The organism is Natronorubrum tibetense GA33 (genome assembly GCF_000383975.1).
Classification (GTDB): domain Archaea; phylum Halobacteriota; class Halobacteria; order Halobacteriales; family Natrialbaceae; genus Natronorubrum; species Natronorubrum tibetense.
On the sequence record NZ_KB913017.1, the window covers coordinates 2035527 to 2090747 of the forward strand.

61 protein-coding genes and 2 tRNA genes (1 of these 63 cut by a window edge) are annotated in these 55221 nt (G+C 64.7%); 35 read left to right on the top strand and 28 right to left on the bottom strand.

The window, feature by feature from the left end; genetic code table 11:
- Positions 1-182: 182 nt before the first annotated feature.
- Positions 183-258, top strand: a tRNA-Cys gene (locus NATTI_RS0110650).
- A 412-nt stretch (positions 259-670) separates the two neighbouring features.
- Here NATTI_RS0110650 and NATTI_RS0110655 read toward each other — a convergent pair.
- The 3 genes from NATTI_RS0110655 to NATTI_RS26525 form a co-directional block, all read right to left on the bottom strand.
- Positions 671-744: transfer RNA gene (locus NATTI_RS0110655), tRNA-Lys, on the bottom strand.
- A 106-nt stretch (positions 745-850) separates the two neighbouring features.
- The gene (locus NATTI_RS0110660) at positions 851-1546 is read right to left on the bottom strand and encodes a DUF7119 family protein (RefSeq protein WP_006088614.1); all 696 of its coding nucleotides are present in this window, start codon (positions 1544-1546) and stop codon (positions 851-853) included.
- Between the two features lie 51 nt (positions 1547-1597).
- Positions 1598-1744: a hypothetical protein gene (locus tag NATTI_RS26525; RefSeq protein ID WP_006088615.1), complete on the bottom strand. Its 147-nt coding sequence runs from the start codon at positions 1742-1744 to the stop codon at positions 1598-1600.
- A gap of 705 nt (positions 1745-2449) precedes the next feature.
- Here NATTI_RS26525 and NATTI_RS0110680 point away from each other — a divergent pair.
- The 9 genes from NATTI_RS0110680 to NATTI_RS0110720 all read left to right on the top strand — a co-directional run bounded on the left by NATTI_RS0110680 (position 2450) and on the right by NATTI_RS0110720 (position 8844).
- Positions 2450-2758, top strand: coding sequence for a DUF6360 family protein (locus tag NATTI_RS0110680; RefSeq protein ID WP_027119120.1), 309 nt, complete (start codon positions 2450-2452; stop codon positions 2756-2758).
- Between the two features lie 147 nt (positions 2759-2905).
- Complete coding sequence (locus tag NATTI_RS0110685) at positions 2906-3400, top strand: YciE/YciF ferroxidase family protein (protein WP_027119121.1); 495 nt, start codon at positions 2906-2908, stop codon at positions 3398-3400.
- A gap of 309 nt (positions 3401-3709) precedes the next feature.
- Positions 3710-5170: a sodium-dependent transporter gene (locus NATTI_RS0110690; protein WP_081603642.1), complete on the top strand. Its 1461-nt coding sequence runs from the start codon at positions 3710-3712 to the stop codon at positions 5168-5170.
- A complete protein-coding gene (locus tag NATTI_RS0110695; RefSeq protein ID WP_006088619.1) occupies positions 5170-5487 on the top strand; it encodes a hypothetical protein in 318 nt (105 codons plus the stop codon). The genes NATTI_RS0110690 and NATTI_RS0110695 overlap by 1 nt, the downstream gene beginning before the upstream one ends.
- Before the next feature lie 80 nt (positions 5488-5567).
- On the top strand, positions 5568-6050 hold the full coding sequence (rimI, locus tag NATTI_RS0110700; protein WP_006088620.1) for a ribosomal protein S18-alanine N-acetyltransferase: 483 nt from the start codon (positions 5568-5570) through the stop codon (positions 6048-6050).
- A 189-nt stretch (positions 6051-6239) separates the two neighbouring features.
- Positions 6240-6716 carry a DUF5810 domain-containing protein gene (locus tag NATTI_RS0110705; RefSeq protein ID WP_006088621.1) on the top strand — a complete coding sequence of 159 codons (477 nt, stop codon included), beginning with the start codon at positions 6240-6242 and terminating at the stop codon, positions 6714-6716.
- A gap of 25 nt (positions 6717-6741) precedes the next feature.
- On the top strand, positions 6742-7152 hold the full coding sequence (locus NATTI_RS0110710) for a DUF5809 family protein (protein WP_006088622.1): 411 nt from the start codon (positions 6742-6744) through the stop codon (positions 7150-7152).
- 119 nt (positions 7153-7271) lie between these two features.
- Positions 7272-8162, top strand: coding sequence for a hypothetical protein (locus NATTI_RS0110715; protein WP_006088623.1), 891 nt, complete (start codon positions 7272-7274; stop codon positions 8160-8162).
- Between the two features lie 67 nt (positions 8163-8229).
- Complete coding sequence (locus tag NATTI_RS0110720; protein ID WP_006088624.1) at positions 8230-8844, top strand: NUDIX hydrolase; 615 nt, start codon at positions 8230-8232, stop codon at positions 8842-8844.
- Positions 8845-8970: 126 nt separating this feature from the next.
- Here the strand turns inward: NATTI_RS0110720 and NATTI_RS0110725 are convergent, their stop codons facing one another.
- Positions 8971-9213 carry a hypothetical protein gene (locus NATTI_RS0110725; protein WP_006088625.1) on the bottom strand — a complete coding sequence of 81 codons (243 nt, stop codon included), beginning with the start codon at positions 9211-9213 and terminating at the stop codon, positions 8971-8973.
- A gap of 169 nt (positions 9214-9382) precedes the next feature.
- Here NATTI_RS0110725 and NATTI_RS0110730 point away from each other — a divergent pair, with 169 nt between their 5' ends.
- A complete protein-coding gene (locus NATTI_RS0110730) occupies positions 9383-9751 on the top strand; it encodes a rhodanese-like domain-containing protein (protein ID WP_006088626.1) in 369 nt (122 codons plus the stop codon).
- Between the two features lie 213 nt (positions 9752-9964).
- Here NATTI_RS0110730 and yciH read toward each other — a convergent pair whose 3' ends face one another.
- The 6 genes from yciH to NATTI_RS0110765 all read right to left on the bottom strand — a co-directional run bounded on the left by yciH (position 9965) and on the right by NATTI_RS0110765 (position 15714).
- Positions 9965-10258, bottom strand: a complete 294-nt coding sequence (gene yciH, locus NATTI_RS0110740) for a stress response translation initiation inhibitor YciH (protein WP_006088627.1) — start codon at positions 10256-10258, stop codon at positions 9965-9967.
- Positions 10259-10429: 171 nt separating this feature from the next.
- Positions 10430-12751: a transglutaminase TgpA family protein gene (locus NATTI_RS0110745; protein ID WP_006088628.1), complete on the bottom strand. Its 2322-nt coding sequence runs from the start codon at positions 12749-12751 to the stop codon at positions 10430-10432.
- A complete protein-coding gene (locus tag NATTI_RS0110750; RefSeq protein ID WP_006088629.1) occupies positions 12748-13860 on the bottom strand; it encodes a DUF58 domain-containing protein in 1113 nt (370 codons plus the stop codon). The genes NATTI_RS0110745 and NATTI_RS0110750 overlap by 4 nt, the downstream gene beginning before the upstream one ends.
- A 3-nt stretch (positions 13861-13863) precedes the next feature.
- Positions 13864-14835, bottom strand: a complete 972-nt coding sequence (locus tag NATTI_RS0110755) for an AAA family ATPase (RefSeq protein ID WP_006088630.1) — start codon at positions 14833-14835, stop codon at positions 13864-13866.
- Between the two features lie 255 nt (positions 14836-15090).
- Positions 15091-15285 (bottom strand): cold-shock protein, encoded by a 195-nt coding sequence (locus NATTI_RS0110760; protein WP_006088631.1) that lies wholly within the window; start codon positions 15283-15285, stop codon positions 15091-15093.
- A gap of 96 nt (positions 15286-15381) precedes the next feature.
- Entirely contained in the window at positions 15382-15714 is a 333-nt protein-coding gene (locus tag NATTI_RS0110765) for a DUF7573 domain-containing protein (protein ID WP_006088632.1), read from the bottom strand.
- A gap of 202 nt (positions 15715-15916) precedes the next feature.
- Between NATTI_RS0110765 and NATTI_RS0110770 the strand changes: the two genes are divergently transcribed.
- Positions 15917-16117: a hypothetical protein gene (locus NATTI_RS0110770; protein WP_006088633.1), complete on the top strand. Its 201-nt coding sequence runs from the start codon at positions 15917-15919 to the stop codon at positions 16115-16117.
- A gap of 21 nt (positions 16118-16138) precedes the next feature.
- Here NATTI_RS0110770 and NATTI_RS0110775 read toward each other — a convergent pair whose 3' ends face one another.
- From NATTI_RS0110775 to NATTI_RS0110810, 8 genes are all read right to left on the bottom strand, one after another.
- On the bottom strand, positions 16139-17209 hold the full coding sequence (locus NATTI_RS0110775; RefSeq protein ID WP_006088634.1) for a 5,10-methylenetetrahydromethanopterin reductase: 1071 nt from the start codon (positions 17207-17209) through the stop codon (positions 16139-16141).
- Positions 17209-17979: a coenzyme F420-0:L-glutamate ligase gene (locus tag NATTI_RS0110780; RefSeq protein WP_006088635.1), complete on the bottom strand. Its 771-nt coding sequence runs from the start codon at positions 17977-17979 to the stop codon at positions 17209-17211. Before NATTI_RS0110780 ends, NATTI_RS0110775 begins: the two co-directional genes overlap by 1 nt.
- Before the next feature lie 80 nt (positions 17980-18059).
- Complete coding sequence (locus NATTI_RS0110785; protein WP_006088636.1) at positions 18060-18800, bottom strand: maleate cis-trans isomerase family protein; 741 nt, start codon at positions 18798-18800, stop codon at positions 18060-18062.
- Entirely contained in the window at positions 18797-20503 is a 1707-nt protein-coding gene (locus tag NATTI_RS0110790) for a hydantoinase B/oxoprolinase family protein (RefSeq protein WP_006088637.1), read from the bottom strand. The genes NATTI_RS0110785 and NATTI_RS0110790 overlap by 4 nt, the downstream gene beginning before the upstream one ends.
- Positions 20503-22638, bottom strand: a complete 2136-nt coding sequence (locus tag NATTI_RS0110795; protein WP_019991811.1) for a hydantoinase/oxoprolinase family protein — start codon at positions 22636-22638, stop codon at positions 20503-20505. Before NATTI_RS0110795 ends, NATTI_RS0110790 begins: the two co-directional genes overlap by 1 nt.
- Before the next feature lie 28 nt (positions 22639-22666).
- Positions 22667-23911 (bottom strand): Nramp family divalent metal transporter, encoded by a 1245-nt coding sequence (locus NATTI_RS0110800; RefSeq protein WP_006089453.1) that lies wholly within the window; start codon positions 23909-23911, stop codon positions 22667-22669.
- 155 nt (positions 23912-24066) lie between these two features.
- The gene (locus NATTI_RS0110805; protein WP_019991812.1) at positions 24067-24612 is read right to left on the bottom strand and encodes a ribbon-helix-helix protein, CopG family; all 546 of its coding nucleotides are present in this window, start codon (positions 24610-24612) and stop codon (positions 24067-24069) included.
- A 191-nt stretch (positions 24613-24803) separates the two neighbouring features.
- Positions 24804-25358 (bottom strand): metallophosphoesterase family protein, encoded by a 555-nt coding sequence (locus NATTI_RS0110810; RefSeq protein WP_006089455.1) that lies wholly within the window; start codon positions 25356-25358, stop codon positions 24804-24806.
- A gap of 231 nt (positions 25359-25589) precedes the next feature.
- On the opposite strand from NATTI_RS0110810, the gene NATTI_RS0110815 reads away from it, so the two are divergent.
- The 9 genes from NATTI_RS0110815 (at position 25590) to NATTI_RS0110855 (ending at position 33088) form a co-directional block, all read left to right on the top strand.
- Complete coding sequence (locus NATTI_RS0110815; protein ID WP_006089456.1) at positions 25590-26927, top strand: NUDIX domain-containing protein; 1338 nt, start codon at positions 25590-25592, stop codon at positions 26925-26927.
- 525 nt (positions 26928-27452) lie between these two features.
- A complete protein-coding gene (gene ddh, locus NATTI_RS0110820) occupies positions 27453-28385 on the top strand; it encodes a D-2-hydroxyacid dehydrogenase (RefSeq protein WP_006089457.1) in 933 nt (310 codons plus the stop codon).
- Between the two features lie 2 nt (positions 28386-28387).
- Positions 28388-28909 (top strand): GNAT family N-acetyltransferase, encoded by a 522-nt coding sequence (locus NATTI_RS0110825; protein WP_006089458.1) that lies wholly within the window; start codon positions 28388-28390, stop codon positions 28907-28909.
- A gap of 61 nt (positions 28910-28970) precedes the next feature.
- On the top strand, positions 28971-29441 hold the full coding sequence (locus NATTI_RS0110830; RefSeq protein WP_006089459.1) for an NUDIX hydrolase: 471 nt from the start codon (positions 28971-28973) through the stop codon (positions 29439-29441).
- Positions 29442-30328: 887 nt separating this feature from the next.
- The gene (locus NATTI_RS0110835; protein ID WP_006089460.1) at positions 30329-30733 is read left to right on the top strand and encodes a 30S ribosomal protein S6e; all 405 of its coding nucleotides are present in this window, start codon (positions 30329-30331) and stop codon (positions 30731-30733) included.
- A gap of 27 nt (positions 30734-30760) precedes the next feature.
- Entirely contained in the window at positions 30761-31198 is a 438-nt protein-coding gene (locus NATTI_RS0110840; protein ID WP_006089461.1) for a DUF7112 family protein, read from the top strand.
- Positions 31199-31321: 123 nt separating this feature from the next.
- Entirely contained in the window at positions 31322-31750 is a 429-nt protein-coding gene (locus NATTI_RS0110845; RefSeq protein WP_006089462.1) for a DUF5807 family protein, read from the top strand.
- 76 nt (positions 31751-31826) lie between these two features.
- Positions 31827-32525, top strand: a complete 699-nt coding sequence (locus tag NATTI_RS0110850) for a hypothetical protein (protein ID WP_006089463.1) — start codon at positions 31827-31829, stop codon at positions 32523-32525.
- Positions 32526-32629: 104 nt separating this feature from the next.
- Positions 32630-33088: a MaoC family dehydratase gene (locus NATTI_RS0110855; protein WP_006089464.1), complete on the top strand. Its 459-nt coding sequence runs from the start codon at positions 32630-32632 to the stop codon at positions 33086-33088.
- A gap of 78 nt (positions 33089-33166) precedes the next feature.
- Here NATTI_RS0110855 and NATTI_RS0110860 read toward each other — a convergent pair whose 3' ends face one another.
- Together NATTI_RS0110860 and NATTI_RS0110865 are read right to left on the bottom strand one after the other, a co-directional pair.
- Positions 33167-34423, bottom strand: coding sequence for a DHH family phosphoesterase (locus tag NATTI_RS0110860; RefSeq protein ID WP_006089465.1), 1257 nt, complete (start codon positions 34421-34423; stop codon positions 33167-33169).
- 127 nt (positions 34424-34550) lie between these two features.
- Entirely contained in the window at positions 34551-35027 is a 477-nt protein-coding gene (locus tag NATTI_RS0110865; RefSeq protein WP_006089466.1) for a universal stress protein, read from the bottom strand.
- A gap of 130 nt (positions 35028-35157) precedes the next feature.
- Here NATTI_RS0110865 and NATTI_RS0110870 point away from each other — a divergent pair, with 130 nt between their 5' ends.
- Complete coding sequence (locus tag NATTI_RS0110870; protein WP_006089467.1) at positions 35158-35619, top strand: universal stress protein; 462 nt, start codon at positions 35158-35160, stop codon at positions 35617-35619.
- A 98-nt stretch (positions 35620-35717) separates the two neighbouring features.
- On the opposite strand, the gene NATTI_RS0110875 is transcribed toward NATTI_RS0110870, so the two are convergent.
- Entirely contained in the window at positions 35718-36278 is a 561-nt protein-coding gene (locus NATTI_RS0110875) for a GNAT family N-acetyltransferase (RefSeq protein ID WP_006089468.1), read from the bottom strand.
- Between the two features lie 2 nt (positions 36279-36280).
- Entirely contained in the window at positions 36281-36649 is a 369-nt protein-coding gene (locus tag NATTI_RS0110880; protein WP_006089469.1) for a universal stress protein, read from the bottom strand.
- A 204-nt stretch (positions 36650-36853) separates the two neighbouring features.
- Here NATTI_RS0110880 and NATTI_RS0110885 point away from each other — a divergent pair, with 204 nt between their 5' ends.
- From NATTI_RS0110885 to NATTI_RS0110910, 6 genes are all read left to right on the top strand, one after another.
- On the top strand, positions 36854-38323 hold the full coding sequence (locus tag NATTI_RS0110885) for an ATP-binding protein (protein WP_027119122.1): 1470 nt from the start codon (positions 36854-36856) through the stop codon (positions 38321-38323).
- A gap of 264 nt (positions 38324-38587) precedes the next feature.
- A complete protein-coding gene (locus NATTI_RS0110890) occupies positions 38588-39394 on the top strand; it encodes a PHP domain-containing protein (RefSeq protein WP_027119123.1) in 807 nt (268 codons plus the stop codon).
- Positions 39395-39540: 146 nt separating this feature from the next.
- Positions 39541-39966, top strand: a complete 426-nt coding sequence (locus NATTI_RS0110895; protein WP_006089472.1) for a DUF2237 family protein — start codon at positions 39541-39543, stop codon at positions 39964-39966.
- Positions 39967-40039: 73 nt separating this feature from the next.
- Entirely contained in the window at positions 40040-40369 is a 330-nt protein-coding gene (locus tag NATTI_RS0110900) for a hypothetical protein (protein WP_006089473.1), read from the top strand.
- Between the two features lie 90 nt (positions 40370-40459).
- Positions 40460-41284, top strand: coding sequence for an MBL fold metallo-hydrolase (locus NATTI_RS0110905; protein WP_006089474.1), 825 nt, complete (start codon positions 40460-40462; stop codon positions 41282-41284).
- Positions 41285-41371: 87 nt separating this feature from the next.
- On the top strand, positions 41372-42100 hold the full coding sequence (locus NATTI_RS0110910; RefSeq protein ID WP_006089475.1) for a cupredoxin domain-containing protein: 729 nt from the start codon (positions 41372-41374) through the stop codon (positions 42098-42100).
- A gap of 349 nt (positions 42101-42449) precedes the next feature.
- On the opposite strand, the gene NATTI_RS0110915 is transcribed toward NATTI_RS0110910, so the two are convergent.
- The 3 genes from NATTI_RS0110915 to NATTI_RS0110925 all read right to left on the bottom strand — a co-directional run bounded on the left by NATTI_RS0110915 (position 42450) and on the right by NATTI_RS0110925 (position 44695).
- On the bottom strand, positions 42450-43868 hold the full coding sequence (locus tag NATTI_RS0110915; RefSeq protein WP_006089476.1) for a carotenoid oxygenase family protein: 1419 nt from the start codon (positions 43866-43868) through the stop codon (positions 42450-42452).
- A 129-nt stretch (positions 43869-43997) separates the two neighbouring features.
- Positions 43998-44339 carry a 2Fe-2S iron-sulfur cluster-binding protein gene (locus tag NATTI_RS0110920; protein WP_027119124.1) on the bottom strand — a complete coding sequence of 114 codons (342 nt, stop codon included), beginning with the start codon at positions 44337-44339 and terminating at the stop codon, positions 43998-44000.
- Positions 44340-44341: 2 nt separating this feature from the next.
- Positions 44342-44695 (bottom strand): 2Fe-2S iron-sulfur cluster-binding protein, encoded by a 354-nt coding sequence (locus NATTI_RS0110925; protein WP_027119125.1) that lies wholly within the window; start codon positions 44693-44695, stop codon positions 44342-44344.
- 134 nt (positions 44696-44829) lie between these two features.
- Here NATTI_RS0110925 and NATTI_RS0110930 point away from each other — a divergent pair, with 134 nt between their 5' ends.
- Positions 44830-46098 (top strand): saccharopine dehydrogenase family protein, encoded by a 1269-nt coding sequence (locus tag NATTI_RS0110930; RefSeq protein ID WP_006089479.1) that lies wholly within the window; start codon positions 44830-44832, stop codon positions 46096-46098.
- Between the two features lie 155 nt (positions 46099-46253).
- On the opposite strand, the gene NATTI_RS0110935 is transcribed toward NATTI_RS0110930, so the two are convergent.
- From NATTI_RS0110935 to NATTI_RS0110945, 3 genes are all read right to left on the bottom strand, one after another.
- Complete coding sequence (locus tag NATTI_RS0110935; protein WP_006089480.1) at positions 46254-47309, bottom strand: DUF5787 family protein; 1056 nt, start codon at positions 47307-47309, stop codon at positions 46254-46256.
- Between the two features lie 67 nt (positions 47310-47376).
- Complete coding sequence (locus NATTI_RS0110940; protein ID WP_006089481.1) at positions 47377-48282, bottom strand: winged helix-turn-helix domain-containing protein; 906 nt, start codon at positions 48280-48282, stop codon at positions 47377-47379.
- A gap of 83 nt (positions 48283-48365) precedes the next feature.
- A complete protein-coding gene (locus NATTI_RS0110945; protein ID WP_006089482.1) occupies positions 48366-49361 on the bottom strand; it encodes a phosphate uptake regulator PhoU in 996 nt (331 codons plus the stop codon).
- A gap of 456 nt (positions 49362-49817) precedes the next feature.
- Here NATTI_RS0110945 and NATTI_RS0110955 point away from each other — a divergent pair, with 456 nt between their 5' ends.
- The 6 genes in view from NATTI_RS0110955 to NATTI_RS0110980 are tightly spaced (at most 15 nt apart) and all read left to right on the top strand, a layout consistent with a single transcriptional unit that may run on beyond the window.
- Positions 49818-50840, top strand: a complete 1023-nt coding sequence (locus NATTI_RS0110955) for a PstS family phosphate ABC transporter substrate-binding protein (protein ID WP_006089483.1) — start codon at positions 49818-49820, stop codon at positions 50838-50840.
- Positions 50841-50855: 15 nt separating this feature from the next.
- Positions 50856-51848: a phosphate ABC transporter permease subunit PstC gene (gene pstC, locus NATTI_RS0110960; RefSeq protein ID WP_006089484.1), complete on the top strand. Its 993-nt coding sequence runs from the start codon at positions 50856-50858 to the stop codon at positions 51846-51848.
- Positions 51845-52744 (top strand): phosphate ABC transporter permease PstA, encoded by a 900-nt coding sequence (pstA, locus tag NATTI_RS0110965; protein WP_006089485.1) that lies wholly within the window; start codon positions 51845-51847, stop codon positions 52742-52744. The genes pstC and pstA overlap by 4 nt, the downstream gene beginning before the upstream one ends.
- 1 nt (position 52745) lies before the next feature.
- On the top strand, positions 52746-53600 hold the full coding sequence (gene pstB / locus NATTI_RS0110970; protein ID WP_006089486.1) for a phosphate ABC transporter ATP-binding protein PstB: 855 nt from the start codon (positions 52746-52748) through the stop codon (positions 53598-53600).
- A 2-nt stretch (positions 53601-53602) separates the two neighbouring features.
- Positions 53603-54277, top strand: coding sequence for a phosphate signaling complex protein PhoU (phoU, locus tag NATTI_RS0110975; RefSeq protein WP_006089487.1), 675 nt, complete (start codon positions 53603-53605; stop codon positions 54275-54277).
- A 4-nt stretch (positions 54278-54281) separates the two neighbouring features.
- Positions 54282-55221: the 5' portion of a phosphate signaling complex PhoU family protein gene (locus NATTI_RS0110980; protein ID WP_006089488.1), read on the top strand. The gene runs 65 nt beyond the window's last position; the window shows 940 of its 1005 coding nt (coding positions 1-940); the start codon lies at positions 54282-54284; its stop codon lies beyond the right edge, outside the window.

A 55221-nucleotide genomic window follows, 5' to 3' on the forward strand; every position in this document is an offset into this window, starting at 1 on the left:
CTGGGAAATGTGATTCGCCGCCTTCACTCATACTCGGCGATCCCTCGGGATCGCCACGCACATCACCCACAGAGCCACAGCGCTGGCTTTGTGGGTTTTTTGCGTATAGATGGTACAGTCGCTCAGCAACGATTGTGCCGTACCGCTATGCTTAAACGAACGCAGTGACAACATCAAAACGCGCCAAGGTGGCAGAGTCCGGCCGAACGCAGCGGCCTGCAGAGCCGCCCACCGCCGGTTCAAATCCGGCCCTTGGCTTCTTACTGCGAGTAATTTCACGAGCGGCAGAAACGTACTGCGGTAAACCGGGATTCTGCGCGAGACAGTTCTCTCACGTTGTTTAAATCCGACCGACAAGTTTCCAATCGCTGCCATCGACAGCTTCATCGATCGAGGAGTGGCTTCCCGATAGGAAAATGGGCCGGCCGCGATTGTGAACTACGCTGAGACGGTTCTGCTCGCTCGTTTCACTCGCTGCGCGGGCTGGGACTCGTCTAGTTCAAATCCTGGCGGTTCCGATGCTCGCCGCTCGCGGATTTGCTCGCGGCGAGAAGTGGGCCGGGCGCGATTTGAACACACGGTCGGACGTGCTCACTGCGTTGCGCGCGACCCCCCTGCATTCAAATCGCGGTAGCCGCTTTGCTCCTCGCGTAATTGCTCGGAGCAAAAGCGGGCCGGGCGCGATTTGAACACGCGACCGTCTGGTTAAAAGCCAGACGCTCTGCCAGACTGAGCTACCGGCCCCGTAGGTGCTACTTCCGGAGAGCGATGGTTAAACGTTTCTTTCTGCATCAGACAATGGTCGCCCTGGTGCTGTTTTCATGACAAATCGGAAGAGTTGGCCTAAGAACTACTCGAAGTACTGTTCGAGTGCCTCACTAACGATGATTCCGGGTTCAACGCCGTCAATCGAGGCGCGACGCCGGAGATCACGGTAAGTCTCTGGAGTGAGCGTCAGTTCGAGTTGGCCGAGCGTGACGCCCTGGTCGATCAATGCCCGTTCGATCGGGACGTCGTCGTTGACCGCGCTCGCGACGCTGCGAACCTCGCGGACGGTGAGTTCGCCGTCGAAGGCGGCCCATGCAAGCAGGAGTCTGGCCTCGCCGCCGACGCGAGCGATGTGCTTGGCTGCGGTCGGCGCAATGCGGCCGAGTGCGACCTGCTTGCGGACCGAACGCGGGAGATCGTGGACACGAGCCCACTTTCGGATGAAGGAGACAGTTGCGTCGCCGCCGGCTCGTTCTGCGGCAGCCTTGTAGGAGCCTTCACCGCGGACGAGTGCGGCACAGGCAGCGGCGCCGCGGAGCATGTAGAGGTGATCGTCGTTCGTCGAGCCGGCGGCGAACTGGCGAACGGTTTCGGCGGCGTCGGCAAGACTGCCGGGATCGTCGGGATCGAACTGTACGGCCTTGCGAGCACGCGTTCCAGTGACCGATTCGTCGCCCCGAATAACTGGTGCACCGACGGGAGACTCTCGGTCCGTCGGGATCGATCGACCGCTGTCACGACGGTTGGCGCCACGATCGCCGGGCCGATTGTCGGTCATACCTTCGATACGGGCTTCGAGGTCAAAAAAGTCGCTTCCATGGCGAATCTCTCACTCGTCACGCTGTTTGGCAAGATGCTCCCAGATTTCCGTACAGCCGGCACCCTCCTCGAGGTCGTCGAGGTGTGCGTCGTCGCGCTCCGCTTCGTCCTGCTCGTGCTTGATCGTCTCTGGTTTGCATTCGGCCGCATCAGTCATAAAGCACCTTTCGAACGCGGAGAGCATAAGTACCGCTTCGTCTGCAAGCGATACCCGTGCTCAACCTTATCGGTTAGTGCTGCCGCTATCGTTGACACGCTCGCGCGTCGTTTGTGTCGAACCGGACATCGCAGGTCGTCACTACGGATCGATGGCCCTGTACTGGTGGATCACGGATATCTTCGTCTTCTGCTCGGTGTAATCTGACGTAGAGCATCTGCGATGTTTCGATTCTCGGGACCGTCCCAGTGTGTGGGTCCTCTGGGGCCGTGGCTGCAGTTCTATCGGGTGCCTCGAGCGAACTCCTCGTAATCTCGAGTGTTTCTCGATACCGGTCGCGGTTCGTTCGAGATCGTACGTTCAGTTCTGGGGAATCGATATCGCGCGTTGAACGACGTCGGTGCGGGTAGATCGAGTGGTAGACCGAACGCTGTTGCCTGAGGGAGACGATAGAGGTAGATCACCGGGTTCGATTTTAGTGGCGAATAGTGCCGCTAAGTGGTGCGATATTTTGTGGGACTATCGCGACACTCGAGTGATACTATCACGGTTATACCACGAGCTGCACGTGGGGTCTGGTTCGAGTCGGTGGAATGGAGTCGTTGATTCGTGGTCAGCGAACGTGTACCGAACACGTCGGTGGGATCGAACTCGTCTGTGTCGCTCGTCACGGGGCCTAACTGGTCCTGCCGCGAGCGGTGCAGTCTGTCCGATCGACTGATCACGGTCAACGCCTACACGACGTTGGATTACGTCGAGGCCACAGCGAAGGGTCAAGAGTTCGAGTGGGGGTCGGTCGCCGTCGTGAACGCGACCGTCGATAGGGAAGAGCCCGATGCCGTCCACTTGCAATTCGAGCTGGATAACCTCGCCGAACAGCACCTGCCCAAACATATGGTGAACCTCGAGTTGACGCCCGAGCAGGCGCGAGCGCTGGCGGCTGACCTCGGGAAACACGCTGCTTGCGGCGAGAATGCGAGTGCCGAGAACGACAGCACCTATAGTAGCCACTGAAAGTCAATGCATACCTGATCGCACGATAGCTGTGCGATCAGTGTGTACATCGTTTCAGTTGTTACTATAGCCGCTCCGTCGACAGCGCTTGCCGTGGCAGGCTGGCGGTTTTTTCGCACTGATGGCGATCGATCCGCCGGCTCAACAATGAGTATGGACACGATTCAGGACCTGTTCGAGCACGGTCTCGAGGACATTTATCACGCCGAGCAGCAGCTGCTGGACGCACTCGACGATCTCGAAGCGAAGACCGAAGACGAGGAGATCGCACGGGCGTTCGCCGACCACCGTGAGGAGACCGAAGGCCAGATCGAACGCCTCGAGGAGGTATTCGATCTCTTCGGCGAGCCACCCGAGAAAGAGGAGTGTGAGTGTATCGAAGGCCTGCTTCAGGAGTACGAGGGGTTCACGGCGGCGGAACCGAGCCAGGAAGTGATGGATTACCACAACATGGCCGCCGCAGAGAAGATCGAGCACTACGAAATCGCTGCCTACGGGAATCTGATTCCGCTCGCGGATCAACTCGGACTGGACGAAGGTGCCGACCTCCTCGAGGAGAACCTTCGGGAGGAACAGAACGCCCTCGAGGAACTGAAGGAGTTGACCGAGCAGTTCGAGATGGACGCGATCCCGGCGGAGTAACCCTCCCATGCCGGACGAAGGGAGTGGCGACGACGAACGTGCCGAGACCGACGACAGAGCCGTCGACACGTAATCGGAGACTGTCGTCTCGGCCGTCGACAATCGTGTGTGTATTTTCGCTGATCGGTAGTCTGATCTCGCTGTTAGCACCCGAGTTCGTGTTCGTATCGCGCGGATCGCACCTGTCTCGAGTATTCGACTGTCGATTCCCTGACCGACCGGTAACCCGATAATAATTCCATGTGGGGTGGTGGCAGGCAGCAAATATATACGTAGCTGGACGTGGTGCGTTTTCCGGGTGATCCGAGGATGGCTGATGTCCCAACAAAAACGGCACGAGCGGAGTGGGGAACCCGGTTTGGGTTCCTGATGGCGATGATCGGCGCGATGGTGGGCGCCGGGAACATCTGGCGGTTCCCGTACGTGATGGGTGATAACGGGGGTGGAGCGTTCGTTCTCGCCTTTCTTGTCCTGCTGTTTCTCCTCGCGGTACCGGGATTGATGGCCGAGGTTGCACTCGGCCGGTACACGAACAAGGGAGTTATCGGTGCCTTCCGTGAGGTCGTCGGGCGGGGCGGGATGGTCGGCTTCGGCGTCGTCGTTATTCTGGTGAACATCGCGTTGATGTCGTACTACTCGCCGGTGATCGCCTGGACGCTGTACTACGCGGTTCACTCGTTGCTGTTTACGTTTACCGCGACCGGCTTCGAGGCCGAGGCGTTCATGAACGGTCTCTTCGCGAACTCGGCGCTGATGATTGGCCTCCACACGGTCGTGATGGGATCGATCGCGGCGATTCTCGTCCTCGGAATCCGGCGCGGCGTCGAGCGAATCGTCGTCTACGCGGTGCCGGCGCTGGTGGTCGCGCTCGTAGTCATGACGATTCGCGGACTGACGTTACCGGGGGCGAGCGAGGGAATCGCCTTCACGTTCGGCGTCCAGTGGGAGTATTTGACGTTCAGTGACACCTGGATCGCGGCGCTCGGCCAGGCGCTGTTCTCGACGGGTCTCGGCTGGGGAATCGCCCTGACTGTCGGGAGCTATCTGCGGGAGTACGACGACGTTCCGCTCGGCGGTGGCGTCTTCACGGCGATCGGTGAGTCCAGTATCGGTATTCTCGCCGCCCTCGCCATCTTCCCCATCGTCTTTGCGGTCGGGGTCGACCCCGACGCCGGGGCTGGCCTCGCGTTCGTCTCGCTGGTTCAGGTCTTCCCCGAGATACCGCTGGGTGGGCTCGTCGCGATCCTGTTTTTCGTCGGCTTCTTCCTCGCGACGTTCACGTCGGGATTGCTCATCACCGAAGTCAGCGTGACGACGGTGAGCGAGGAAACGCGATTCGATCGTACCCAGACGACGCTCGGGGTCTGTGGCGCGATCTGGCTGCTCGGAATCCCGAGTGCCTACTCCGTCGACGTTCTCGACTATCTCGACTTCGTCTTCGGGAACTGGGGACTGCCGCTTGCAGCACTCGCCATCATCGGCATCATCGGCTGGGTCGCGGGGCCGAAACGGATCCGCATGCTCGCGGTGAACCGCAACGCCGGTATCTACGTCGGCTCCTGGTGGGATCCCGTGATCAAGTACGTCATTCCCGCGGTCATGCTCTTCATCATGGGCTACTTCGCCTGGGAGAACTACGGCACCGCGGAGATGATCGGTGGCATGCTCGTGATCGTGCTGTTCCCGATCATCGGTTACGCGATCATGTCCGTCGTGGAGGGCCGGGGCGGCCAACCGGATCGTGCGGAAGTTCCCGGAGGTGACGACTGATGGCGCTGACTGCCGAAGTGCTGGCCATGCTCGCGTTCACCCTGCTCGCGTTCTGGGGCGTCGCCGCGTGGGCGCTCGTCCGGACGCTGCGACAGGAAGGGCGGAAAGTCGAGATCCTCGAGCACCAGGATCGGATGGACACCTACTCGCCGAAAGCCCTCGCGGAGTTGCGCGAGTGGATCGAGGCCAACCCCGACGATCCGCTGGTCGACGAGGTCCGCGAACAGCACAACGAGTGCGTCGAGGTCCTCGAGCAGACCGACAGGCGCTTCTACGACTGGTCGGACGCGGAGGTCGAGCGACTCGAGCGGGTCTGATCGACGGATCGGGCTCGTCTTGTTCGATCGGTCTCGATTCCGACGCTAGTTCTTTTACGATGCCGCCACTACCAGCAGGTGTGACACGGCCGGCTTCCGGAGCGCGTAACGGTGACAGCGGTCCTTCGATCCGCCCCGCCGAGCGTGCCGACCTGCTCGCGGTTACCCGTATCGAAAACGAGTCGTTCGCCCAGCCCTGGCCGTACGACGCGTTCGACCGATTTCTGGGCGAACCGGGCTTTCTCATCGCCCTCGAGGAGGGCGAGGTCGCCGGCTACGTCGTCGCCGACGTCACGCGAAACTTTGGCCGAAGTCTCGGCCACGTGAAAGACATCGCGGTCCACCCGGACCACCGGGGCGCGGGTGTCGGTAGCCTGTTGCTCTCCCGGGCGCTCGCGGTGCTCACGGCCCACGGGGCTGATTCGGTCAAACTCGAGGTTCGTCGCTCGAACGACCGTGCGAAGCGCCTCTACCGGCAGTTCGGCTTCGAACCGTTGCGGTTCGTCCCCGACTACTACGGGGACGACGAGGATGCAATCGTGATGATCCGCAAACTCGGTTGATCGTCGCTCGTCGGCCTCGCTGTGTCGGTTACGTGCTGGATCTCGCTCTCCCGTCGTTTCATACGATTTGTTGTACCGATGTACCGGTGGGACCGCAGGACGGTTGCGGTCCCAGCGGTAACGACGTACAGCAGACAGTATCAGCCGCGGGACGTGGACGTTTTACCGCCCGCGCTCGTACGATCGAGCATGGGATACGCTTGCCCCGTCTGCGGCGCCGAACAGGCCGACGCGGCGCATCTCGCGAATCACCTCGCGATCACCGCGTCGCTCGGTCGGGAGGACCACCGCGAGTGGCTCGAGGAGCACGCCCCCGACTGGGGCGACTGTTCGCCCGAGGAGTTAGGCGAGCGCGTCAGCCCGCACGCTCCCGAGGTCGAGACGCCCGACTTCGAGAGCGCGAGCCACGGTCACGACCACGGTCGACCGGACGGTCTCGAGGAGGGGATCGCCCAGCAGAGCCGCCAGCCCGGTCGCGGATCGCTGACGGCCGAAGCCGAGGACGTCCTGCAGGAGGCCCGGGAACTGACGAAACAGATGCAGGAAACGGGCGGCGCGGACGACGATACCGAGGGCAGCGGGGCTGAAAGCGCTCACGACGATACCGAGGACAACGGGACCGAGGATGCGGACGACACCGCCGAGCGCGGAAACGAAAACGCGTAACTGCCCGTCGGTCGTTCGTCCACGTATGCACACGGTGGGGACGTTCACCTTCGAGTCCGTAGCGGACGCGCGCGAACAGTACAACGACATCGGTCCGGCAGCCCAGACCGTCGTCCGCGAGGTCGCGAAGGCCATGGAGTTCGACCGCGAGGAGTACGCCGACCGCGTCTCGAGCGAGGTCATCGAGACTGCCCGCGACGCCCTTTTCGCCAGTTTGCTCGAGGTGTGCGTCGGCACGCGCGAGGAGTTCGACGACTGGCGGGAGTCGTACGACGGCGAGGTGTCGGTCGCCGGCCACGAGAACGTCGAGAACGTCGTCTGGCACGTCGGTCCCGAGGGCGAGGCCGTCGCCGCCACCTTCCAGAACGAGGAGGACGCGGCGGTCGCGACGCTCCGTCGGCAGGCGTTTGGGCAACTGTATCGGGACCTCTTGTAGTCGCTTGAGCGAGTTCATTCCGGTCGGGTTCTTCGATCCGTCACTCGGGGCTACCTGTGTCACTGTTCGGCGAACCGACACTATAATGTGTTCGTGAACACTATCCAACAACTACTGCGATGCCCTCCGTACAGGACTTCCGCGACGGTCTGGCCGACGAGTCGCTACGGGCGGCGATCCTCGCCGGTCTCGCGGCGGTGCCGTTTGTCGTTTTCTTCTCTTGGGGGGCGGTGATCGACGATGTCGTCGTTCTTGGCGGGTCGATCTCGTTTTGGGCACTGGCGCTGGCGGCGGTGTACGTCGGCTACCGCTACAGCGATCACGAAATCTCGAGTCGCCGTGCCGGTTTCTGGACCGGTCTTGCCGGTTCGCTCGGAACGGTGCTGGTCCACGTCGCCAACACGATCACGACGATCCAGTCGCTCTCGCCCCGTTGGGCCGTCATTACCATCGTCGCGACGCCGTTCGTCGCCGCCGTCGGTGTCGGGATCACTGCCCTGTTGACGATGCTCATCGCACAGTTTGTCGGCTGGGTGACGACGCGGCTCGATCGGGACCGACGCGTCCGGGACGGATCGACTGTCGTCGACGAACATCTCTCCGAGTCGCGGTGGTGGCTCCCCGTCGCCGCGTACGCGATTCTGGCCCCGGTCGTGTTTGGCTCTCTGTTCTGGGAGCTCTGGGCGACGTCCGGTGACGTCTGGTTGCTCGTCTCGCTGGTGGGTTTCGTCGCCTTGGTCGGCCTCTCGATCGTCGCCCTCGTCGGCCTCTTCGTCGATGCGACCGCTCCGCGGGACGAGGACGTGGCCTGGTTCCCGAACGCGCTCCTGTACGCGGGGATTCCGCTTGGGGCGTATGCGCTCGCCCATTTGGTAGCTTCCCTCTGGAGGCTGGAGAACCCGCCCGGCTACGGGATGTACGCGTTCCTCGCGGCGCTCTGGCTCACGTCGGCCGTCTACCTCACCCACCGACACCGGTACGTTGGCACGCTGTCGCACCACTCCGTGTAGCGACGGTCTCGGTCGGTCGCTCGAGCGAACGGCACCTATTACCCGCTCGAGGCCGACGTCACTCTCGATGACTGCACCCGACGAGTGGGAGCTTCGCGAGGAGGTTACCGAGTACGAAACCGGCTGGTACGACGGCGGCTACGACCTGCTCGAGCAACCCAACGGGATCGAGAAACGCTACTACTGGGCTGACCTGCCGCCGGCGGTCGTTGTAGTCGCCCGGATCGATGGTACCCTCGCCGCGTCCGTCGACAGTGACGAGACCGAAACCGACGACGAGAGGGACGCCAACAGCGGCAGCGACGGCGACCACCTCCTCTTCGTCGAGCAGTATCGGCCAGCGATCCGCGAAACGCACCTCGAACTCCCTGCTGGCATCGTCGAAGACGGCGAGTCCTACACCCGCGCCGCCGCCCGCGAACTCGAGGAGGAGACCGGATTCAAACCCTCGAGCACGGCACTCCTCCAGGAGTACGCGGTCGCGACGGGTGTCCTCCGACACGACCGCGGTATCGTCTACGCTGAGGGACTCGAGCCGGGCGAGCGCGAACTTGACAACAACGAGTTCCTCGAGGTGACGACGGTGCCGGTCGAGGCGGCCCTCGAGCGCGCCCGCGAGCAGCCGGCGAACGACTCGACGGTGTCGGCGCTGTTGCTGGCGAAGGAGGACGGCGTGCTCTGAGCGAGGGCGACTCGAGGGCCGCGTTCGGGTACGTGTCGATCGGCCGGAATGGCACCAGATCCACCGGCGTTCTCGCGTGACGTGTCAGAAAAACGCTACCGATTCGATTCACCGCAGCGAAGTGGCCTACTTCGAGCCGAGACCGAACGGGAGTCGGCTCCGTTCGCGGCCGCCGGCGTCCTCGAGCGGTTGCTCCGTCGCTTCGACGCTCGCGGCGAGCGCCAGCCCCACGATGGCGAGCATGATGAGCGCGCCGCCGACGAGCGTGACGGTCGTGAGCCCGCCCAGCGAGAGGCCGATTACGAAGACGACGGTGCCGATAAGTTGCAGGGCGAACAGCGCTTCGAAGGGGATCGATTCTCGGTTCATACGGGACTAGAGGGGCTGAGCGTAAATAACGGATTCATACGAACGGAGAGTATCTCCGCCGGACTGGCAGCTTCGCTGCAGTTCGCGTTACCGTTTTCGGCCGACGGATGGCTCCGTCTACGAGAATCGACCCGTGGTCTTATTCTGTCCGAGTTCCAACGCGGCAGTAATGGACGGCGAAATCTCCCCCGACGAGGTCAAGGACCTCCTCGAGGACGATGCCGACGTACGTATCGTGGACATTCGCGATGCACAGAGCTTCACGCACAGTCACATTCCCGACAGCGAGAACGTTCCGTTCCACGAACTGACGAGTCGCGTCGAGGAGTTCGAGGACGCAGACCACATCGTCACGGTCTGTCCCCACGGCAAGGCCAGCGTGCAGGCGGCCCAGCTTATCAGCTCCTACGAGGGCACCGCGGACGCCCGCGTCGAGAGCATGGCCGGCGGACTCGAGAAGTACGGGATGAAGTACGGTCTCGCTCGCCCGGAAGAGAAAGAGACGGACGAGTCCGCGAACGCGGAATCTCCGTTCTGAACTCTCGATCCACTCATCGGATCCCGAATCGGTTCGAACCGAGAGGGAGTACTCGAGTCGCTCGTAACTCGTTCGCCGACGGCACGATTCCCGTCCCGTCGACCGATCGCACCGCTATTCGGTCGCCGTCGGCTGAAAATGAACCACAGTCGCTGTGAGGCGATTCGCGAGTCGATCGTGACGCTCGGAAGTCGTCTCAGATCATCGCGGGCATTAGGCGACGTTGAAGCCGCGGTCCCGAAGGAACTCTTCGATGCGGCCCCTGTGATTGCCTTGCAGTTCGATCTGGCCGTCTTCGACAGTTCCCCCGCAGGCGAACTTGGACTTCAAGTCCGACGAGAGACTGTCTAAGTCGACGTCCTTCGGATCGAATCCTTCGACGATCGTTACCTCTTTACCGTATCTGCGCTCGTCAATGCGGATATTGAGTTGCTGTTGTCCCTTGGCCACGTCTTCGCAGACGCAAAGTTCCTCGGGCAGCCCGCACGTCGAGCAGACTTCCGACATTACGTTCCATGCTACGAAACGGCCATATTAAACACTATCGGGACCTACATGCCCTCGCGTGGTTCTTTTTGACTCGGACGGGGGTCGACTCGAGTCTTCATTTGCCGTCGACGGCCGAACGGACTCCGGATAGCACTCCTACAGACGTGACGAAGCGTGACGATATCGACGTTACCGGCGACCGACGATCGGGAGGTGCGCTCGAGCGAGGCCGTCGACGAGTTCGATCGTCTCGTCGGCCTCGCTTCGACTGACACCGCCGCCGTAGAGTGCCCGCTCGTAGCGATCGACGACCGTTGCGACCTGCGGATCGATCTCTCGGTCCGGATCGGACGATAGCGCCTCGAGGTAGCTGCGAGCGGATTCCGAGCGCTCGCGCGGCCGGTACTCGCGTGCGAGTACGCGCTCGAGTCGCCGATAGGCACGTTCGGTGTCGCGGTCGGGGTCGTCGGTCCGTCGTTGCCAGTAGCAGCCGACGGTTCGGCGAACGCGGTCGGTTGCGCCGGTGCGGTGGACGCCGGCGACCACCCCGACGAGCGCGATCAGGCCGATCGCGGCCGTCTCGCGCGAAATGGAAAGTGCGGAGACGAGGGTACTCAAGAACCCGTCATCTCGCTCGCTCGCGTCGGCGCTCGCGCCGGTGTCGTCCGAGCCGTCGTCCGAACCACTCTGGTCGTCGTCGGTGCCGGGATCGGTCTCGTTGCCGTCCGGATCGTCGTCGGAGCCGGGGTCGGTCTCGTTCAGGTCGGAACCGTCGTCGTCCGTCCCGTTCTGGTCGGACTCGAGATCGTCTGCGCCGTCGTCGTCCTCGTCGCTGACCGGGACGTCCTCGCTCGAGTCGGTGTCGATGTCGTCGACGCCGTCCGAGCGGGCCTGTTCGACGCTCTCGGCGTGGGCCTCGTCGCGCGGGCCCGGCGGCGTCGGCTCGAAGGCGACCCAGCCGTGGTCGGGGAAGTAGACCTCGACCCAGGCGTGGGCGTCCGTGCCGCGGACGACGTACTCGTCGTCGTCGACCTGCTGCCCGGCCGTATAGCCGGTGACGTAGCGGGCCGGGACGTCCTCCGCGCGCAGCATTTGGGTCATCGCCGTCGCGAAGTAGACGCAGTAGCCTTCGTCCATCTCAAACAGGAACTCCTCGGCGACGTTGCCGTCGGGCCGGTCCACGTCGAGCGAGTAGTCCTTCGTCGAGCGGAGGTGGCCCTCGATGGCGACCGCCTTGTCGTACGGATTATCGGCGTCGGCGGTGATCTCGGCGGTGCGCTCCTCGAACTCGTTCGAGGTGCTCTCGGGCGTCTGGAGGTAGTCGCCCTCGAGGATTGGCTGCGGGTAGTTCGTCCCCGCCGCGCGGAGTTCGGCTGCGTTCGGGTCGATGATCGCGCTCTCGACGGCGTAGCTGTCGCCCTCGATCACGGGCGTCGTCGGGTGGAACTGCCCGTGTGCGCTGACTTCCGTGTGCTGGGCGAGATCTCCTTCGATGGAGAGGGGCTGGCTCGCGGCGGGCATGACGCCGAGGTCAGTTTCGGCGGTGATGACCTGTTGGACCCGTTCGCGGTCGCCGGGCGGTGCCTCGAGAGCGCCCTCGTAGGCGCTGGCGTCGCCCGTTCGAATCCACTCGTCGCCGGCGAAGCGGTCGTAGACGCCCGTTCGCCAGTAGGCACCCCGTTCGGATTCGACGGTGAACCGCACCTCCGGCGAGAGATCGACGGAGCCGCCGATCCCCGATCGCTCGGAGGAGTAGTCGATCGCGCCCTCGAGCGTGGTGGGATCGCCGCCGGAGAGGTGGTCCGAGGAGCCAGAGCCGTCGGGGACGAACGTAACCGACAGCGAGAGGACGATGATCAGCGCAAAGGAGACGGCGAGCAGGTCGGCCTGCGCGACGGAGCCGCCGCGTCGCTCGAGTTCGCCGAAGCCGACGGCCCCGACCGCGGAAAGCGTCCCGAGCAGCGTGACCGTCGTCCCGGCGTCGCCGGTCAGGACGAGAAAGACCAGCGCGAAGCCGCCGGGGATCACGGCGAGTGCGTATCTCCCTCGCACGGCTAGATACCACGAGAGGAAGACGGGTGCGGGGACGAACGCGAGCGTCCAGACACCGGCTTCGACCATCCGAAGCAGCGGGAGCCCGGCCACGAGCGTGATCGTATCCGAGAGGATCGCGTCGCTCGCGGAGAACGCGACGTCGACACCGACGCCGGTGACCTCGAGGTAGTAACCGAAGCCGACCGCGCCAGCGGCAATCGCGGCGACGACTGCCGTTCGGGGCCGAATCGTCCACGCGAGCACCGTCGCGACGACAATCATTGCCCCGACGAGGGCGAACAGCGACTGGGTGCCGCCGACGACACGGGTCACCTCGCGCAACACGCTCACGTACGAGGCCGTCATGACCAGTACACACCCTAGCGCGAGCAGCCGGAACGTGTCGGGGCCGATCGAGCCGTCCAGGCCGATATCGGCCGTTCGGTCGCCGGCGTGGGACTCCGATTTCGTGCTCACGAGACCACCCCCGATTCGTCGCCGTCAGGCTGGTTTCGAGTCGCTCGGCTTGTCGAACCGGCTCGTCGTGATCGCCCGTTCCCGCGGCGATCACCGATCAGTCGGTCGAACGGGATCGATCGCCCGTCGACGACGACCGTGGTTCCCTCGTCGCCGGCCCGAACGACGATATCCGCCGCTCGTCGCTGCTCGTCCTCGAGGTCGCCCGCCTCGAGGACGGCGAACGCCGACAGGAGGGTGTGATGGTGGTCCGAGCCCGTACCCGGCGGATACTCGCCGTTTGGGACGGTCACGCCGACGCTGACGTCGGCTTCGAGGAGGTGGGTCACAACGCTCGCGACGGCCGTCGCCAGGTCGTCGTCCCGACCGGGGGGACACTCCGCGGAGACTGTCACGGAGCCCGCTTCCTCGTCGGCAGCGTACTCCGTGACGACCAGGTCCGCGTCGGGCCGTTTGGCGGCGGACTTCCAGTGGACGTCACGTAACGAGTCGCCGCGCTGGTACTCCCGCAGGTGGTCGAACTCCTCGCGGTCGCCGCGCTCGCGCTCGACGAACGCCCGGAGGTCGCTGCCGGGATCGCTCCGGAGGTCGTGAACGCGCGGATAGACGACCAGCGAAGTCGTCTCGTCGTAGTCGAACCGTCGGTGGAACAGGCCGAACACGTCGGTGACGATGACTGTCAACGGGCCGAGTCGATGTTCGCCTCGTCGCTCGAGTCGCACCGCGTACTCGAACCGATCGTCGGCCTCGAGGGTCGTCGTCGCGGTGGGCGCGCCGCGCCCGTCGATTTCGGTCTCGGCTCCACTAACCGACTCGATGTCGGTAACCGTGGCTCCCTCGTCGACGGCGTCGCGAACGGTCGCCGAGACGGCCGACGCGGTCTCGAGCGCGATTTCGACCGTCCGGCGGTCGTCGACGAATCCCGGCGAGACGGGGGCACGTCTCACCTCGGGCCGTGTGGCTCGGGCGGTCGTCAGCGCACCGACGACGAGCACGACTAGCAGCGGCGTCACGACGGCGTTCAGCGCACGGGGACCGAACTCCCACACCATCGCGAACGAGAGCGCGACGACGGCGATGGCAGTCCAGCCGCGAATCGTCGGTCGCATCTGTTACTCCACGGAGACGCGCTCGAGGGCGTTCGAAACGACCGTCTCGCCGTCGCGGTCGTGATCGGTCGTCTTGATCCGGTGGGGGAGGACGACGGGAGCTTCGATCTGGATGTCGTCCGGAATCACGTAGTCGCGACCGTCGGTGGCGGCTCGGGCCTGTGCGGCCCGCAGGAGCGCGATCGTTCCGCGGGGACTGACGCCAATGTGTGCGTGCTCGCGGGTGTAGCCCGCCAGTCGTGTCGCATACTCTCGAACCGGCCCTTCGACGCGCGTCCGGGCGACGGTCTCGCGGGCGGCGACGACCGTCTCGAGGTCGGTCACCGACTCGAGGTCCTCGATCGGGTGGTGGCCGACCGTGCGGCCCAGCATCTCGGCTTCCTCCTCGGGCTCGGGGTAGCCAAGCTGGAGTTTCTTCATGAACCGATCGAGTTCGGCGAAGGGCAGATCGTAGGTCCGGTTCGGTTCGATCGCGTTCTGCGTCGCGATCACGGTAAAGGGGTCGGGCAGTTCGCGGGTCGTTCCGTCGACGGTGACCTGCTCTTCCTCCATGGCCTCGAGCAGCGCGGACTGGGTCTTCGGCGGCGCGCGGTTGATTTCGTCGCCCAGCACGATGTTGCCGAAGACGGGGCCGGGCTGGAACTCGAACTCGCGGCTCTGCTGGTTGAAGACGTTCACCCCGGTGACATCGGCGGGGAGAAGATCGGGGGTGAACTGGACCCGGCGGAACGTACAGTCGACGGAGGTCGTGATCGAGCGCGCGAGCATCGTCTTGCCGACGCCGGGGACGTCGTCGAGCAGGACGTGGCCGCGGCCGAGCATGGCGGTGACGACGTGTTCGATCGCCTCGTCGTGGCCCACGATCACCTCGGCGACGTTCGCCTCGATTTCGGCACAGAGGTCGGCGACCGTCGAAACGTCGAGGGCCGCTCGATCCGGGCTAGCGGTCTGCGTCGGCGGGTTCACGTCAGTCATGGTTCGTACACGTACGGAAAGCAGGGACCGGTCGAACCTCTCATCAGTACGTCAGTAGTGGCTCCGGACCATAGGCTTTGTGTCACGTTGCCCGAATGTCAGCTGTCGCTGCTCGCTTTGCGGGGCGTCGGCGCTACCAACTCACGGCACCGTTCACGTGGAGCGGCGCGTCTCGGGCCGAAACGGCATCGGATCCGAGACAGCCGTTGCTAGCCACGTAACAATCAGAGAACGATACCACTCCGTGAATTCGCCTTACAGGCGTTCGAGGTTCGTCGCTCGTGGGCCCTTCTCGGCCTCCTCGATGTCGAACTCGACTTCCTGTCCCTCCTCGAGATCAGGACCGCCGACGTCTTCCATGTGGAAGAACACGTCGTCGTCTGCGTCGTCGGTTTCGATGAATCCATAGCCGCCAGTGTCGTTGAAGAAGTCGACCGTACCTTTCGCCATTGCAAGTGTATCAATCCGCGACAGAGATATAAAGCTTCGGGAGTACACTCGCAGGCACCTCCAAGAGGACCCGGTCACACTCGCTGAGAGTGCCGATTACCAGGGTTTGCACGCTGGGCAGACGAAATCGCCTTCATCACGCCAAACGCGCTCGGTTTCGGTATCGCATCGACTGCAGGTGTACGTTCCCCAGGCGTACGTCGAGCGTGCGGTTTCGCCGTCCACGTCTGCGTCGCGCGTTTCGCGGACGCTGTGGTCGGTCGTCTCGTCGTCGACTGGCTCTCCGTCGTTGCTACCGTTATCCGGCGCTCGTTCGCCCGTCTCGACCTCGGTAGTCGAATTCGAGTTCGAGTTCGATCGCTGCTCGTCGGGATCTTCGTCAGTCCCCTCGCCCGAATCGAAATCCGAGAGCGTCGCGTCGTCGGTCACGTTCGAGGGTACGGCCGGCGGTGGCTTATATTGTCGGCTCTCTCTCCACCGGCGGGCGTCCGGCGATTCACCGTCACTGACCGCAGCCGATTCATCGGTACCGGGACCAGTGCCAGCGACGGCGGCAGCGAACGCTCCGGCAGCGGCCGCTCCGCAACGGTGGACCGGCACGGCCAAGTAGGATCGGTGACAACCCCCGTACATGGACACCGTCACACCGATGAACGTGATCGTCGATGACATCGTCGAGATGAACGAGTACTTTACCGACGTCGCGATGGGCGACGGACTCGCCCCGTTGCTCGTCCTGATAGGAACGGTCCTGGTCGTCTTCACGCTCGGCGTTTTCGGCGTTCTTACGCTCGGCGCAATCGGTAGCCTCTTCTCCTCGAGTTCGAGCTAACGCCTTCGGCCGACCGGATTCTCACTCGGACCGTCGGTTTTCGACGCTGTCGAGCGCCTCGCTCGCTCGTCGGACGGCGTCCTCGAGATCCGGCCCGAGCGGGGAGCCGACGACGATACCGTCGACGTACTCGAGCGCGGCTTCGAACCGGTCGGCGATGGTCTCGGTCGTCCCCGCGATACAGAAGGCGTCGATCATCGCCGGTGTGACGTGACCGAACGCCTCGTGCAGATTCCCCTGCTCTAAGGCGTCGCTGACCGCACTCGCAGCCTCGCGGTCGATATCGTGGCGCTCGAGGACGGGTTCGGCCGCCCCGCCGGCGATGAACGCGACGGGCGGCCGGGCCGCCTCGCGGGCCTCGGTTTCGTCGCCGGCGACGCTCACGCTAGCGAACGCGAGCGACTCGAATTCGCCGTCTCGCGAGTCGCTGCGCTCCTCGCTCGCTCGTTCCGAGGCGCTCTGCGCCTCGCGCTCCTCCAGCCCCTGCTCGATTTCGCCCGCGGCCCACTCGAGGTCCCGGGGATGTGCGGCGTTGATCAGCACGCCCTCGGCGTGTTTCGCGCTCATCCGAAGCATGTGCGGTCCCTGTGCGCCGACGTAGGTCGGGATCTCTTCCGAGGGCGGCTCGATGTTGAGCGACGCGTCCCGCGCGGTGAACGTCCCCTCGTGGGTCACCGTCTCGCCGTCCCAGAGATCCTGCGCGAGTTTGAACGTCTCGAGGACGCGCCGGAGGGGGCTGTCGCGCTCGATTCCGAGGTTCGCGAGCGAGGAGCGGTCTCCGGCTCCGACGCCGAAGACGGCTCGTCCGTCGCTCACCTCGTCGATCGTCGCCGTCTGGGCGGCGAGTTTCACGGGGTGGCTCTCGTAGGGGTTGACGACGCCGGGTCCGAGGCGAAGTTCGTCGGTGGCGTCTGCCATCCGCGAGAGCGCGACGAACGGATCGCGGTTGAAGTAGTGACTGCTCGCGAAGGCGATATCGAACCCCTCGTCCTCCGCCAACGCCGCCAGTTCGGCGACGCGCTCCGTGGGGTGTTCGGGTGTCAGTTCGATGGCTCGAGTCGCGCCGTCGGTCGGTGTGGTATTTTTGGTCATCAGTCGTCGAACCTCCAGTTCCGCAGCGCCTGCCGCACGAGGTCGTCCTCGACCGCTCTGAACAGTTCGTCGCTGCCCTCGTGGTCGCCAAAGTCCCAGTCGCGGACGACGACCGCGGGCGTCCCGCCGGCTCCCTCGCCCGTCACGAGGTTCGCGGCCGAGGACAGTTCGTCGACCACGGACTGGACGGTGACGCCGAGTTCGTGGCCATCGCGGTCGAGTTCGCCCCGCCAGTCCCGGCTCGCAGGCATCCCCGCCCAGCCGAGGGCAACCCCGCGCTGGCCGTGGCGGAACGGCCGCCCGCAGGTGTCGGTCACGATGACAGCGACGTCCTCGATCCCGCGCTCTGTGAGCCCCGATCGAATCCGTTCGGCGCTCTCAGTTGGCTTCTTGGGCAGCAGCAGAATATCGTGATCCGGCACGTTCGAGCGATCGATCCCCGCGTTCACGCAGATGTGGCCGAACCGCGTCTCGGTCAGCAGGAACGGACAGTCGATCAGTAGCTCCGTGCTCTCCTCTAAGACGGCCTGTGCGAAGCGCGGGTCCTTCTCCTCGTCCGCCACGTCGGCGATCCGGTCGGCGATCTCTTGTGCTCGGCCGCTGACCGGGTAGTCCTCGAGATTCGCCACTCGGCCCTCCGTCTTCGAGACGATGGTGCTCGCGACGGTGAGCACGTCGCCGGGCTCGAGAGCCGCCCGATCCGCGACGAGTTCGGCGATGTCGTCGCCGGGACGGATCTCGGGCAGATCCGCCACTGGCTCCAGTTCCATACTGACAGGTGGGAAGGCGGCGTCAAAAGCGCACCGTCACCGGAGAATGGAGTCACCGTTCCGGGCCCATTCACGCGGACCTACCGCTCGAGTTCGAACAGCGCCCCCGGCCCGTCCAGATCGATCTCGAACCCGGCGACGCCACAGACGTCCCACAGCGTCGCACCGTTGCTGGTGATCACCGGCACCCCCAACTTCGCCTCGAGCGCCTCGACGGCGGCCAGCGAGCGGTAGTTCGTACAGGAGACGAAGACGGCGTCGAGGTCGTCGTCCCCATCGACGTCGTCGAGAACCTGCTGAAACGCGTCGTCGGCGTCCAGCGCACCGATCGCCGTGTTCGACTCGAGTCCCCAGCCGTCGATCGAGGCGACGTCGAAGCCCGACGCCTCGAGAAAGTCGCGCTCTTTCGCGTCGAGATCGGCGGTGTAGGGCGTGACGACTGCGATCCGTTCGGCGTCGAGCGCCTCGAGCGCGCGCACCACCGAGCGGGCCGTCGCGACGGCGGGTGCGTCGGCCGCCTTCCGAAGTCGTTCCTCGAGTTCGGCGTCGAACCCGGGTCCGTGGAGTAGGCTGCCGGTGGTGCAGGCGTAGGCGACTGCGTCGACGTCGGCGTGACCCAGCAGTTCGGCCGCCCGCGCTGCGTCGTCGCTCATCGCGTCCAGCGCATCGACGGTCACCGACTCGAGTGCCATCCGCGCGCTGTGGACGGTGATCTCGTCGGGGAGCCACCGGCGAACCTCGGGTTCGGCCGTGGTGTTCGAGGAGGGGACGATCAGCCCGAGTCGGCCGCGGACATCGCCGATGTCGATGTCGGTGCTCATCGATCGGCCACTCCTCCCTCCGTTTCCTCGCTCGAGTCGGTTCGCTTCCCGGCCGAGCGGTCGTCCTCGAGCGCGCTATCGTCCCGCTCGCTCGGCTCGCCGTGTCCGCCGCCGCCCGGCGTCCGAACGGATACTGTCGTCCCAGCTTCGACGTCGACGGTCGTCTTCGCGGGCACCGACTCGCCGTCGATCAGATTCTCCCCGGTGGCACCGTTTTGCCCGCCGGCGACCCCCTTCGGCGCGTGGCGACGCCGTTCGGTCAGCAGCGACACCGTCGCGTCCGCCTCGACGGTGACGGTTCGATCGAGTCCCAGCCCACCCCGGAACCGCCCCTCGCCGCCACTGTCCGGACGGAGCGCATAGCGCTCGACCCGCAGCGGGTACTCGGTCTCGAGGGATTCGATCGGTGTGTTCAGCGTGTTCGTCATCCCCACCTGCACACCGTCCATCCCGTCACGGCCCGCTCGAGCGCCGAAGCCGCCGCCGATGGTTTCGTAGTAGGTGAACGAGCCGTCGCGCGCGCCGATGGTCAGGTTGTTCATCGTCCCCTGGCCCTGGGCTGGCACGCGCTCGGGTGCGGCCCCCGCAAGCGCGGTGAAGACGACGTCCGTCACGCGCTGGCTGGTCTCGACGTTGCCGCCGACCACGGCGGCAGGTGGGTTCGGATTCAACAGCGATCCCTCGGGCGCGTGGACTTTCACCGGCTCGTAGCAGCCGTGGTTCGGCGGAATCTCGGGATCGGTGATACAGCGTACGACGAAGTAGACCGCGCTCTTTGCGACCGCGATGGGGGCGTTGAGGTTCCCCTCGAGCTGTCCCGCGGTTCCCGAGAAGTCGACATCGATCGCGTCGCCGTCGACCGTCACCGAGACGCGGATTTCGATGTCTCCGTCGGTGATCCCGTCGCCCTCGAGGAGGTCGGTCGCCTCGTAGGTGCCGTCGGGTAGCGCCGCGATTTCGTCCGATATTCGCTCTCGCGAGTAGTCGATGACGGCGTCGAATCCCGACACCACCGTCTCCCGTCCGTGCTCGTCGAAGAGCGCGCTCAGCCGTTCTTCGGCGCGTTCGTTCGCCGCCAGTTGTGCACGCAGATCGGCCCGTCGCTCGGTCGGATTGCGGACGTTCGCGAGGATCAGCGACTGCACGTCCTCGCGGCGCTCGCCGCCCTCGACCAGTCGAGTCGGTGGGAGCCGAAGCCCCTCTTGATAGATCTCCCGTGCCCCGGCGGGCATACTGCCGGGGGTCATACCCCCGACATCTGCGTGGTGGGCTCGTGAGACGGCGAAGCCGACGATTTCGGGGTCGTCGCTGGCCGCTCCGGCGTCGTGGTCCCCGCTCGTCTGGGGTGCTATAGGCGACACCATCGTCACGTCGGGCAGGTGCGTCCCGCCCGTGAATGGGTCGTTGAGCACGAAGACGTCGCCTGGTTTCGGATCGTACTCGAGCACCGCGTCGACGGCCGCGGGCATCGCGCCGAGGTGGACCGGGATGTGCTCGGCCTGGGCGATCATCCGCCCCTCGGCGTCGAATAACGCGGTCGAGCAGTCCCGGCGTTCCTTGATGTTCGGCGAGTAGGCCCCGCGGATCAACGTCTGCCCCATCTCTTCGGCGACGCTCTCGAGTTGGTTGCGCAGCACCTCGAGGGTCACCGGATCGATGCTTTCGTCGGGAGTGCCGGTATCGTCGGTCGTGTCTCTCGTCATCACTTGCTCACCTCCGTCTCATCCGCCGCTCGACTCATCACCAGCGTGCCGTCCTCGAGGATCTCGCCGCCCCAGTTCGGCGGGACGACGGTCGTACTTTCGGCCTGCTCGAGGATCGCCGGCCCCGAAATCGACGCGCCCGACGCGAGCCGATCCCGGTCGTAGACGGTCGTCTCTCGAGGCTCGACACCGGTGCTTGGGAAGTGTGCGTCTCGGGAGCCGAGGCGGGCGTCGCCCGTTCCCTCGTGGCGGACGGTCGGCTCCGTTCCCGGAACCGTCGCCGTCGCGCGGAGGTTGACGACCTCGAGCGATTCGTCCATCGCGTAGCCGTAGGCTTGTTCGTGGGCCGCGTGGAAGCGCTCTGCGACTGCAGTCGCATCGAACGACTCGTCGACGGGAACGGTCAACTCGAAGCTCTGACCCGCGTAACGGCAGTCCGCAGCGCGTTCGACCTGTGCAGCGTCACGGTCCGACGCGTCCGCGAGCACGTTCGCGACGAGGTCGTCGTAGACGGACTCGAGTTCCGCTGCATCGGCTGTTTCAAGTCCGACACCGACCGTCCGAACGGCATCGTAGCTCTCGTCGGCCGCGAGCAGACCGAACGCGGAGAGAACGCCACCCGGCCGCGGAACGACGACGCGATCCACCTCGAGCGACTCGGCCAGCGCGGCGGCGTGCATCGGTCCCGCGCCGCCGAAGGCGACGACGGCGAACTCGCGGGGATCGTGACCCCGTTCGACCGTCACCGCGCGGATCGTCCGCGTCATCGTCGCATTCGCGACCCGGTAGACGCCCCGTGCGGCCTCGAGCGCGTTCTCGAGGCCCGCCTCGTTGGCGAGTCGCTCGAGGGACGCCTGCGCTGCGTCGACGTCGAGCGTCATCTCGCCGCCGAGTGCGGTCTCGGGGCCGATGTAGCCGAGGACGACGTTGGCGTCGGTAACCGTCGGCTCGGTGCCGCCGCGGCCGTAGCAGGCGGGACCGGGCTCTGCACCCGCCGAGCGCGGGCCGACCCGGAGCGCGCCCCCAGAATCGACCCACGCGATCGACCCGCCGCCCGCGCCGACGGTGTTTACGTCGACCATCGGCGTTCGGATCGGGAGCCCTGCGATCTCGGCGTCGGTCGTCCGCTCGGCCTGGCCGTCCCGGACGAGGCTCACGTCGCTCGAGGTGCCGCCCATGTCGAAGGTGACGAGGCCCTCGACGTCGGCGTCGTCGACGGTCGCAGCGGCACCGACGACGCCCGCGGCGGGACCGGACAACGTCGTCGTCACGGCGTGCTCTCGAACGGTTTCCGGGTCGGCGATGCCACCGTTTGCCTGCATGATCCGCGGTGCCGGGATTCCGGCGTCCTCGCTCTCCTCGACCAGCCGACCGACGTAGCGGTCGATCGCCGGCCGAACGTAGGCGTCGACCGTCGTCGTCGACGTCCGTTCGAACTCGCGGAACTCCGCGAGCACCTCGTGGGACGCTGAAACCGGGACTGCGAGTTCCTCGCGCAGAATCTCGGTGACGAGCCGTTCGTTCTCCGAATCGGCGTAGGAATGTAACAGACAGACGGCGACAGTTTCGACGTCCGACTCCTGTAGGGTCGCCGCGAGGTCACGAATCTCGTCGGGATCGACCGGTTGCTCGACGTCCTCGGTCGTCGTCCGCTCTGCGACCTCGAACCGTTGCTGGCGAGGGACGAGTGGATCCGGCTTCTCGGCCTCGAGATCGTACAGATCCGGCCGGTTCTGGCGGCCGATCTCGAGGACGTCCCGGAACCCCTCGGTCGTGACGAGCGCGGTTTTCGCGCCGCCGCGCTCGAGGAGCGCGTTGACCGAGACGGTCATCGCGTGGGCGAAGGCGTCGATTTCGCCGGGATCGATGTTCGCCCGCTCGCAGGCCTTTTCGATGCCCTCGAGCACGCCGAGCTGTTGGGGATCGGTCGTCGGCACCTTCGCGGTGACGAGGCGGTCGTCGACGGTCAGCGCGACGTCGGTGAAGGTGCCGCCGACGTCGACCCCGATCCTGGTGTCGTCCCTCTCGGGCGTCGCCCGTTTTTCAGTTCGGTTTGCGTTTACGTGTTTGTCTGGCGTCCCCGTGTGTTCGTCTGGCGTCTCTATGCGTTCGTCTCGTGCGTCTGTCTCGTTCATTAGTGGAGAGCGGTATGGTCAGTAGTCGTTAGAACGGCAGGAAGCCGAATAATACCTCGAGGCCGTCGCCGACGATCAGGACGTCGTAGAGCGTTTGCACCCCGATCCCGACAACGACGATCGTGACGAGCCCGCCGAGGACGTTCTGGAGGGTCGTGTTCGTGTGTTCGCCGAGCAGGTCGTCGTTGTTCATCGCGTAGATGAGGAAGACGGCGAGGATCGGCAGCAGGAGCCCGTTGGCGACCTGTGCGAAGACGATGACCTCGACGGGGTTGTAGTCCAGCGCCGAGAAGACGATGCCGACGGCGAGGATCGTCATCCAGATCGCACGGAACCGCGTCGATTTCAGGTCGCGCTCCCAGCCGAGCGCACCAGCGGTCGCATAGGCTCCCGCGAGGGGCGCGCTCATCGCACTCGTAAAGCCGGCGGCGAAGAGCCCGATCGCGAAGAACGTCAGCGCGTAGCCGCCGAAGACGGGCTCGAGTTGGTCGGCCATCTCGCCGACATCGGCGATCTGCGTTCCTTCGGGGAACACCGCGGCGGCCGTGACGACGATCGAGGTCGTGATGAGCCCGCCGACGATGATCATTCCGATCGTGTCGGTGCGACACTCCGCGAGGTCGTCGGACCCGTTCCAGCGCTCCTGGACGGTGCTCGCGTGCAGGAACAGGTTGTAGCCGACGACGGTGGTTCCGACGAGGCCGGCGATCAGGTACGCCGAGCCTTCGGGAACCGTCGGCACGAGACCGCCGCCGAGTGCGGTGATATCGGGCTGAACGATGATCGCGTTGAGCACGAACGCGAGGCCCATGACGACGACGAGGCCGATGAAGACCCGCTCGATCAGTTTGTAGCTGCCCGACCACAGCAGGGCGGCGGCGACCAGTCCGATGACCGGCCCCCAGATGTTCTCGCTAATGCCGGTGATCGTCGCGAGGCCGGCCGCACCGCCGACGATGTTCCCCGTCTGGAACGCCGCCGTCCCGATCCCGATCGCGCTCACGACGAGCGCGATGGTCACCCCCTTTGCGATCGGGTTCGAGAACTCGCCGCGGAACGCCTCGCCAAGTCCCTCCTTCGAGATCAGTCCCAGTCGCGCGCTCATCTCCTGGAGGACGATCGTTGCCAGGATCGAGAACGCGATCGTCCACACGAGCAGGTACGCGTACTCTGCCCCAATGACGCTCGCCGTCGTGACGGTACCCGGACCGACGAACGCCGCGGCAACGAGCGCGCCCGGTCCGATCGATTTGAGTCTGTCTACAACACCCATGATGTATGTCCACACACATCCCTCTCCGAAGACCACAAAAGGGTTGTTAAGAATCGAACACACGGACTCGAGTATTCCCGTACGGGTGATGTTCGGCGTATGAACTCGTATGAACGTCGGCCGTCCGTCGACGAATTCGTTCTCCGAGCGTGGAATCAGCTACTCGAGCGCTCGGTCACGATCACCTTCGAGACGCCCTGCTCGATCTCGATCTCCGTCGGTAGATCGACCGTGCTGCGCTCAAGAAAGCGCGTCATGAACCAGCGGATCGCTTCCGAGGGGAAGACGATGTGGTAGACATCCTTCTCCTCGCTTCGCACATCCAGAAAGCCACAGAACGAGAGCCACTCGAGAACCTCGCCGACACTCTCGAACCGCTGGGCGTACTCCCGGGCGTGGTAGTCCGAGACTCGATCCGCCGCATCGACGAACGCCGGATCGGGGTCGCCGCCGGCGTAACAGTGCTCGAGGAAGGCGTGGAGGAAGTCGACGTCCAGCAAGACGTGTTCGCCCGAGGTGAGCATCTGATAGTACTGTTCTAAGTTGTCGCTCGGCGAGCCGCTCGCCGCCTCGAAGTTCGCGGCGTAGAAGGCGAGCGCACGCCGGACGAGTTCGCTTTGTCCGTTTCCAGTCTCGGCGAGGAGCGTCTCGAGGGCCGCCTGCGAGTCGTCGTCGAGCGAGACCGTGACGCGCTGTGTCATGTGTCCTCGTCGAACGCAAGACGGGTATAGTTCACGGCACGTGTCCGTCGGAAGTCACGTTCGCGGTCCCTCGAGTCGGTCGTCGCTCGTCGGTCGAGAGGGCGACATCAGTGAACGTGCCGCCGACAGTTTATGGTTCGTCCACCGCCTGCGACCGAGGCCCCCACTCGCGTTCTCTGAGATGGGGCGATCTATCCAGTTCGATGCTCGACCGAGAAGGTTCCGTCGTCGACGGTCGCGACGAACATCGTCTCGAACGTCGTGGGTGCAGCGCCGGTGGCGCTCCCCGGGTTCAGCAGCCGGACGCGACTGGCCGGTTGGCCCTCGTCGTCGGCTCCGAGGGGGTCGTCGAGCGTAACGGTCGTATCGACGACCTGGTGGGTGTGGCCGGCGACGGCGACGAGCATCGTATCGACGTTCGCGCCCGCTTCCTCGCGGACTGTCCCGACGACTCGTTCGCGCCAGCTGCCCGACGAGCCGTCGCCGTGAGTGACGACGAACGTCACGCCGTCGACCTCGAGGGTGGCCGTCCGCGGCACGTCGAGCGTCGCCGGATCCACGTTGCCAAGAACGGCGGTTAGTTCGCCGTTCGTGAGGTCGACCATCCGCTCGTAGGCCCCGATCGATTCGAAATCGCCGGCGTGGATGGTGTGGTCGGCCCGCTCGATCTCGGCGACGACCCATTCCGGAATGTCCGACTCTCGAGTCGGGACGTGCGTGTCGGAAATAATCGCAATACGGGTCATAGCGTCCGTTTGTCGGCCTGTCTCGAAAACTGTTCGTCTCCCCCAAACCGTTTGTCACCGACGCGGAAACCCGTTCGTCAGCGGACGATCCCCGTGGCCCGTCTCACGTACTCGAGGTCGTGACGGGAGACGCTCCCTTCCTCGAGAGACGCGTTCGACCGTGAGGGCGACCAACCGGGAGGGCGAGTCGCTGTCGAAAGCGACACCACTCCGGCCCCCGTCGGGACGGGTATGTGCGCCGACGCTTCCGATGGAACGCACGTCGTCACTGCCTTTCTCAGACACCGGGGCGACGTCCTCCTCCTGTGCCGCAGCGACGCTGTCGGCACCTATCAGGGCCGATGGGGCGGCGTCTCCGGCTTCGCTGAAGGCGACCCCGACGAACAGGTTCGCGCGGAGATCCGCGAGGAGACCGGTCTCGAGCCCGGTGAATCCGTCTCGCTCGTTCGCTCGGGCCGCCCGGTCGAGTTCGCGGATCCGGTCCTCGAGCGCGAGTGGGTCGTCCACCCGTATCTGTTCGACGCCGACTCCCGGGAGATCGAACTGAGCGAGGAACACGACGCCCTCGAGTGGGTGTCACCCACGGTTGCTATCGATCCGGACGACGATCGCGAGACCGTGCCCGAACTCTGGACGGCCTACGAGCGCGTCGCACCCACGGTTCGATCGATCGCGGCCGACGACGAACACGGCGCGGCGTCCCTGTCTATCCGGGCGCTCGAGGTGGTACGCGACCGTGCGGGGTTGCTGGTGGCGGAGCGAGAGGAGTTTGGGACGGATCCCGACGGCGAGTGGGACGAACTCGCCGAACTCGCCGGTCGGCTGCTCGAGGCTCGCCCCTCGATGGCGGTCCTCCGAAACCGGGTCAATCGAGCGATGAGCGAGGCGGTGGACGCCGCATCCGACGGGGAGTCGGTTCCCGGCGCGCCGGCCGTCCTCGACTCTGCGATCGCCGGTATCGAGCGCGCGACCGCCGCCGATACCGACGCCGCGGCGGCCGCGGGCGAACTGATCGACGGCACCGTCTCGACGCTCTCGCGGTCGGGAACCGTCCTCGAGGCCCTCCGCGGGGGCGATCCGGTGCGGATATTCGTCGCCGAATCCCGGCCGGCGCGGGAGGGAATCGACGTGGCGGAGGCACTGGTCGAAGACGACGCGATCGACTGTCCCGTCACCGTTCACACCGACGCGGCCGCCGTGCACGTTTGCTCACAGGAGGGTATCGATCGGGTCGTCGTCGGTGCGGATACGGTGCTGCAGGACGGCTCCGTGGTGAACAAGACCGGAACGCGAGCGCTGGCGCTCGCGGCAGCCCACGAGGGGATTCCAGTGACTGTCGTCGCCGCGACGGACAAACTCTCGACGCGCGAGGAGGTGAACCTCGAGTCCGGCTCCCGATCCGCCGTCTATGACGGCGACGCGTCGCTCGACGTGGTGAATCCGACGTTCGACGTGACGCCCGCCGCGTGTGTTTCCGAAATCGTCACCGAACGGGGGTCGCTCGAGGCTGGCGGGGTGGAGGCCGTCGTCGAGGAGTTGCGGGGGCTCGAGGACTGGCGCGATCGGTAGGCCGAAGCGACAGACGGAAACCCCTCGAGTGTGTACTCGAAGTCGGCGGCAGTGACGATATGTTACCCCCTCCGAGCCCCTTGTGACGAGGATTTTTCCTGAGCCGCCCTTTCGAAGTTCCCAGCGACGGCACCGTCTGTGAACCGTCCTCTCAGTGGTTCCAATAGTCGACCGACTTCGTGGATCGATCGTCAGTACAGGTGAGAGACACATCACTTCGGACCGGTCGAACCACGTGCGGTGGCGTGCGCTGAGCCGTGGTGAGCGACGAGTGAACCACGGCTCGAATTCGCACGAGGGATGAGGGAGCGAGCCTGCGAGCGACCGAATCGGCTGGGGAGGACGTGGAACTCATCGCCGCCAGCGGCACGATACGCTCGCCCGCATCAAATCATCAGCAAAACAACCCGCTCACTACGCCCACCTAATGAACACCATCATCTGTCCAACGCAGACTCCAGCAATGATTCCGACGACGAGTCGTCTCTGGAAAGGTTCAACCCGCGTTCGTCCGTACCCACATCCATGCACTTCGAACTCGAGCGACTCGGCATCCACGACTCGGTCGACGCGGTGTTTCCGCCGTCGGAACTCGCGACCCACCTCGCCGACCTCCCGGTCGCCGTCGACGTGATCGGCGACGACGAAATCGCCGCCTGCGACGCGGTCGTCACCCTCGAGTATCGCGAGGCGTTCCTCGAACTCGACTGGATCCACTCCATTCAGGCGGGCGTCGACCGGTTCCCGTTCGATGACCTCGAGGCCGAAGGCGTCGTCCTCACGAACAGCACGGGGATCCACGACCGCACGGTCGGCGAGACGGTCGCGGGCTACCTGCTCGCGTTCTCCCGACGGCTCCACGACCACGTCGCCAACCAGCAGGAGCGCCGGTGGGAGCGCCCCGAGTGGGACGAAGCGTTTACGCTGCCCGGGAACACCGCCTGCGTCGTCGGCACCGGGACCCTGGGACGCGGCGTCGCGGAGACGCTCGGCGCGCTCGGCGTTCGCGTCATCGGCGTCCGTCGGTCGGGCGATCCGGTCTCCGGATTCGAGGAGATCTACGCGAACGACGACCTGCTCGAGGCCGTCGCCGACGCCGAGTTCGTGATCGCCACGGTTCCGCTGACCGACGAGACACACCACCTGTTCGACGCCGACGCGTTCGACGCCATGCGGGAGGACGCCTACTTCGTCAACGTGGCGCGCGGCCCCGTCGTGGACGAACCGGCGTTGATCGACGCCCTCGAGTCGGATTCGATCGAAGGCGCGGCGCTCGACGTTTTCGAGGCGGAACCGCTCCCCGAAGCGTCGCCGCTGTGGGAGCTGGACGAAGTGATCGTCACGCCCCACTGTGCGGCCTACACGCGGGACTATTTCCGAGACGTCGGCGAGATCGTTCGCGAGAACGTCGGGCGACTCGAGTCTGGCGACGAGGCGTTCCACAATCGCGTGGTCTGAGGATGGCTCCCGCTCGAGTGAGGATTCGCGAGGCGGAGTCGACCGATGCGGAATCGATCACCGATGTCCACGCGGCGTCGATCCGCGAACTCGGACCCGCCGCGTACGACGCCGAGCAGGTCCGAGCGTGGCTCTCGAACGTCCCGCCGGAGGGCTACCCGCTCGAGGACCCAGACCATCACGTCGTCGTGGCCGAATCCGAGGACGGGGACGACGACAGAATCGTCGGCTTCGGCCTGCTCGACTACGATCCCGACGGGAGCGACGACTCGACCGGCGAGATCGGCGCGGTCTACGTCCACCCCGCCCACGTCCGCGAGGGCGTCGGTCGCGCGATTCTCGCGGCACTCGAGTCGGCCGCGAGCGACGCGGGCCTCGAGACGCTCGTGCTCACGGCGTCGCGGAACGCGATCGACTTCTACAGGCGGCAGGGATACGAGGGAGTCGAGACGGTCTCCCTCGAGATGGAACCGGGGGTGGGACTCGAGTGTCTGCGGATGCGAACGGTGCTGCAGTCGCCGTAATTCGGTTTCAGTTCCGCCGCGGATGGAATACCCTGAAGGGACGCCGGCATCTCTCGCCGATATGGAAACGACGCGCCACTTCACCGCGACCGTCTACATCGTCAACGACGGGGCGACGGCCCTCCACGAGCACGAGCGACTCGGGATGACGATTCCGCCCGGCGGGCACGTGGATCGGGACGAACTGCCCGCCGAAGCCGGGATCCGGGAGGTTCGCGAGGAGACGGGACTCGAGGCGACGCTGCTCGACGAGCCGGATCCGATCGAGGCCCCCGCCGGACGGCCGTTACCCCCGCCGCGCCATCAGATGCTCTACGACATCAACGTCCACGACGGCCGGATCGGCCACCAGCACATCGATCTGATCTACTACGCGAACGTCTCGAGTCGCGATATCTCACCCGCAGACGGGGAGGTGGCTGCAGACGCGTGGGAGTGGTATACGCGGAATGATCTACTCGAGAGCGACCTGCCGGAGGACGTCGTCACGCTCGGGACGGAGGCGATTCGCGCCGCTGGCCCTGGGTTGTAACCCGATTCGAACTACAGTCGACGCCGCAAAGTCTGCTGGCTGGTAAGCGTCTCGAGCGACTCGAGAGCCGTCTTCCTTATACGCTGAACAGGTGCAATACCACGGCCTTCAGGCCGTGGATACGCGCCGTCACTTAGTGCCACATTCCACCGTCAAGAGCATAGTCGAGTTTCCGATCCTAACGTTCAAGTTACAAGAGTCCCCATAGGCTGGTAAGGTCAGGTGGGAACGGAGCGGATTCCGAACGATCTTCGGAGGCGGCCTGCCCGCTACCCAACGAGGCAATATCCGAAACGCTGACGCGGTGAACACGAATCCTCGAAGGGTTCGTCATTGTGCCCGTCGGTCGAGCAAGCCCGACGATAACTCCGAGTTCGTCGACGTGTCAGCGGCCCCCTGCTGGCAAAAACAACAGATGGGAGCCAAAGACACAGAGGATAGGAGTAACGGCGGTTTGGCACCGCCAGTCAGCCACCGTCACGATGGCTGGGTTAGATGTGGGCTCCCGTAAAGTGGCGGAGTCATGGTTGCGAACCTGAAACTCCCACCGCTCGGGATTCCTGCGTTAACGAGACGCGACGCGTCTCGTTCGCACACCAGAACGCGGAGCGTTCTGGGGACGTCTTCAGGCGCAGGAGGATGTCAATACGCCTTGTTTCACGGGACTGCAGGGCCCCACGAACCGTTCGCGCGGCGTTGTCACCCGACTGCAAGCGACTCCGTCGGAATCGCCCACTCCGAAAGAGCGCAGAGCGCAAAGCGCCTTGTTGCGGATTTTGTCGATGGATGACGCGCTGTCGGACAGCGACGCTGCCGTCAGTAGGACGGACCGTAGCGCGAAAGGTCGTATCGATGTTCTTTTGAGCGACGGCCGTCTTCCGTCGCACATGGCAAGTTTCACTGTCGTCGTTGGCGACCCCGACTCCGGGTCGTCCTACCAGCTCGAGGCGGAAGAACAGGATGCAAACCGGTTCATCGGCAAGTCGATCGGCGAGGAAGTCGATGGCAGCGCCGTCGGTCTCGACGGCTACACGCTCGAGATCACCGGTGGCTCGGACAACGCTGGCCGACCGCTCAACCCGGGCGTCGCCGGCGGGGACCTGCAGGAAGTCCTGATGAAGGAACGCCAGACTGGCTACAAGCCGTCGCGTGACGGCGAGCGCCGCCGCATCACGGTCCGCGGAAGCGAGGTCTCCGACGCGGTCGCACAGATCAACGCCGCAGTCGTCGAGCACGGCAGCACCGGTATCGACGACCTGCTCGGTGACGGCGACGCCGAGGACGACGAGTAATACGACCACACGACCCTTCGTTCTAGCATGGCAGACCGAATTTCGAGCGACCATCCGTCAGTGCAGACGGTCCGGTCGACGTGTACGGAGACGGCAACCGGCGTCCGTCTCGAGGTACCGGCCGACGAACGCGACGCGTTCCCGACCGACGAGGTCGTCCGGATCGTCCTCGACGGCGACGAACTGTTCGGACGGGTCGAACGGGCGTTGACGGGCGACGATCTGTCGATTCCAGCCATCTACGAGACGCCCGATCAGGCCCGTGACCCGAGCGGTGCACCGGACCAATTGATCGACTGGGCCGACGACCACGGCGTCGCGGCCGGCGGGTCCGTTCTCGTGGACGTCATCGAACCCGAGTTCCTCTACGGCCTTCGCGCGCCGGGCGAGACGCTCTACTACGATGCCCACGAACCGCCGAGCGACAGCCTGAGCGACATCGCGAAGGACCTCGAAGAGCAGTAGCAGTACCGTCGGCTACAAAAGTCACGTTCAGGCGCTGATCCAGCGTGAGTCGGAGATCGAATCCCTCTACACTTCCACCCGTATGACGCGTCCTTTTTCCACCTCGAGCGAGGACTCACCACTATGACCAACGCACGCGAGGAGTTCCTGGCCGGCGAGCGACCCGACGACGTCGCACTGTTTTTGGCCGACTCGTACGTCTCGGACGACCGCCTCGAGCAGTTCGGCGACCGAGTCGAAGACGGCGTCTTGATCGTCGTCGACGGCGAGCGCGGCCGGAGCGCATTTCAGGCGGCGACCGGCACGCAGGCGATGGAGTTCGCGAAGTCGGCAATGGATCTCGAGGGCGAGATCGACGACGAGCTCTCGAGCGGCGACTGTCCGGAGGCGACCGACGGCGAGGAGCACGCGGTCCAGTTCGTCTTCGCCTTCGCGGAGGAGCAAAACGAGGATGTCGGGGGAATCTACGCCGAGGGCGACGTGGTCCACGCCTACGCGAAGTGTACGTGCGGAACGGCGTACTCGGATCGGTGGAACGCGACCAACGCCTGATCACGACCTATCAACGAACACATTGTTTCAACCGTAAGGAACACGCTTTTGCGACCCGACCGGCTAGTCTCGAGCAATGAGTTCCTTCGAAACACCGCACAAGACCGACCGTGGCTTCGGGCTCTCGAGTCGAGAGGTGCAGGTGATCGGCGGCGCGACCGGGTTGATGGCGATCACCGTCGCGTTGATGTACGTCTTCGCGGCGACGCCGCTCGCGGTCGTCAACGACTACCTCTTTGCGGCCCCGATCGTGGGCGTGCTCGTCTACGGTGCGGCGATCATGGGCGGCGAGATCATCGCCGAACGCGGCATCAAGGGCGGCGATATGGGGATCGCCTTCGCCGGGATGGTCGTTCTGCAGTTGGCGTTTGGTGTCTTCGGAGCGGGTATCCTGTCGATGGCCCCGCAGGGAACGCAGCTCACGGTGCTGGGAATCACGGCGATCGTCACCGCGCTGATGACGGCGCTGGTGTCGGGCTACGTCTACGCTCGCTCGACGACGTTCGAACACTGGGGCAAGTTCGCGAACTACGCGTTCCTCGGGGGGCTCGGCGTGATCCTCGTCGGGACGTTCGTCCTCGATATCCTGCTTCTGGTCGGCTTCGTCCTCATCTTCCTGGGCTTCATCCTCCGGCTGGGCTACGAGATCTGGCAGGTTCGGGATCACCGTGACACGCGCGTCGCTCTCCAGACGATCGGCGTCTACATCGCCGTCGCCGGTGTGTTCGTCCACGTCCTGCAGCTCGTGATGAGGTACGTGATGTCCCAGGACTGAAATGGAGCGTTCGTGCCCGCGTTCGGTGCGATAGCTACCGAGTAACTGGGGTCCCGATTCGCGGAACCGATCGACTTACTCACTCTCCCGAGAGAGTACGCCTCGTGACGCGCTACTACGAGGACCTGACGGTCGGAGACACGTACGATACCGGGGGTTACACCGTTTCCAAGGAGGAGATCGTCGAGTTCGCCGAACAGTTCGATCCGCAGCCGTTCCACGTCGACGAGGCGGCGGCCGAGGAGTCGATGTTCGGGGAACTCGTCGCCAGCGGCCTGCACACGCTCTGCCTATCGGTTCGGTTGTTCGTCACGGACTTCGTTCAGGGCGGAGAGGGAGTCGCGAACATGGGCGGACTGGGAATGGACGACCTGCGGTGGCACGAGCCGGTCCGCCCCGGCGATACGCTCCGCGTTCGGGCCGAGGTGGTAGAGAAGACGCCCTCCGAGAGCCGGTCGGATCGCGGCTACGTCGAGTTCCACCGCACCGTACACGTCGACGGCGCGGAGGTCATGTCGATCACTTCTCACAACATCGTTCGACGAGCGGAAGCCGAGGAGTAGGCCGTTTCTACCGGCCGATTGTGGATTGCTCGTCGCCAAACTACAACGTACCGACGAACCGTCGCCTCCTCGAGTCGATTATGCGTCGTCGGCTGCCGTATCAGTCGCTCTGTCGTCCGCATCGGCAGCGTCTTCGACGACCTCCTCGAACGCGCTCAGAATGACCTGCTTCGTCACGGCCCCGCGAGTCACCCAGTGGTTCGCGTAATCCAGCATGTCGTCGTAGATATCGGGCTTGCAGCCCGCGGCCTTTGGGTGGCCGCCGCCGTTGACCTTGCCCGCAACCTCGTGACAGAGCTGGAACTCGTCGGTCCCCCGAATCGATGCCGAGCCGGCGGGTTTGACGATCACGGAGGCATCGGCGCCCTGCTCGCGCATCGCTTCGGCGACCTCGTTCTGCGAGCAGCGGCCGTAGGTGATTCCGACGGTGTAGCCGCCGATCTCGCGGAGTTCCGAGCGGGCGACGGCCTGGTCGATCAGCGCCTGTTTCTCGACGCGGCGTTCCTCGAGGAACTCGCTCACCCAGTCGGGCAGGTCGGCGCCGTACTCGCGGACGACCTCGACGTACTCTGCGGGATCGGACCAGTACGCGTAATCCGCGAGGTCGTCGCTGCGCGGATCCTCGCGCAGCCAGAGGTCGTGATCCCGCGTGACGGCCGCCAGCTCCTCGTACATCGGGTCGAAGTCGTACTCGAGCGAGCGATAGACCACGTCGGCGGAACACTCCTCGTCCGAATCGCCCACGACCAGATCGACGCCGGCGTCGCGAACCGACTGGGCGACGTCGTCGCCCCACTGGTGGTGGTCGTACCAGGCGACGCCGCTCGCGGTCTCGAGCGCCGCGTCGAGTTCGTCTTCGACGTACTCGTACCGGTCGGGCGCGAGGTCGCAGACGAAGAGATCGATCCCGTCCTCCCCGTACTCGGCGACGCGGGCCAGCGCGTCCTCGACGTCGTGCGGGCTGGCCGGGATCAGCGCGACGCTGTGGGGCGTTGGTTCGGGCTCCTCGAGGGGGGCGTCGGCCGCTTCGTCGGCATCGTCGACGGCGTCTGCAGCGGGTTCGCCGTCGGCAGTTTCGTCGGCGTCGTCGTCTTCCTCGTCCGGCTCCGGGACGTTCCGGACGTCGTCGTAGGCCTCGCGGATCAGCGCGACGCAGGCCAGACCGTCGGCGTCGGGGTCGGCGACGACGGCGACGTCGGCACCCTCGAGTGCGGCCGCCGTCTGCTCGTCTTCTAAGTCCTCCTCGAGGGTGTCAGGGAGAAAGAAGCCGGTGCCCGGAACGACCGACTTCCGGGCGATCGGGAGCTCGCCGCTATCGATGAGTTCGTCGTACATATCCGGAACTGCGCGCTGGCGGGGGAAGTGACTTCCCCTCTGTGGCGGCCACTGGCTTGCGTTGGCACGGAAACCCGAGAACCAGGTGGTTCGCGGCGGAATGGGGACCGGAAAACGGCGGGACGTCTCAGGCGCCGGTCGCCAGTCCGTCGCTGCCCGCGTCGTCGTCTTGGACCGTCTCGAGTTGGCGAACCGAGAGGACGGGAACGGGCGAGGTGCGGACGACGCGTTCGGCGACGCTGCCGAGTAGCAGCCGGTTCTCGCCGTGGCGGCCGCGGGTGCCGGTCGCGATCAGATCGGCGTCGACCTCGCGGGCGTACTCGCAGAGCTCGATTGCGGGTCGACCCTCACGGACAGCCGTGGTGATCTCTCGCTCCTCGTCCGTTCGGTCCTCGACGGTCGCGAGCGCGGCGTCCGCGGTCGTCTCGAGGGCGGTCTGAAGTTCGTCTCGAAGCTGTTGGGGTGAGGCGTCGACCTCGCTGGCGTCGACGACCGAGAGGGCGTGGACCTCCGCGTCGAAGCGACTGGCGAGATCGAGGGCGACGTCGACGGCCCGTTTGACGCTGTCGGAGCCGTCGGTGGCGATCACGACCGTATCGAACATACGCGAGGGTTACAGACGGAGTGGCTTAAACGCTCTCTCCTCGCGCGTCGCTCCGCGACGGCTCCCCAATTCGGTGCGAGTCGGCGGAACGTGGGGTGGCTTTTTGACGACGGGCCACACACCAGCGCGTATGGACGACAGCGAGCCGTTTACCGTCGACACCGTTCTCGCACCAGTCGACGGGAGCGAGGAGTCAGCCACCGCCGTCGAGTACGCCGTCGCGGTCGCCGACCGCTACGATGCCTCGGTCCACACCTTGTTCGTACTCGGCCGCGGTGTCGTGCAGGGAATGAACGCCGGCGCCGTCGACGAAGACGATGTCGCAACGGACACCCAGGGGTTTTTCGACGACGTGACGCGCATCGCGGACGAGGCTGACGTGCCGATCACGACCTCCGTCGACGACGGCTTCTCGCCGACCCGCAAGACCCGTCACCCGGGAAACGTCGTGCTCGACACCGCCGACGAAATCGACGCCGACTTCATCGTGTTGCCCAGGGAGCCAGTCGCCGACACCGCGTCGGCGGAAGTGCTCGAGCAGGTCGCCGAGTACGTATTGTCCTACGCGAGCCAGCCCGTGCTGTCGGTTTGACCCGTTTCGGGGCACCGAACGTCGTTTCGGAGCGGGCCGTACCGAAGGGTGAGCGGAGAGTCGGCTACGTGTCCGACGTGTTGAGTGGTTGCCGGCTGCTACAGTCGAATCGCCATCTCCTGTTCGAAGCTCTCGGTGCCGGTCGACTCGAAGCCGACCCGCTCGTAGAGCGCGATCGCCGGATTGTTCCAGCGCTCGACGGTTAACCACACTCGATCGATACTGACGGTGTTCGCGTGGCCGAGCAAGTGCTCGAGCAGCATCGTCCCGATCCCGGCGCGCTGGTAGGCCTGCAGGACGAAGATCGCGAGCTCCCACTCGATGTCGGCGTTGTCCTCGATCGAGGCGGGATCGTCGGTGTCGGGGACGAGCATCGCATGGCCGATCACGTCCTCGCCGTGGCGGGCGACGACGTTGACGGTCTCGTCGGCGATCGTCTCGAGCCAGTTGCGAATGCGCTCCTCGCCGGTCGGCGGGATTCCCTGCGCTCGGTCGGTGGGGTCGAACTGATCGTACATCTCGACGACATCATCGAGGGTGTCCTCGAAGTCGTCGGACGCCAGAATCTCGATCTGGCGGTCCGCTCCGTCCTCGAGCGTCGTCGGCGGTGCGGGAAACGGTCCGGCTGGCTCCTCCGGGTACGGTCGCGTGCCAGCCATCGTTATCGCACCAGTTTGACGGTCGTCGGCGCGTTCAACAGGACGAACTCGGTGATCGGTCCGAGTTGGATCTTCCCCATCGGGCTCAGGGTGCCGCCGCCGATCACCAGCTGATCGTACTCTCCCTGTTCGGCGTAGTCGACCAGCGAACTGCCGGGATCGCCCTCGAGCTGGACGATATCGGCGTCGACGCCGGCCTCCGCGACCAGCTCTCCAGCCCGTTCGGCCATCGCATCCTGTGAGCGTTTCGCTTCCGGTTTATCGACGACCGCGACGGTGAGGTCGTCGCCGACCTCGTGGGTGCGATCGACTGTCCGACGGAGTGTTTTGATCGATTCGTCGCTGCCGACGATTCCCACTAAGACGTTCATACGCATGACTGTGCACCCATGCACGAAAACCGTTGTGCCGCTGGGACTGCTCCCGAGGGTGTCGTTGGGGTGGCCGCGGGCTGTCGACCCCCGATCTCGATCGTCACGAACGAATACTCGAGTGTGAGTCAACACTGCGCGTATCGGCCGCAGACGTTGCGCATGACGACGACGTTAAGAGCGTGTGGTGAATACGATGACGGAATGAGTGATGCGGCGCTCGATGTCGTGGAGTTCCTGCTCACGACGAGCGTGTATTCGGACGACAGGACGCTAGACGAGAACGATCTCCCGCCGGCGTTCCGGCGGGTCTTCTGGACCGGGGGTGTCGAGGACGACGGCGACGGCGCTGAGGGGCGCAAACACGCCGGCATCAGCCGTCCACTTTCGGCGACCAACGCGACTGCCCGCGAGGCGACGGACGTCGACCGTCCCTGGGACGCCATCTCGGAGCTGATGTTCACCGAGCGCGACGAGTTCTCGGGAACGATCACCCTCGCCCAGGAGGAGATGGCCGAGCAGTGGTTCGCCGAGCGCGTCGACGACGAGCGACTGCGCGAGAACCCGACGCTGACGAAACACTTTACCACCCACGCGGAACACGGCGACCAGTTCGACGTGACCCACGAGGAAGCGCGGGAGGAAAACCGGCCGATTCAGGCCGACCGCGTTTGGATCGACGGACTGCTCAACGAATACTTCGACGAGGAAGACGACGAGGAGATGCTCGACCTCGTCGAGGTTCGGGCACCGGAGGAGGTCGACATGTCCCTCGACGACCTCGTGCTCACCGAGGATCAGGAGAACGAACTCAACAAGATCGCGAAGGCGATCGAACACCGCGACTATCTCGCGGATATCGGGCTTCGTGAGATCGGGAAGCTGCTGTTCGTCGGTCCGCCGGGGACCGGGAAGACGTCGACGGCGCAGGCGCTGGCCCAGGACATGGATCTCCCGTTCGTCGAGGTCAAACTCTCGATGATTACGAGCCAGTACCTCGGCGAGACGGCAAAAAACGTCGACAAGACGTTCGAGGTCGCAAAACGGCTCTCGCCGTGTATCCTCTTTATCGACGAGTTCGACTTCGTCGCCAAGACCCGCAGCAGCGACGAACACGCCGCCCTCAAACGCGCGGTCAACACGCTCCTCAAGAGCATCGACAACATCTCGCTCATCGAGGACGACGTCCTGTTGATCGGGGCGACCAACCACCCCGACCAACTGGACGACGCCGCCTGGCGGCGCTTCGACGAGATCATCAACTTCCCCAAACCCGACCACGGCATGCGGGCGGACATCCTCTCGCTCATCACCCGCACGATGGATATCGACGAGTTCGAACCCCAACTCATCGCCGAAGTCACTGAAGGGCTGACCGGCAGCGACCTTCGAATGGTGTTGCGAGAGGCCGTCCTCGAGGCCCTGACGGAAGACCGAACGACGCTGACCCAGGAGGACCTGCTCAACGCCGTCGAGGAGTTCGAGGAGCGCGATACGCTGAAGAACATGGACATGATGGGCGGCGACCACGACGCGCTCGTCGCCGGCGGGGACCTCGGGAAGGCCAGCGACGGCGGCGAGCCGAGCGGGTCAGCGGAGGGGCACGACCACAGCCACGATCATAGCGATCACGACCACGACCATAGCGATCACGATCACGACCACAGCCACTGACACAGATTACGGTCGCGGTCACTGACACAGATTACGGTCGCAGTCACTGACACAGATTACGGTCGCAGCTACTGATATCGACGAATCCGCTCGCTCGAGGCTGGGTCACACCGATCGAGTCAGCGCCCGAACAACATTGATCGGGGCCGCCAGATATCCCGTATGAGCCGCGACCACGCCGATCCGGCCCACGCCGGAGGGCTTGCGGTCGTAGCAGGGACATTCGAGCGAAACGCCCAACTGTTCGCCCGGCGTCGTCCGCGTATGAAGGACTTCCACACGCACACGACCTACTCCGACGGGGGGTTTCTCCAGGGGATGGTCGAGGCCGCCGAAGCGGCCGGACTCGAGGGGATCGGGCTCACCGACCACTGTACGGTGTCGTCCCGCGAGAAGCCGGCGACGACCCGAACCATCTACGGCTTCAACCTGGACGTGACCTACGAGCGCCGCCGCCGAGCTATCGAGGAACTCCGACGGCGCGAGGATGTCTCGATCGAGATCTACGACGGCGTCGAGATGGACTACGACCCGCGAGATGAGACCGAGATTCGCGACTTTCTCGTGGAGGCCGGCTTCGATTACACGATCGGGAGCGTCCACGCGGTCGACGGGCTGAATGTCCAGGTGCCGAGCAATTTTGCGGATCTCTCCGAGGCGAGGCGCGACGAACTCGTCGACGGCTACTTCGAGAACCTGGTCTCGCTAATCGAATCGGAACTGTTCGACGTCGCGGCCCACATCGATCTGATCGAACGAACGCCGCCGTTGCGCGGCCGGGCGACGACGGACCACTACGAACCCGTCGCCCGGGCGCTCGCGGACTCGCGGACGGTCCCCGAGATCAACGCCGGCCGAGCGATCGCGGACATGGCGATCGTCCACCCCTCCGAGACGTTCCTCGACGTATTGCGGGAGTACGACGTCGCCGTCACCGTCGGCTCCGACTCCCATCGGCCGAGTGAGATCGGCGACAGAGCCGGATTCCTCGAGGGCTACTTCGAGCGCCACGGTCTCGAGTCGGTCGAACCGCCGGGGCTCGACGGCCAACGCGTTCCGACTGACGGCTGAGTCGATCCCGTTCGTACAGGAATCACGTGTCCGGTGTGTCCCGCACTTGGTGCCGACAGAGGCGAACATTCGAGAACGATGGGGTGTTCTCGTGCCCCGGATACTGAGGACACGCCTTTTTATCGACGGGATCCGATAGCCCGAGTATGACTACGGACCGGAACGTCTACGGGACCGATCTCGAACCCTGTAGCACCGATCCATCGACGGGATTTCTCCGCGACGGCTGCTGTCGCCGCGTCGAATCGGATCGGGGCCGCCACGAGATCTGTGCCGTGATGACCGAGGAGTTCCTGCGGTTCAGCAGCGCCCAGGGAAACGACCTCGTCACGCCGAAACCCGAGTTCGAGTTCCCCGGTCTCGAGTCCGGCGATCGGTGGTGTCTCTGTCTCGGTCGCTGGCTCGAGGCCGAGGAGGCCGGCTGTGCGCCGCCGGTGGTTCTCGAGGCGACCCACGAGGCCGTCCTCCGCGACGTCGAGCCGGATCTGCTGCGAGAGTACGAGTACGAGCGCGGCGAACACGGCGGGGGAGACGCGGACAAGGCGTCCACCGACGGGTTCGGGACAGAGTAGTTCGCCATCGGCCGTCGGATCGAGCGACCGGCGGGGGAATACCCTTTATGTAGCGGGTTCTAATCGGACGCCAATGAGCGATGGATCGTCACAGGGAAGCGCCGCGGACGCGTTTGCCGACCGGGCACAGGCGGAGTACGGCGACTCGATCCGTCACCTCGTCGTCTTCGGGGACGCGGTCCGAGCCGACGACCACGGCATGCACGCCGAGTGGGAGGCGCTGGTCGTCCTCGAGGATCACGACGAGGCAGCCGAACGACGGCTCGAGGGACTCGGCGAGCGCGTCGGCCTCGAACACGGAGTCGTCACCTCGGTGTACGTGCTGCCGGTCGAGCGGTTCGAAGCCGGCGAGGATCACCCGTTCGTGCGGACGGCGTTCGAAGAAGGGCGGTCGTATGTGTAGGCGACAGCGGTCCGACGATCCCGTGCGTCGAGCCGTAACGGACGAGCGAGCCGGTCGCCCACCGGACTCCGACGGAGGCCGACGCTGACCATGCGCGTCACGCTGCTCGGAACCGGCGACACGACCGGGACGCCAACCGTCGGCTGCGACTGTGACACCTGCGAGACCGCTCGTGAGCGCGGTATCGAGCGGACCAGATTTTCGGTCCACATCGAGAACGAATGCATCGGCGAGTCGCTGCTGATCGACTTCAGCCCCGACTTTCGGTACCAGTTCCTGCGTGACGACGTCTCGCTGCCCGACGCCGCCATCGTTACGCACATCCACTTCGACCACCTCGACGGACTCGGCAACGTCTTTCGGGTCTTCGACTCCCTCGACGTTTACGCGGCGAACGAAACCGACCCGAAGACGGACAAGAGCGTCGCCGAGACGGTCCGGGCGGATTACCACTATCTCGAGCCGATCGACGTTTACCCGACGACACCCCTCGAGCCCGTTCGGATCTGTGGCTTCGACGTGACGCTGGTTCCGGTCGAACATCCGCCGCTTCTGTGTTACGGCGTCGCGATCGAGGACCCCGTGACGGGCGCGAAGCTGTCGCTCTCGGGCGACACGAGCTACAACGTTCCGGCGGACTCGCGCGAGGTCCTCGCCGACCCCGACCTGTTGCTCGCGGACGGCATCGTCCCCGCACACCTCTGTGAGTACCACCCGATCGGCGGCCGCCACGAGAACGATGCGGGCGTTCCCCGGACGTTCGGGACGAAACACATGACTCGAGAGGGCGCGCTCGAACTGGCCGACGAGTTGAACGCCGAGCGAACGCGGCTGGTCCACCTCGCACACTACTACCCGGCCGACGAAGCGTTCGAGGAGCCGCTGGCGATCGACGGCGAGCAGTATGTGCTCTAACTCCAGGCGATCGAACAGCGGTGCGGCGACGACCTCGACCAAGACGCCGACGGGTTCCTCGACTTTGCGATCGACGGCGCGGACCGCATGCGCGGCATGATCGACGGCCTGCTCGAGTACTCTCGGGTCGACTCGGCGGAAAATTCCCTCGAACCGACGGACCTGAACGCGGTGCTCGAGGACGCGCTCACGGATCTGTTGATAATGACCGGTGGGCACGACGCCGACGACGTTCACCCTCTGCGGTCAACGGGCCGTGAGGGGCCGTCCCCCGTGACCGAGTCGAGAACTCAAGAGGCTGGAGCCCGTATCCCGGCCATGGAGTGGACCAGGCGACGGGTAGTCGGGACGACCGTGGCTGCTGTTGCGCTCGCCGGCTGTCTCGGCGAGGACAGTGCCGGCGATGGAGACGAAAATCCAGGAGACGACGACGGGGACGAGAGCGGGAACGGAGACGATCACGACGCCGAGTCGGTCCTCGAAGAGCGCGACCTCGAGGACCACACCGGCGAAGAAAGTGTCGAGATCAGGGTCGATCCCGACGGGGACGGCTTCGAGCCCGACGCGATCGAAATCGATCAGGATACGGTCCTCGAGTGGACCTGGGAGGGGGAGAGTACCGGTATCTATCCGATCGACATCCCGCCGGAGTGCGTCTGGGACGAGGATGTAGACGAAGATTCCGTCGACGAGCAGGAGGCGGGCTACCAGTACGACCGACTCTTTTGGGCCGACGGCGCGTATCTCTACGGCAGTCACGACGCGGACGGCGAGGAGTTTACGGGCGCGTTTCGGGTTCTCGAGGGCGACGACTAGCCCCCGAATCGGATCGATTGCGGCGCTTCGATACCGTGAATTAGACCGTTCGGGGCGCATGTAGCGGTCTTCCCCGTCGTTCGGTACAGGTGAAGGCGTTACTGAAGCAGCGATAATAGAGTGGACGAGAATAAGCCGTTGTCGGCGATTCGAATCATTCGGGAAAGAGAGCGTCCTCGTTCGACTGGACCTATAGTAACAACTGGAACTGTTTACACACCGTTCGCATAGCTCACGGGTCGCATACGCTCCCCGTTCGCTTTTCGCGGTTCTCGCTCACTTCGTTCGCTCCGAACCGCGCTGCCCTCGTGCGATCGGGTGTGCACTGACGTCCAGTGGCTACTATATCTTACACCCCCGGAAAGAATCGACCGTGAAAGCCGAACGGAACGGCGTGTGGCAGTGGCGCACGCGCTCTCTCGACTAACGTTTCCGCATCGAACACGAGCAGCATCGATCGTTCCCGTCGGGTGTCCAGCGCCGTCGCGATCACGACGCCATCGTCCGCCGCGGTTCCGCCCGGGCGCTGAATCATTCGCGGCTCTTCGACGTAGACGCCCCGTTCCCACCATTCCGCCGCGGTTCCCCGATCGACGTCGAGTTTGACCAGTCCGTTCGCGCCCTTCCTGTCGGTCGCCTGTGCATACGCGTACCGATACCGTCGGCCCCGAACCGGTTTCGGGACTGTCGGGAGCTCCATCCCGCCGTCGTAGCGCTCGAAACGTCGGACGCGTCCCTCGTCGGGATGGAGTCGGAATCTAACGAACTGACCGTCGGGAGCCGCGGCGAAAGCGTCCTCTGAGAGGGCGTCGAAGGTGAGCGCCCGGACAATCTCGTCGTCGTCGAACGCGACGAGATCGAGGACCAGCTCGTCGTCGTCCTCGTAGGCGTTGATGTGGTGGAACGTAAAGAACGGCGGCGTTTTCAGCGTCCCGACGAGCGTTTCGGCGTCCCGGTCGACGACGATGAACCTGCTTTCGGCCCCTTCGTCGTACTCGAGGAGGTCGAGGAATCCTTCGTTCCACGGGGCCAGTGCCTTCGCCATCGCGATCCGGAGCGGCGTTTCCACGATGGTGACGTGTGACTCGGTGACCGAACAGTCGTGGACGTATCCGGGGCCGGCGGCCGGCACGGTAGCGACGTGCCGTCGGGCGCCACGCCCGTGGGGGATCCGATAGACGTGATACGACGGGGAGAGCCCGAACTCCGTACTGTAGCCGATCGTCTCCTCGCGGTTGGAATCGACCGTCAAGTGGGCCGTCGCCAGATGCTCCGGGATGTCGTCGCGCCAGCGAAACTCGCCGCGGGTCTCGAGTGTTACTGGGTCAAACGCGATCCGCCGCGGTGCTTCGGTGAGCGCGACGAAGTGCTCGCCGAGTTGAGCGACGTGGACGTTCGCGTTGTCCGTCGGTTCGGGCGGCCCGAGCGATCGGAGCCACTGCAGGGTCCGGCGGAACGAACCGCCGCCCGTTGCGAACTCCGTAGCGCCGTGGCCGGAGTCGGCGGCCGCGTACGCGTCGGTCCGCAGGAACCGGTTCGTATACGAAACGGTGCCGTCCGCGAATCCGTAGCGGCGGAGCATCGCGAGGCCGTCGAACCAGTGAGTCGCGCGCTCGCCGCCGAACTCGAACCGTCCCGGCCCGTTCCGGATCAACGCGCCGGAGAGCCACGACGGAACGGCGCCATCGATCGGCAGTTGTCGGTCGGCGTACTCGGTGTCGACCGTTCGAAACCCGAGTTCGTAGGCGCAATCGGTTGCGTTCGACATACCATCACATCGGGTGGATGGACGATCAATCCGTGGGAGGCGGCATCGACCGGAGAAGACCGATTCGCGGAGCTGTGGGCCGACTGGCTACTCCGGGTTAGCCTGGTGCAGGACACCGTCCTCGAGCGGTCACTCGGCGTCCGTTCGGCGAGGGAGCACCTGCCCCCAGACGTGCTTTTCCAGCAGCCTGACCGTCATCGGTCGGTCGACCTCGAGACAGCAGGACAGCCGCGGATAGCCGAACCGGACGGCGGCGGCATCGTGCCAGTGGACTGGCTCTGGTGCTGGGTCGACCTCGACGGTACACGTCGCGCACAGCCCTCGTCCCCCGCAATTGAGCTGGGACGAGACGGTTCCGTAGACCGAGAACCCTCGATCGCGAAGGGCGTCCCGAAGCGTCGTTCCGCGTTCGACCGTGATCGTCGATCGGTCGCCGTCGTCGATCACGGTGAGTTCGATTTCTTCGCTCACGCTCACAGCTCCCTCGTATCTTCCTCCCGCACCTCCGTTCGACCGGTGTGCTGGCCCCAGAATCCGGGGTACTTCTCGACGACCAGGTCGTCCTCGACGCGGAGCTGGCAGGCGAGCCGGAGGCCGGAATCGGAAACGTGTGGCGGAGTCGCCAGTCGAAGTCGCTCTCGAGGTCCGGGCTCTTCCACCTCGCCGGACACCGAAACGGCACAGGTTCCACAGGTCCCCAGCCCGCGACAGTTGAGGGTGTCCGCCCGGCCGTTGTGCGGTGACTCGTCCGCTTGGAGAAGAACGTCCCGGAGCACTGCACCTCGTTCACACTCGAGTTCTCGACCGCGAACAGTAACTATTGGCATGTGTAGTTTTCGCATGCCGAATACAAAACCGCACTGCCATACCAGTTGACGGCTCCGCTCTGCGGAGTGACGTAGGACCAGTGTGAAGACCACCGAACGGTTGAGGGCGATGGGCCACGAAGCGACTACTACTCGTGTCGAACACCGACCGGACATACGATCTCGTCGTCTGGGGTGCAACCGGCGTCGCCGGCCGTCTCGTCGCCGAGTACCTCACCGAACAGTACACGTCGGATGACCTCTCGCTCGCCCTCGGCGGTCGCGACGAGACGCGGCTTCGCGAACTGGAAGCGGCGCTCGTGGAGCAGCGCTCCGGATGGGAGGAGCTGCCGATCGTCATCGGCGATGCAACGGATCCGGAAAGCCTGCGCGCTATCGCCGAAGATACCCGCGTCGTCTGTACGACTGTCGGCCCGTACACCACGTATGGCACGCCGCTCGTCGAGGCGTGTGTCTCTGCCGGAACGGACTACTGCGATCTCACCGGTGAAATAAACTGGGTCCGAGAGATGATCGACCGGTACCACGACGATGCGGTCGATGCGGGCGCTCGTATCGTCCACAGCTGTGGGTTCGATTCGATTCCGGCCGACCTCGCCACGTTGCTCGTACAGTCGTTTGCCATCGACGAGTTCGGGACTCCCTGTGATCTGGTTCGGATCTACCTCGAGGACGGTCGCGGCGGCGTAAGCGGCGGAACGACCTCGAGCGTCCTCGAAGTGTTCCGGGCTGCATCCACAGATCCGGTCGCCCGGCAGACGCTTCGGAACCCGTACTCGCTGGCACCGCCGGGCGAGCGCGACGGCGTCGACCCCGGCGCACAGTCTTTTCCGAGAAAAGACCCGTTGCGGGGCGAGTGGACGGCCCCGTCGCCGATGGCGGTCGTGAACGAGCGGGTGATTCGACGAAGTAACGCCCTGCTCGAGTATCCGTGGGGTCGCGAGTTCGAGTGTACGGAGGTCGTCCCCGTCGGATCGGGTCCCGTCGGTATGATGGGTGCAAGCGCCGTCTCGGCCGGACTCGGGTTTACGACTGGAGCACTGGCCTTCGGCCCGACACGGGAAGCTCTCCGTCGCTTCGCGTTTCCCGATCCGGGCGAGGGACCGACGAGAGCAGAGATCGAGAACGGGTACTTTACCATTCGCGTGCTCGGTCGCGGAACCGCCACCGACGGGCCGTTCGTCGTCGAGAGTCGAATCAGCGCCGACCTGGATCCGGGTTACGGCGCGACCGCGAGAATGCTCGGCGAGGCCGCGATGTGTCTCGTGTGCGATCGGATCGACTCGCCGCTCGAGGGCGGTATCCTCACCCCGGCGGCAGCTATCGGTGATCCGCTCGCCGACGGGCTTCGTCGGGCGGGACTGGTCGTCGAAGTGGGCGAGTGGAACCCCGATCAGACGTAGCGATTGGGGATTTTAGCTCCGATACCGATGGGCGTGCCCCAACCGCTACCAGACTGGGCAACCGTTCGATACGACATGTGACCGACACGCGCCCTGTCTTATCCGCTGCAACTGAGAGGAATCACAGCGGGCAGTTCGCCCGACAAGTGAGCAGCCTACCCGAACTGGTCTAGCCCCGACTGCTGACGCCGTTTCCCGTCCGGGTCCGCTACCCAGGGCGTTCGGCGGTCGCGCTCGGCCTCGAGATCAACCACCGGAGACGATTCCGTTTCCGAACACGACTCCGCTGCGGGCTCGTACCCCTCACACGAGGTCCCACACTCCGAGCCGGCGTTGACCACTCGCTCTTTCCACGCACAGTAGGGAAGCGTCGCGCCGCTCGAGTCGTCCGGCCGACAGGCCTCACACGCCGGAAAATCGTACGTTCGCCAGCCCTTGCCGTAGGCTCGCTCGGCGATTCGACGCCGCTTGCGGGTCTTCGCGTCGGGGGAAACGACGGCGATGTCGGTTCGGCCGGGGTGGAACTCGAGGGGTTCGATCCCCGAATCCTCGACGGCAAGCGGTTCGGATTCCCGAATCACCTCGATCTCGAGGCCGTCGCCCCCGACGCCATCGCCCTCGTTGCCCCCGACATCACTGCCTCCGTCACCGCCTGCCCCCTCGCGATGCACGCGCCAGACGCCGACCGCCTCGGGGATTCGATTCAGGTGGGCGCGCGTAACGTAGCTCTCCGTCGCGAGGACGATCTCGTCGACCACCGCGAGGCTGACGTCGGTTCGGAGCTGGGCCTCGAGGTCACCCGGCCGACCCAGATCGGGCTTGTTCTCGATGCCGACGATGCGGTTGTACCAGTCCGGATAGCGGGCGACCTGTCGGACGTACTCGCGACCCTTGCGGCGTTCGCGTTCGAAGAAGCCGATCTCGCAGGCCCGGTCGACGGCGCGTCGGGCTCGATCGGGGTGGCAGTCGAAGGCGTCCTTCCAGTAGCGTGCTCGTCCCGTACCTACGTCGGCCTCGATGGCAGCGTCCGGGACGGCGGCGCTCGAGAGGGCGACCCGGTCGTCGAACGCAGGGCCCGGCTCGACGCAGACCACGTCGAGGATCCGGCCGCCGGGATCGGCGACGCTCGCGCCGAGTTGGCGGGCGAAAATCCCCTCGCGGCGCGACTCGAGGTGGGCACACAGCTCGAGTTCGAACGCGAACTCACTCACGTCCCTCGAGAGGGGTGCCAGCGGGAAAAACCGCGCGAATCGTGGCGTGATCCGTCCGACTCGTCGGTCAGTCGGCCGATTCGACGGTCGTCTCGAGCACCGTGAGCGCCTCATCCAGCGTGGCGCGAAGTTCGTCGCCCTCGAGCGGGACGCGGACCCGGATCCGGATCGGGTCGCGGTCGACGACGGTCGTGTACTCGTCGGAGACGCACCACGGCAGCGTCCAGTAGGGACGCTCGTCGAGCGAGACGCCGCGCTCGCGGTGGAAACTGACGACCTGCGAGTGATCGAGCAGACGGAGTCCGGGTGCCGAACAGAGCGTGTGGCCACACTGGACGCACTCGTGATCGATGCGCACCGTGGCTCCGAGACAGCAGTCGTCGTCTTCAACGACGTGTGATTCGACACGACCGCTGCACTCGGGACAGACGCCGTCGGCCGCGAGACAGTGCAGGTGTTTCACCCGCTGATCGAAGGCGGCGGCAACTTCGTCTCGCGTTCGGTTGTTCAGCCCGCCCGGCGGGAAGCCGTACTCGCCGTGGCCGTGCTCGCAGTCGCGACAGCCGATCGCGAGCCGTTCGTCCCGATAGCAGGCCTCGAGCGGTCCGCCGCAGGCGACACACGAGCCCTCGACCGGAAACGGATCGATCGTCGGGTGTTCGTTGAACGAACCGGCGATCACCGAGCGGACGACCTTCTCGCCGGCGTGCTTGAAGTCGTAGCCGTCCTCGGTCTGAACCACGAACTGACCGAGCAGCTTCTGGAGGTGGTAATTGAACTGCGCTGAATCGCGCATTCCGACCTCGCGTCGCAGTTCCGAGAACGCGACCGGACGGTCGTCGGCCAGCCACAGCGCCTCGAGAATCGCGAGGCGAGTCTCGTTGCCGATCAACGCGAAGGCGTCCGCCGGATCGAGACAGTCGGTGCACGCGAGGACGGACTCGCGCTCGCTCGAGGCGTCGGATTTGCTCATATCGGAACGTATGCGATCGATTGACAAAACCGTTCCCTGAACGGCGTTTTTGTAAAATGGCTGTTACGTGTGGTGGAGACGATTCAGGGTCGCGGTGCAGCCTTCTGCAGCGCCGTTTCGGCGACGTTGCCGCCGTAGTCGGCGCTCCGGGAGAGCGAGTCGAGGATCAGGCCGAGCGATTGGGCTTGCACGGGATCGAGGTTCCGGAGCATGTCGTCGATCGTTCGGGTGTGTTCGTCGATCTCGAGGACGGACGCGAGCGCCTCGTGGCCCAGCTTCGTCGCCTCGTCGCTCTCCTCGGCGAAGAGGGCGTCCATCGACTGCTCGAGGATCGTCGAGGCGTCGGCGTGTAACTCGAGCAGCGCGTCAGCGACGTCCTCTGGAACGTCGTCGAGTTTGCGCGCGAGTTGGCTGATCTTGACGGCGTGGTCGGCGACGCGCTCGAGTTGGCGCGCACTCGAGTGGAAGTCGAAGCAGTCCTCGCGGGAGACGCCGAGCCCCTCGGCGGCGCGTGGCGACCGGAGCGTCGCGCGGAAGATCCGCGAGACGACGAGGAAGAGCCGGTCGACATCGTCGTCGCGTTCGATGACGTCGCGGGCGATGTCGTCGTCGTTCTCGACGAGGGCGGTGACGGCGTCTGCGAGCATCGAGGTGGCGATTAGCCGCATCCGGCTTACGGCGTTGACGATCGAGAGCTCCGCAGAGTCGAGGAGGTCTTGGACGACGACCGAGTCGCTTCCCTCCTCGACGACTTCGACGCCGACGAGGCCCTGGACGGCGCTGCGAATCGCTCGTCGCTGGTCGGTCGTGATCCGCCCCGCTTCGAGGCGGATAATGTCGAAGCCGCTGACGTACATCGTCAGGACGGCCCGGATCAGCTGTTCGTCCTCGAGCGTGGCGATCTCGAGGGTTCCCTCCTGATGATCCGTCTCGCGCTGTGGCGTGACGAGCAGCGTATCGCCCTCGGAGTATATTTCGACGGTCGAGCCGCTGCTGACACCGTTTTCGGTCGCCCACGACTTCGGGAGCGAGACCGTATACGTCGAGCCACCGGTCACCTGGACCTTGCGAGTCTCCATACGAAGCGCATTCTATGCCTGGACTATAAATCTACCCGGATCTATAGAGAGATTCTACTGTCTCCTATACCGGGAACTAAGCGACTACAATACCGTACGTAGCCATCATAGGCAGATGTACCTCTCTGCAGCTAGCCGTACTCGAACGTATGCCTATATAGAAATTGGTTCGGCTGGGGGAAAGTGCCATCGCTGCTCAGGACCGCGATTCAAACCGTGATCCGGTGTGCGTCGATCGCGAGTGATATCCACTGTCGAGCCGAACCGAACCTCGAGACTGAATTCGAGTAACTGTGGGGTATGTGGGGTCTACCCGTCGGAATCTAACTGATGTCGAACGGCAGAGTCGATCACTACTGCGAGCTACAGTCGGCTATGTACTGGTATATCGAGAACAGTGAGTACCTATATAGATCATAGCATCCTCTTTATACGATCTGGGCTACCCTCCGGGTGATGACGGACAACACGTCCGAAACCGGTGGTATCGGGATGACATCACGACGTCGGCTCCTCGCTGGAACCGGCGCGGCTGGGATCGCGCTCATCGCGGGCTGTAGTGCGGGCGGAGATGGCCCGTCCGGGACCATCGATGCATCCGGATCGAACACCGTCGCCCCGATTACCTCGTGGGCGGGGGAGAACTTCGAAAACGAGTATCCCGACGTTTTGGTCGACGTCGCTCCGGAAGGAACCGGCGCGGGTTTCCAGGAGTTCTGTCGCGGTAACTCTGCGGTTCAGAGTGCAAGCCGCCAGATTACCGAAGACGAGGTCGGCCTCTGTGAGGAAGAAGACGTCGACTACGGCTTCCTCGAGGTCGGTCTCGACGGATTGTCGGTCGTGAAGAACTCCGAAAATAACTGGGTCGACAACATCACGCTCGACGAACTGCAGCAGGTTTGGGAGTTCGAGTCGGATGTCGAGACGTGGAGCGATATCCGTTCCGACTGGCCCGACGAAGGGATTCAGCTCCACGCGCGTGACGACGCGTCGGGGACGTTCGACTACTTCACCGAGGCGATCAACGGCGAGCTGGGGAACATCCGCGACGACTACTCGGCGACGAGTCAGACCAACGAGATCATGAACGCCGTTGCCAGCAACGAACACGGCTTCGGCTGGGGCGGCCTGGGCTACCTCCGGGACATCGAGGACGATCAGCCGATCGAAGCGGTTCCCGTCGAAAGCGATGCGGACGGCGAGTTCTACCTACCCGAACAGGAAAACATCGAAGAAGGGACCTACTCGCCGCTCGCCCGTCCGCTGTTCGCGTTTATCAACCTCGCAAGCCTCGAGGAAGAACCCGATCTCATCGGCTCGTTCGCTCGCTTCTACGTCAACGGCCAACACGAGTTCGCACGCGACGAAGGGTTCTACGCGACGACCGACGAGGCACAGGAGGAGAACCACGACAAAATCGACGACTGGCTCGACCAGGTCGGTGCCGATCCGGACGAACTCACCGTGCAGCGAGAGTAACCGAAGAGGCACACGATGAGCACTGAAACCGACCCCGGACCGGGAATTACCGGCGATACTGCTCGAGACGCCATCGAGTCGAATCGCCGGGCACGGCGCATCCTCTTCGGGTGTGCGTCGATCACGGTCCTTACGACGCTCGCGATTTTTTTCGTACTGTTCGACAACGCCGCTAGCTACTTTTTCGGTGCGCGGCTCACCGAGATGGTCATGGGGGCGAGCGTCGAACGGACAGTCACGTTCACCGAGTTCTTCACCGGAACGCGGTGGGCGCCGTCCCACGCGACGCCATCTCACGGGGCGCTCCCGATCATCTTCGGGACGCTCGCGATCACTGTCGGCGCGGCGTTCGTCTCGATTCCGATCGGTACCGCGACGGCGATCTACCTCTCGGAGTACGCGTCACCCGGCGTCCGTTCGAAGCTCAAACCGACGCTCGAGATCCTCGCCGGAATTCCAACGATCGTCTACGGCTACTTCGCGATCGCGTTCATCAACCCGGTCATCCTCGGTCCGATCGCCAGTACACTGTTCGGCATCAACATCGGTCGATATAGTCTCCTCTCGGGGATGCTCGTCGTCGGGATCATGACGATTCCGATGGTGTCTTCGATCAGCGAGGACGCGATGGCCGCGGTGCCGGACGACCTCAGAAACGGGGCGTACGCCCTCGGGGCGACGAAGTACGACGTCTCGACGCGGATCGTGCTGCCGGCGTCGATCTCGGGCGTCTTTGCATCGTACATTCTTGCCGTCTCACGAGCGATCGGCGAGACGATGGCCGTGACGCTCGCTGTCGGATACAACGCGAACATCACCGCCAACCCGTTCGACGAGGTGATGACGATGACGGCGTACATGGTCTCGCGGGCTCGCGGCACGTCCGCGGTCGGCACGGTTGACTACCAGAGCCTGTTCGCCGTCGGATTGCTGCTGTTCATCATGACGCTGACGATGAATCTACTCAACGATTGGTTCAAACGACGCTTCCAGGAGGAGTACCGATGAGCACTGACACCGATGGGAAGCTGTTCACCGACATCGACCTCGGGTGGGACCACCGGAAGAACCGAATCTTCCTCGCGGTCATCTTCGCCGCGTCGATGTTTGGCGTCGTCATGCTGGCACTGTTGTTGCTCGACGTGATTACCGACCTCTATACCGGGCTGACGGAGTACAACATCAGTCTCGTCGAGTTCTTCACTCGAGACGGCTCGCGTCGCGAAGAGCTGTCCGGATTCAGGGGGGCGATCATCGCCTCGATCATGCTGATGATCATCACCGCGGTGCTGTCGTTTTTCGTCGGCGTCGGCTCGGCGATCTATCTCGAAGAGTACGCACCGGACAACCGAACCACGCGGCTCATCGAAGCGAACCTCGCGAACCTCGCCGGGGTTCCGTCGATCGTCTACGGACTGCTCGCGCTGGCAGCGTTCGTCAACGGGATCGGTCTCGGCCCGGTCCTGCTTGCCGGTGCAATCGCGCTCGCGCTGTTGGTGATGCCGATTATTATCGTCTCGACGCAGGAGGCGCTACGAGCGGTCCCAGACGGCGTCAGGAACGGGTCGTACGCGACCGGCGCGACGAAGTGGCAAACCATCCGCGAGGTCGTCCTGCCGGCCGCGATGCCCGGCATCATGACGGGGACGATCCTCGCACTGGCGCGTGCGATCGGCGAAACGGCCCCGCTTATCATGGTCGGTGCACTGTTCACGAACCGCATCGCGTGGGGGCCGTTCGATCGCTTCAGCGCGATGCCGACCCAGATTTACAACTGGGCAGCTGAACCGAGTCAGCACTTCATTCATCTCGCCGCAACCGGGATCGCAGTGTTGCTCGTCTTCATGTTCGCCATGAACGGGATCGCGATCTATCTTCGAAACAAGTACGAGACGGAGATCTAACATGGCCACAGAGAAAGACAACGAACGGAGCGCAGACGAACGCTCGCTTATCACCACCGAGGTAACGGCAGAGGCAACCAACCGAAGCGATAGCCGGACGAATTCCGTCATCACCACGACGGATCTCGATGTCTACTACGGCGATGAACGGGCGCTTGACGGGGTCGATATCGGCATTCCGGAAAACCGAGTGACGGCGATTATCGGCCCCTCGGGCTGTGGAAAGTCGACCTTCCTGCGCTGTATCAACCGAATGAACGACCAGATCGACAGCTGTCGCGTCGACGGGACGCTCGGTTTCCACGGGAAGAACGTCTACGACGACGACGTCGATCCCGTCGCCCTCCGACGCAAGATCGGGATGGTCTTCCAGAAACCGAACCCGTTCCCGAAATCGATCTACGACAACGTCGCCTACGGGCTTCGTGTACAGGGCCTTGAGGACGACGTGGATCTCGACGAGGAAGTCGAGCGGGCGCTGCGCGGCGCTGCCCTCTGGGACGAAGTGAACGATCAACTGGACTCGAGCGGGCTCGACCTCTCGGGCGGGCAACAGCAGCGACTCTGTATCGCCCGCGCCATCGCACCCGATCCCGAGGTCATCCTGATGGACGAGCCGACGTCGGCGCTGGACCCCGTCGCGGCGTCGAAAATCGAGGACCTGATCGACGACCTCGCCGAGGAGTACACGGTCGTCATCGTCACCCACAACATGCAGCAGGCGGCCCGCATCTCGGACAGGACAGCCGTCTTCCTCACCGGCGGGAACCTCGTCGAGTACGACGAGACGGCGACGATCTTCGAGAACCCCGAGCACGACCGCGTCGAGGACTACATCACTGGCAAATTCGGCTAACTATGGCACGAAACGACTACCAACAGCAACTGGCGGCACTGCGCGACCGCGTCCTCGAGATGAGCGACCTCGTCTGTCACCGGCTCGAGCGGGCGCTTTCCGCCCTCGAGACGAAAGACGACGAGCTAGCCGACCGGATCATCGCGGGCGATTACGAGATCAACGAGCTGTACCTCGAGATCGAGCAAACGTGTATCGACCTATTTGCCCTGCAACAGCCCGTCGCAGGCGACCTCCGCTTTATCGCCGCGTCGTTCAAGATCATCACCGATCTCGAGCGGATCGCCGACTTAGCGGTTAATCTCGGCGAGTACACCCTGCAGGCCGAGCGGGATCGCTACTCCGAGATCGACATCGGCTACATCGGTATCCGGACCGTCGAGATGGTCGAGGCGGCCATGCAGGCGTACGCTGACGAGGACGCCGAGACACCCCACGATATCGCCGCGCTGGACGACGAGATCGACGCCCTCTGTGAGGGGGCGAGCGACGTCGTCGTCCGAGACTTGCTCGAGGCCGAGGGGACGACTGGCGAGGTCGCCGACGACGCGTTCCTCGACGATGTCTCGCGGATGCTGCTGACGATCCGGGACTTAGAGCGCGTCGGCGACCACGCGGTCAACATCGCCGCACGAACGCTCTACATGGTCGAAAACGACGACGAACTGATCTACTGAAGCGATGAGTCAGCACTCCGTTCCCGACGATTCGACCGACCCGATCGAGCGAAAAGTCCAGCTCACCGGCAACTCCACGTTCGTCGTCTCGCTGCCCAAAGAGTGGGCCCTCGAACAGGGACTCGAGTCCGGCGCGTCGATGTATCTCTACCCCCACGACGATCGAGTCATCGCGGCTCCGGAACACGTCTCGGGGAGCGACCGATCGGTGACGATCGACGCCGCGACCGACGACGAGCGAGCGCTGTTACAGCGGGTTCGGGCGGCGTACGCGACGGGGTACGATCGAATCACCGTCGCGGGAGTGGACGGCCTCGAGACCGACACCCGGCGGGAACTCGAGCGAACCGTCGGTCGGCTCATCGGCATCGAGATTCAGGAGACGACCGACGACCGACTCACGATACGGAACCTGCTCGACGCCGGTGAGGTTTCGCTCCCGCAGACGGTCGCCCAGGCGCGCCAACTCGCACTCGAGCTGTACGACGACGCGATCGAGGCGCTCCTGTCCGGCGACGACGACCTCGCGCGGCGAGTCCGGAGTCGAAACGACGACGTGGACCGACTGTTCGCGTTCGTGAGCCGGGGCTTTCACCGCGGGCTCGAGGACGTCCGCGATATCGGACGACTGGGAACCGACCGAACGGTCGCCTTTCGGGAGTACCGGACGGCCCGCCAACTCGAGCGACTCGCCGAACACGCGGACCGAATCGCGGCCGTCGCGCTCGACCAGCCCGACCCGCCCGACGGAGTGCTTCGGGACGGGATCGAATCGGTCGCATCCGAGATCCGTCGACTCGTCGAGTCCGCGCTCTCGGGTGAGGTTCGGACGGCGAGCGACGCCTATGCTGCCGTCGACGAGGATCTCGCGGAGCTCACCCAGCGCGTGTACGGCCGCTGTGAGAGCGATGCGTGTCTGTACAGTCCCCTCCTCGCGAGCCTCC

Coding starts and splice junctions, on each gene's coding strand:
- NATTI_RS0110660 (WP_006088614.1), bottom strand. CDS start 1,546: ATGACCGACAATCGGCCCGGCGATCGTGGCGCCAACCGTCGTGACAGC.
- NATTI_RS26525 (WP_006088615.1), bottom strand. CDS start 1,744: ATGACTGATGCGGCCGAATGCAAACCAGAGACGATCAAGCACGAGCAG.
- NATTI_RS0110685 (WP_027119121.1), top strand. CDS start 2,906: ATGAGTATGGACACGATTCAGGACCTGTTCGAGCACGGTCTCGAGGAC.
- NATTI_RS0110690 (WP_081603642.1), top strand. CDS start 3,710: ATGGCTGATGTCCCAACAAAAACGGCACGAGCGGAGTGGGGAACCCGG.
- NATTI_RS0110695 (WP_006088619.1), top strand. CDS start 5,170: ATGGCGCTGACTGCCGAAGTGCTGGCCATGCTCGCGTTCACCCTGCTC.
- NATTI_RS0110705 (WP_006088621.1), top strand. CDS start 6,240: ATGGGATACGCTTGCCCCGTCTGCGGCGCCGAACAGGCCGACGCGGCG.
- NATTI_RS0110710 (WP_006088622.1), top strand. CDS start 6,742: ATGCACACGGTGGGGACGTTCACCTTCGAGTCCGTAGCGGACGCGCGC.
- NATTI_RS0110715 (WP_006088623.1), top strand. CDS start 7,272: ATGCCCTCCGTACAGGACTTCCGCGACGGTCTGGCCGACGAGTCGCTA.
- NATTI_RS0110720 (WP_006088624.1), top strand. CDS start 8,230: ATGACTGCACCCGACGAGTGGGAGCTTCGCGAGGAGGTTACCGAGTAC.
- NATTI_RS0110725 (WP_006088625.1), bottom strand. CDS start 9,213: ATGAACCGAGAATCGATCCCCTTCGAAGCGCTGTTCGCCCTGCAACTT.
- NATTI_RS0110730 (WP_006088626.1), top strand. CDS start 9,383: ATGGACGGCGAAATCTCCCCCGACGAGGTCAAGGACCTCCTCGAGGAC.
- yciH (WP_006088627.1), bottom strand. CDS start 10,258: ATGTCGGAAGTCTGCTCGACGTGCGGGCTGCCCGAGGAACTTTGCGTC.
- NATTI_RS0110750 (WP_006088629.1), bottom strand. CDS start 13,860: ATGCGACCGACGATTCGCGGCTGGACTGCCATCGCCGTCGTCGCGCTC.
- NATTI_RS0110755 (WP_006088630.1), bottom strand. CDS start 14,835: ATGACTGACGTGAACCCGCCGACGCAGACCGCTAGCCCGGATCGAGCG.
- NATTI_RS0110760 (WP_006088631.1), bottom strand. CDS start 15,285: ATGGCGAAAGGTACGGTCGACTTCTTCAACGACACTGGCGGCTATGGA.
- NATTI_RS0110770 (WP_006088633.1), top strand. CDS start 15,917: ATGGACACCGTCACACCGATGAACGTGATCGTCGATGACATCGTCGAG.
- NATTI_RS0110775 (WP_006088634.1), bottom strand. CDS start 17,209: ATGACCAAAAATACCACACCGACCGACGGCGCGACTCGAGCCATCGAA.
- NATTI_RS0110780 (WP_006088635.1), bottom strand. CDS start 17,979: ATGGAACTGGAGCCAGTGGCGGATCTGCCCGAGATCCGTCCCGGCGAC.
- NATTI_RS0110785 (WP_006088636.1), bottom strand. CDS start 18,800: ATGAGCACCGACATCGACATCGGCGATGTCCGCGGCCGACTCGGGCTG.
- NATTI_RS0110790 (WP_006088637.1), bottom strand. CDS start 20,503: ATGACGAGAGACACGACCGACGATACCGGCACTCCCGACGAAAGCATC.
- NATTI_RS0110795 (WP_019991811.1), bottom strand. CDS start 22,638: ATGAACGAGACAGACGCACGAGACGAACGCATAGAGACGCCAGACGAA.
- NATTI_RS0110800 (WP_006089453.1), bottom strand. CDS start 23,911: ATGGGTGTTGTAGACAGACTCAAATCGATCGGACCGGGCGCGCTCGTT.
- NATTI_RS0110805 (WP_019991812.1), bottom strand. CDS start 24,612: ATGACACAGCGCGTCACGGTCTCGCTCGACGACGACTCGCAGGCGGCC.
- NATTI_RS0110810 (WP_006089455.1), bottom strand. CDS start 25,358: ATGACCCGTATTGCGATTATTTCCGACACGCACGTCCCGACTCGAGAG.
- NATTI_RS0110815 (WP_006089456.1), top strand. CDS start 25,590: ATGTGCGCCGACGCTTCCGATGGAACGCACGTCGTCACTGCCTTTCTC.
- ddh (WP_006089457.1), top strand. CDS start 27,453: ATGCACTTCGAACTCGAGCGACTCGGCATCCACGACTCGGTCGACGCG.
- NATTI_RS0110825 (WP_006089458.1), top strand. CDS start 28,388: ATGGCTCCCGCTCGAGTGAGGATTCGCGAGGCGGAGTCGACCGATGCG.
- NATTI_RS0110830 (WP_006089459.1), top strand. CDS start 28,971: ATGGAAACGACGCGCCACTTCACCGCGACCGTCTACATCGTCAACGAC.
- NATTI_RS0110835 (WP_006089460.1), top strand. CDS start 30,329: ATGGCAAGTTTCACTGTCGTCGTTGGCGACCCCGACTCCGGGTCGTCC.
- NATTI_RS0110840 (WP_006089461.1), top strand. CDS start 30,761: ATGGCAGACCGAATTTCGAGCGACCATCCGTCAGTGCAGACGGTCCGG.
- NATTI_RS0110845 (WP_006089462.1), top strand. CDS start 31,322: ATGACCAACGCACGCGAGGAGTTCCTGGCCGGCGAGCGACCCGACGAC.
- NATTI_RS0110850 (WP_006089463.1), top strand. CDS start 31,827: ATGAGTTCCTTCGAAACACCGCACAAGACCGACCGTGGCTTCGGGCTC.
- NATTI_RS0110860 (WP_006089465.1), bottom strand. CDS start 34,423: ATGTACGACGAACTCATCGATAGCGGCGAGCTCCCGATCGCCCGGAAG.
- NATTI_RS0110865 (WP_006089466.1), bottom strand. CDS start 35,027: ATGTTCGATACGGTCGTGATCGCCACCGACGGCTCCGACAGCGTCAAA.
- NATTI_RS0110870 (WP_006089467.1), top strand. CDS start 35,158: ATGGACGACAGCGAGCCGTTTACCGTCGACACCGTTCTCGCACCAGTC.
- NATTI_RS0110875 (WP_006089468.1), bottom strand. CDS start 36,278: ATGGCTGGCACGCGACCGTACCCGGAGGAGCCAGCCGGACCGTTTCCC.
- NATTI_RS0110880 (WP_006089469.1), bottom strand. CDS start 36,649: ATGAACGTCTTAGTGGGAATCGTCGGCAGCGACGAATCGATCAAAACA.
- NATTI_RS0110885 (WP_027119122.1), top strand. CDS start 36,854: ATGAGTGATGCGGCGCTCGATGTCGTGGAGTTCCTGCTCACGACGAGC.
- NATTI_RS0110890 (WP_027119123.1), top strand. CDS start 38,588: ATGAAGGACTTCCACACGCACACGACCTACTCCGACGGGGGGTTTCTC.
- NATTI_RS0110895 (WP_006089472.1), top strand. CDS start 39,541: ATGACTACGGACCGGAACGTCTACGGGACCGATCTCGAACCCTGTAGC.
- NATTI_RS0110900 (WP_006089473.1), top strand. CDS start 40,040: ATGAGCGATGGATCGTCACAGGGAAGCGCCGCGGACGCGTTTGCCGAC.
- NATTI_RS0110905 (WP_006089474.1), top strand. CDS start 40,460: ATGCGCGTCACGCTGCTCGGAACCGGCGACACGACCGGGACGCCAACC.
- NATTI_RS0110910 (WP_006089475.1), top strand. CDS start 41,372: ATGCGCGGCATGATCGACGGCCTGCTCGAGTACTCTCGGGTCGACTCG.
- NATTI_RS0110915 (WP_006089476.1), bottom strand. CDS start 43,868: ATGTCGAACGCAACCGATTGCGCCTACGAACTCGGGTTTCGAACGGTC.
- NATTI_RS0110925 (WP_027119125.1), bottom strand. CDS start 44,695: ATGCCAATAGTTACTGTTCGCGGTCGAGAACTCGAGTGTGAACGAGGT.
- NATTI_RS0110940 (WP_006089481.1), bottom strand. CDS start 48,282: ATGAGCAAATCCGACGCCTCGAGCGAGCGCGAGTCCGTCCTCGCGTGC.
- NATTI_RS0110945 (WP_006089482.1), bottom strand. CDS start 49,361: ATGGAGACTCGCAAGGTCCAGGTGACCGGTGGCTCGACGTATACGGTC.
- NATTI_RS0110955 (WP_006089483.1), top strand. CDS start 49,818: ATGACGGACAACACGTCCGAAACCGGTGGTATCGGGATGACATCACGA.
- pstC (WP_006089484.1), top strand. CDS start 50,856: ATGAGCACTGAAACCGACCCCGGACCGGGAATTACCGGCGATACTGCT.
- pstA (WP_006089485.1), top strand. CDS start 51,845: ATGAGCACTGACACCGATGGGAAGCTGTTCACCGACATCGACCTCGGG.
- pstB (WP_006089486.1), top strand. CDS start 52,746: ATGGCCACAGAGAAAGACAACGAACGGAGCGCAGACGAACGCTCGCTT.
- phoU (WP_006089487.1), top strand. CDS start 53,603: ATGGCACGAAACGACTACCAACAGCAACTGGCGGCACTGCGCGACCGC.